Source organism: Vibrio sp. 1F263 (assembly GCF_041439035.1).
GTDB lineage: Bacteria > Pseudomonadota > Gammaproteobacteria > Enterobacterales > Vibrionaceae > Vibrio > Vibrio tasmaniensis_A.
On the sequence record NZ_JBGONI010000004.1, the window covers coordinates 136,263 to 193,475 of the forward strand.

56 protein-coding genes and 1 pseudogene (1 of these 57 cut by a window edge) are annotated in these 57,213 nt (G+C 43.3%); 24 read left to right on the forward strand and 33 right to left on the reverse strand.

The genetic code is table 11. The annotated features are described in order from the left end of the window. The 3 genes from ACED25_RS04180 to ACED25_RS04190 all read right to left on the reverse strand — a co-directional run. Nucleotides 1-26, reverse strand: partial view of a hypothetical protein gene (locus ACED25_RS04180; protein WP_371694692.1) — the beginning only. It extends 2,047 nt beyond the left edge of the window; the window shows 26 of its 2,073 coding nt (coding positions 1-26); its start codon is at nucleotides 24-26; the stop codon falls past the left edge of the window. 138 nt (nucleotides 27-164) lie between these two features. After that, nucleotides 165-1,889, reverse strand: coding sequence for an ATP-binding protein (locus ACED25_RS04185; protein WP_371694693.1), 1,725 nt, complete (start codon nucleotides 1,887-1,889; stop codon nucleotides 165-167). A gap of 12 nt (nucleotides 1,890-1,901) precedes the next feature. Continuing rightward, nucleotides 1,902-2,915 carry an SIR2 family protein gene (locus tag ACED25_RS04190; RefSeq protein ID WP_371694694.1) on the reverse strand — a complete coding sequence of 338 codons (1,014 nt, stop codon included), beginning with the start codon at nucleotides 2,913-2,915 and terminating at the stop codon, nucleotides 1,902-1,904. 220 nt (nucleotides 2,916-3,135) lie between these two features. On the opposite strand from ACED25_RS04190, the pseudogene ACED25_RS04195 reads away from it, so the two are divergent. Beyond that, nucleotides 3,136-3,351: pseudogene (locus ACED25_RS04195) on the forward strand (alpha/beta fold hydrolase); the annotation flags it as partial. A gap of 604 nt (nucleotides 3,352-3,955) precedes the next feature. Continuing rightward, nucleotides 3,956-4,882 (forward strand): hypothetical protein, encoded by a 927-nt coding sequence (locus ACED25_RS04200; RefSeq protein ID WP_371694695.1) that lies wholly within the window; start codon nucleotides 3,956-3,958, stop codon nucleotides 4,880-4,882. A gap of 116 nt (nucleotides 4,883-4,998) precedes the next feature. Here the strand turns inward: ACED25_RS04200 and ACED25_RS04205 are convergent, their stop codons facing one another. From ACED25_RS04205 to ACED25_RS04215, 3 genes are all read right to left on the reverse strand, one after another. Continuing rightward, nucleotides 4,999-5,631, reverse strand: a complete 633-nt coding sequence (locus ACED25_RS04205; RefSeq protein ID WP_371694696.1) for a glutathione S-transferase family protein — start codon at nucleotides 5,629-5,631, stop codon at nucleotides 4,999-5,001. A gap of 14 nt (nucleotides 5,632-5,645) precedes the next feature. Beyond that, entirely contained in the window at nucleotides 5,646-6,848 is a 1,203-nt protein-coding gene (locus ACED25_RS04210) for a YbfB/YjiJ family MFS transporter (RefSeq protein WP_371694697.1), read from the reverse strand. Between the two features lie 443 nt (nucleotides 6,849-7,291). Beyond that, a complete protein-coding gene (locus ACED25_RS04215) occupies nucleotides 7,292-8,800 on the reverse strand; it encodes a DUF3360 domain-containing protein (protein ID WP_371694698.1) in 1,509 nt (502 codons plus the stop codon). Nucleotides 8,801-9,211: 411 nt separating this feature from the next. Between ACED25_RS04215 and ACED25_RS04220 the strand changes: the two genes are divergently transcribed. The 5 genes from ACED25_RS04220 to ACED25_RS04240 all read left to right on the forward strand — a co-directional run bounded on the left by ACED25_RS04220 (nucleotide 9,212) and on the right by ACED25_RS04240 (nucleotide 15,169). Continuing rightward, nucleotides 9,212-9,766 carry a hypothetical protein gene (locus tag ACED25_RS04220; RefSeq protein ID WP_009846993.1) on the forward strand — a complete coding sequence of 185 codons (555 nt, stop codon included), beginning with the start codon at nucleotides 9,212-9,214 and terminating at the stop codon, nucleotides 9,764-9,766. A gap of 334 nt (nucleotides 9,767-10,100) precedes the next feature. Next, a complete protein-coding gene (locus tag ACED25_RS04225) occupies nucleotides 10,101-10,973 on the forward strand; it encodes a patatin-like phospholipase family protein (protein ID WP_041472829.1) in 873 nt (290 codons plus the stop codon). A 15-nt stretch (nucleotides 10,974-10,988) separates the two neighbouring features. After that, nucleotides 10,989-11,357, forward strand: coding sequence for a hypothetical protein (locus ACED25_RS04230; protein WP_371694699.1), 369 nt, complete (start codon nucleotides 10,989-10,991; stop codon nucleotides 11,355-11,357). A 542-nt stretch (nucleotides 11,358-11,899) separates the two neighbouring features. Further along, nucleotides 11,900-14,083, forward strand: coding sequence for a hypothetical protein (locus tag ACED25_RS04235; RefSeq protein WP_371694700.1), 2,184 nt, complete (start codon nucleotides 11,900-11,902; stop codon nucleotides 14,081-14,083). A gap of 123 nt (nucleotides 14,084-14,206) precedes the next feature. Next, complete coding sequence (locus tag ACED25_RS04240; RefSeq protein ID WP_371694701.1) at nucleotides 14,207-15,169, forward strand: viperin family antiviral radical SAM protein; 963 nt, start codon at nucleotides 14,207-14,209, stop codon at nucleotides 15,167-15,169. A gap of 636 nt (nucleotides 15,170-15,805) precedes the next feature. Here the strand turns inward: ACED25_RS04240 and folM are convergent. The 4 genes from folM to folK all read right to left on the reverse strand — a co-directional run bounded on the left by folM (nucleotide 15,806) and on the right by folK (nucleotide 18,185). Beyond that, the gene (folM, locus tag ACED25_RS04245; RefSeq protein WP_371694702.1) at nucleotides 15,806-16,522 is read right to left on the reverse strand and encodes a dihydromonapterin reductase; all 717 of its coding nucleotides are present in this window, start codon (nucleotides 16,520-16,522) and stop codon (nucleotides 15,806-15,808) included. Continuing rightward, entirely contained in the window at nucleotides 16,519-17,157 is a 639-nt protein-coding gene (gene folE, locus ACED25_RS04250) for a GTP cyclohydrolase I FolE (RefSeq protein ID WP_371694703.1), read from the reverse strand. The genes folM and folE overlap by 4 nt, the downstream gene beginning before the upstream one ends. Nucleotides 17,158-17,167: 10 nt before the next feature. Further along, a complete protein-coding gene (gene folX / locus ACED25_RS04255; protein ID WP_371694704.1) occupies nucleotides 17,168-17,545 on the reverse strand; it encodes a dihydroneopterin triphosphate 2'-epimerase in 378 nt (125 codons plus the stop codon). A gap of 142 nt (nucleotides 17,546-17,687) precedes the next feature. Beyond that, nucleotides 17,688-18,185, reverse strand: a complete 498-nt coding sequence (folK, locus tag ACED25_RS04260; protein ID WP_371694705.1) for a 2-amino-4-hydroxy-6-hydroxymethyldihydropteridine diphosphokinase — start codon at nucleotides 18,183-18,185, stop codon at nucleotides 17,688-17,690. A gap of 171 nt (nucleotides 18,186-18,356) precedes the next feature. On the opposite strand from folK, the gene ACED25_RS04265 reads away from it, so the two are divergent. Continuing rightward, nucleotides 18,357-18,695: a hypothetical protein gene (locus tag ACED25_RS04265; protein WP_017109731.1), complete on the forward strand. Its 339-nt coding sequence runs from the start codon at nucleotides 18,357-18,359 to the stop codon at nucleotides 18,693-18,695. Nucleotides 18,696-18,894: 199 nt separating this feature from the next. Here ACED25_RS04265 and ACED25_RS04270 read toward each other — a convergent pair whose 3' ends face one another. Beyond that, complete coding sequence (locus ACED25_RS04270) at nucleotides 18,895-19,902, reverse strand: tetratricopeptide repeat protein (protein ID WP_009846981.1); 1,008 nt, start codon at nucleotides 19,900-19,902, stop codon at nucleotides 18,895-18,897. A gap of 285 nt (nucleotides 19,903-20,187) precedes the next feature. After that, nucleotides 20,188-20,643 (reverse strand): Lrp/AsnC family transcriptional regulator, encoded by a 456-nt coding sequence (locus ACED25_RS04275; protein WP_012604166.1) that lies wholly within the window; start codon nucleotides 20,641-20,643, stop codon nucleotides 20,188-20,190. A 142-nt stretch (nucleotides 20,644-20,785) separates the two neighbouring features. On the opposite strand from ACED25_RS04275, the gene ACED25_RS04280 reads away from it, so the two are divergent. Then, a complete protein-coding gene (locus ACED25_RS04280; protein ID WP_371694706.1) occupies nucleotides 20,786-22,597 on the forward strand; it encodes a PLP-dependent transferase in 1,812 nt (603 codons plus the stop codon). Between the two features lie 290 nt (nucleotides 22,598-22,887). Here the strand turns inward: ACED25_RS04280 and ACED25_RS04285 are convergent, their stop codons facing one another. Together ACED25_RS04285 and ACED25_RS04290 are read right to left on the reverse strand one after the other, a co-directional pair. After that, entirely contained in the window at nucleotides 22,888-23,781 is an 894-nt protein-coding gene (locus ACED25_RS04285; protein ID WP_371694707.1) for a nuclear transport factor 2 family protein, read from the reverse strand. Between the two features lie 410 nt (nucleotides 23,782-24,191). Further along, on the reverse strand, nucleotides 24,192-25,034 hold the full coding sequence (locus ACED25_RS04290) for a LysR family transcriptional regulator (protein WP_017085524.1): 843 nt from the start codon (nucleotides 25,032-25,034) through the stop codon (nucleotides 24,192-24,194). A gap of 193 nt (nucleotides 25,035-25,227) precedes the next feature. On the opposite strand from ACED25_RS04290, the gene ACED25_RS04295 reads away from it, so the two are divergent. After that, nucleotides 25,228-25,617: a DOPA 4,5-dioxygenase family protein gene (locus ACED25_RS04295; RefSeq protein WP_371694708.1), complete on the forward strand. Its 390-nt coding sequence runs from the start codon at nucleotides 25,228-25,230 to the stop codon at nucleotides 25,615-25,617. A 343-nt stretch (nucleotides 25,618-25,960) separates the two neighbouring features. Here ACED25_RS04295 and ACED25_RS04300 read toward each other — a convergent pair whose 3' ends face one another. Together ACED25_RS04300 and ACED25_RS04305 are read right to left on the reverse strand one after the other, a co-directional pair. Beyond that, a complete protein-coding gene (locus tag ACED25_RS04300) occupies nucleotides 25,961-26,455 on the reverse strand; it encodes a YcxB family protein (protein ID WP_371694709.1) in 495 nt (164 codons plus the stop codon). A gap of 486 nt (nucleotides 26,456-26,941) precedes the next feature. Further along, nucleotides 26,942-27,439 (reverse strand): heme-binding protein, encoded by a 498-nt coding sequence (locus ACED25_RS04305; protein ID WP_102258562.1) that lies wholly within the window; start codon nucleotides 27,437-27,439, stop codon nucleotides 26,942-26,944. A gap of 244 nt (nucleotides 27,440-27,683) precedes the next feature. Here ACED25_RS04305 and ACED25_RS04310 point away from each other — a divergent pair, with 244 nt between their 5' ends. The 4 genes from ACED25_RS04310 (at nucleotide 27,684) to nqrM (ending at nucleotide 30,659) form a co-directional block, all read left to right on the forward strand. Next, the gene (locus ACED25_RS04310; RefSeq protein WP_009846974.1) at nucleotides 27,684-28,358 is read left to right on the forward strand and encodes a response regulator transcription factor; all 675 of its coding nucleotides are present in this window, start codon (nucleotides 27,684-27,686) and stop codon (nucleotides 28,356-28,358) included. Beyond that, complete coding sequence (locus tag ACED25_RS04315) at nucleotides 28,342-29,739, forward strand: sensor histidine kinase (RefSeq protein WP_371694710.1); 1,398 nt, start codon at nucleotides 28,342-28,344, stop codon at nucleotides 29,737-29,739. Before ACED25_RS04310 ends, ACED25_RS04315 begins: the two co-directional genes overlap by 17 nt. Before the next feature lie 279 nt (nucleotides 29,740-30,018). Then, nucleotides 30,019-30,465 carry a NifB/NifX family molybdenum-iron cluster-binding protein gene (locus tag ACED25_RS04320; protein WP_017088152.1) on the forward strand — a complete coding sequence of 149 codons (447 nt, stop codon included), beginning with the start codon at nucleotides 30,019-30,021 and terminating at the stop codon, nucleotides 30,463-30,465. Continuing rightward, nucleotides 30,462-30,659 carry a (Na+)-NQR maturation NqrM gene (nqrM, locus tag ACED25_RS04325; protein WP_009846971.1) on the forward strand — a complete coding sequence of 66 codons (198 nt, stop codon included), beginning with the start codon at nucleotides 30,462-30,464 and terminating at the stop codon, nucleotides 30,657-30,659. Before ACED25_RS04320 ends, nqrM begins: the two co-directional genes overlap by 4 nt. A gap of 52 nt (nucleotides 30,660-30,711) precedes the next feature. On the opposite strand, the gene ACED25_RS04330 is transcribed toward nqrM, so the two are convergent. Beyond that, complete coding sequence (locus tag ACED25_RS04330) at nucleotides 30,712-30,990, reverse strand: DUF134 domain-containing protein (protein WP_009846970.1); 279 nt, start codon at nucleotides 30,988-30,990, stop codon at nucleotides 30,712-30,714. 44 nt (nucleotides 30,991-31,034) lie between these two features. Between ACED25_RS04330 and ACED25_RS04335 the strand changes: the two genes are divergently transcribed. Then, on the forward strand, nucleotides 31,035-31,526 hold the full coding sequence (locus ACED25_RS04335; RefSeq protein ID WP_371694711.1) for a PaaI family thioesterase: 492 nt from the start codon (nucleotides 31,035-31,037) through the stop codon (nucleotides 31,524-31,526). Here ACED25_RS04335 and ACED25_RS04340 read toward each other — a convergent pair. The 4 genes from ACED25_RS04340 to ACED25_RS04355 all read right to left on the reverse strand — a co-directional run bounded on the left by ACED25_RS04340 (nucleotide 31,507) and on the right by ACED25_RS04355 (nucleotide 33,560). Further along, complete coding sequence (locus tag ACED25_RS04340) at nucleotides 31,507-31,710, reverse strand: hypothetical protein (RefSeq protein WP_012604160.1); 204 nt, start codon at nucleotides 31,708-31,710, stop codon at nucleotides 31,507-31,509. The genes ACED25_RS04335 and ACED25_RS04340 overlap by 20 nt on opposite strands. A gap of 316 nt (nucleotides 31,711-32,026) precedes the next feature. After that, nucleotides 32,027-32,170, reverse strand: coding sequence for a hypothetical protein (locus ACED25_RS04345; RefSeq protein WP_009846967.1), 144 nt, complete (start codon nucleotides 32,168-32,170; stop codon nucleotides 32,027-32,029). 26 nt (nucleotides 32,171-32,196) lie between these two features. Continuing rightward, a complete protein-coding gene (locus tag ACED25_RS04350) occupies nucleotides 32,197-32,472 on the reverse strand; it encodes an HU family DNA-binding protein (protein ID WP_009846966.1) in 276 nt (91 codons plus the stop codon). Between the two features lie 392 nt (nucleotides 32,473-32,864). Continuing rightward, nucleotides 32,865-33,560, reverse strand: a complete 696-nt coding sequence (locus ACED25_RS04355; RefSeq protein WP_017096977.1) for a VC0807 family protein — start codon at nucleotides 33,558-33,560, stop codon at nucleotides 32,865-32,867. A 434-nt stretch (nucleotides 33,561-33,994) separates the two neighbouring features. On the opposite strand from ACED25_RS04355, the gene ACED25_RS04360 reads away from it, so the two are divergent. Then, entirely contained in the window at nucleotides 33,995-34,711 is a 717-nt protein-coding gene (locus tag ACED25_RS04360; RefSeq protein ID WP_371694742.1) for a DUF1826 domain-containing protein, read from the forward strand. 86 nt (nucleotides 34,712-34,797) lie between these two features. Here the strand turns inward: ACED25_RS04360 and ACED25_RS04365 are convergent, their stop codons facing one another. After that, nucleotides 34,798-35,421 carry a cytochrome b/b6 domain-containing protein gene (locus tag ACED25_RS04365; RefSeq protein ID WP_371694712.1) on the reverse strand — a complete coding sequence of 208 codons (624 nt, stop codon included), beginning with the start codon at nucleotides 35,419-35,421 and terminating at the stop codon, nucleotides 34,798-34,800. Between the two features lie 221 nt (nucleotides 35,422-35,642). Between ACED25_RS04365 and ACED25_RS04370 the strand changes: the two genes are divergently transcribed. From ACED25_RS04370 to ACED25_RS04380, 3 genes are all read left to right on the forward strand, one after another. Next, complete coding sequence (locus ACED25_RS04370; RefSeq protein ID WP_371694713.1) at nucleotides 35,643-36,104, forward strand: cytochrome c; 462 nt, start codon at nucleotides 35,643-35,645, stop codon at nucleotides 36,102-36,104. A 76-nt stretch (nucleotides 36,105-36,180) separates the two neighbouring features. Then, nucleotides 36,181-36,324, forward strand: coding sequence for a hypothetical protein (locus ACED25_RS04375; RefSeq protein WP_009846961.1), 144 nt, complete (start codon nucleotides 36,181-36,183; stop codon nucleotides 36,322-36,324). 477 nt (nucleotides 36,325-36,801) lie between these two features. Continuing rightward, nucleotides 36,802-38,688, forward strand: coding sequence for a methyl-accepting chemotaxis protein (locus ACED25_RS04380; RefSeq protein ID WP_122046683.1), 1,887 nt, complete (start codon nucleotides 36,802-36,804; stop codon nucleotides 38,686-38,688). Between the two features lie 106 nt (nucleotides 38,689-38,794). Here ACED25_RS04380 and ACED25_RS04385 read toward each other — a convergent pair whose 3' ends face one another. Next, entirely contained in the window at nucleotides 38,795-39,196 is a 402-nt protein-coding gene (locus ACED25_RS04385) for an ACT domain-containing protein (protein WP_371694714.1), read from the reverse strand. A 493-nt stretch (nucleotides 39,197-39,689) separates the two neighbouring features. On the opposite strand from ACED25_RS04385, the gene ACED25_RS04390 reads away from it, so the two are divergent. After that, on the forward strand, nucleotides 39,690-40,505 hold the full coding sequence (locus ACED25_RS04390; RefSeq protein WP_371694715.1) for a TauD/TfdA dioxygenase family protein: 816 nt from the start codon (nucleotides 39,690-39,692) through the stop codon (nucleotides 40,503-40,505). A gap of 271 nt (nucleotides 40,506-40,776) precedes the next feature. Beyond that, nucleotides 40,777-42,825 (forward strand): response regulator, encoded by a 2,049-nt coding sequence (locus tag ACED25_RS04395; protein WP_371694716.1) that lies wholly within the window; start codon nucleotides 40,777-40,779, stop codon nucleotides 42,823-42,825. Between the two features lie 169 nt (nucleotides 42,826-42,994). Here the strand turns inward: ACED25_RS04395 and cqsA are convergent, their stop codons facing one another. After that, nucleotides 42,995-44,176, reverse strand: a complete 1,182-nt coding sequence (gene cqsA, locus ACED25_RS04400; RefSeq protein WP_012604149.1) for an alpha-hydroxyketone-type quorum-sensing autoinducer synthase — start codon at nucleotides 44,174-44,176, stop codon at nucleotides 42,995-42,997. 313 nt (nucleotides 44,177-44,489) lie between these two features. Then, nucleotides 44,490-45,872 (reverse strand): PLP-dependent aminotransferase family protein, encoded by a 1,383-nt coding sequence (locus ACED25_RS04405; RefSeq protein ID WP_371694717.1) that lies wholly within the window; start codon nucleotides 45,870-45,872, stop codon nucleotides 44,490-44,492. A 103-nt stretch (nucleotides 45,873-45,975) separates the two neighbouring features. On the opposite strand from ACED25_RS04405, the gene ACED25_RS04410 reads away from it, so the two are divergent. Further along, the gene (locus ACED25_RS04410; protein WP_371694718.1) at nucleotides 45,976-46,869 is read left to right on the forward strand and encodes an EamA family transporter; all 894 of its coding nucleotides are present in this window, start codon (nucleotides 45,976-45,978) and stop codon (nucleotides 46,867-46,869) included. Nucleotides 46,870-47,337: 468 nt separating this feature from the next. Further along, on the forward strand, nucleotides 47,338-47,634 hold the full coding sequence (gene ihfA, locus ACED25_RS04415; protein WP_004734853.1) for an integration host factor subunit alpha: 297 nt from the start codon (nucleotides 47,338-47,340) through the stop codon (nucleotides 47,632-47,634). A gap of 305 nt (nucleotides 47,635-47,939) precedes the next feature. Here the strand turns inward: ihfA and ACED25_RS04420 are convergent, their stop codons facing one another. Further along, the gene (locus ACED25_RS04420; protein ID WP_017059130.1) at nucleotides 47,940-48,716 is read right to left on the reverse strand and encodes a RelA/SpoT domain-containing protein; all 777 of its coding nucleotides are present in this window, start codon (nucleotides 48,714-48,716) and stop codon (nucleotides 47,940-47,942) included. A gap of 323 nt (nucleotides 48,717-49,039) precedes the next feature. Between ACED25_RS04420 and ACED25_RS04425 the strand changes: the two genes are divergently transcribed. Beyond that, a complete protein-coding gene (locus ACED25_RS04425; RefSeq protein ID WP_371694719.1) occupies nucleotides 49,040-49,693 on the forward strand; it encodes a thiopurine S-methyltransferase in 654 nt (217 codons plus the stop codon). Nucleotides 49,694-49,895: 202 nt separating this feature from the next. Here ACED25_RS04425 and purT read toward each other — a convergent pair whose 3' ends face one another. The 7 genes from purT to ACED25_RS04460 all read right to left on the reverse strand — a co-directional run bounded on the left by purT (nucleotide 49,896) and on the right by ACED25_RS04460 (nucleotide 57,141). Beyond that, nucleotides 49,896-51,071 (reverse strand): formate-dependent phosphoribosylglycinamide formyltransferase, encoded by a 1,176-nt coding sequence (gene purT, locus ACED25_RS04430; protein WP_371694720.1) that lies wholly within the window; start codon nucleotides 51,069-51,071, stop codon nucleotides 49,896-49,898. Between the two features lie 167 nt (nucleotides 51,072-51,238). Further along, a complete protein-coding gene (gene cdd, locus ACED25_RS04435; protein WP_371694721.1) occupies nucleotides 51,239-52,126 on the reverse strand; it encodes a cytidine deaminase in 888 nt (295 codons plus the stop codon). A gap of 357 nt (nucleotides 52,127-52,483) precedes the next feature. Continuing rightward, nucleotides 52,484-53,161 carry an LrgB family protein gene (locus ACED25_RS04440; RefSeq protein WP_004734865.1) on the reverse strand — a complete coding sequence of 226 codons (678 nt, stop codon included), beginning with the start codon at nucleotides 53,159-53,161 and terminating at the stop codon, nucleotides 52,484-52,486. Nucleotides 53,162-53,163: 2 nt separating this feature from the next. Beyond that, the gene (locus ACED25_RS04445; RefSeq protein WP_004734867.1) at nucleotides 53,164-53,535 is read right to left on the reverse strand and encodes a CidA/LrgA family protein; all 372 of its coding nucleotides are present in this window, start codon (nucleotides 53,533-53,535) and stop codon (nucleotides 53,164-53,166) included. Between the two features lie 25 nt (nucleotides 53,536-53,560). Next, complete coding sequence (gene sbcB, locus ACED25_RS04450; RefSeq protein ID WP_371694722.1) at nucleotides 53,561-54,985, reverse strand: exodeoxyribonuclease I; 1,425 nt, start codon at nucleotides 54,983-54,985, stop codon at nucleotides 53,561-53,563. Nucleotides 54,986-55,191: 206 nt separating this feature from the next. Beyond that, nucleotides 55,192-56,040, reverse strand: a complete 849-nt coding sequence (locus tag ACED25_RS04455) for a sterol desaturase family protein (RefSeq protein ID WP_371694723.1) — start codon at nucleotides 56,038-56,040, stop codon at nucleotides 55,192-55,194. Between the two features lie 87 nt (nucleotides 56,041-56,127). Beyond that, a complete protein-coding gene (locus tag ACED25_RS04460; RefSeq protein WP_371694724.1) occupies nucleotides 56,128-57,141 on the reverse strand; it encodes a DUF2804 domain-containing protein in 1,014 nt (337 codons plus the stop codon). Between the last annotated feature and the right edge of the window lie 72 nt (nucleotides 57,142-57,213).

Below are 57,213 nucleotides of genomic sequence, written 5' to 3' on the forward strand. Positions count from 1 at the left end.
TTGATCTTGGAACCAACTCGCCCCATCTGCATCACCTTTTAGTATATTCCTACGTCAAAGGTACATATTTAGAGTTCTATTTTAGAGACCTCACCCTATTGCTTGATATGTACATTTAATTCAACAAAAAAAGAGGGATAAACTCCCTCTGAGAATCACACAAATCATTGAATGTTTTGCTTTCGCCAGTTTTGTATCGCCTTGGCTATGCGACCATGAGTGGCCTGTTGTTGCCACTCATCCCAAAAATCGACTGTACCACTATTTGGTTTGTGGATTGGTTCATCAATTCTGATACGGCTTGGTAATAAGCTTGCATCACCAACGACTAGCGCTTCACCAGTATCCAATGTAGGCAGGACATCACTAAACCCTCCAAGGCTATCTGGTAGCAACCTTTTAACAACTGCCTGATCATCTGCATTAGTAAGACGCATTGATACGAAGTTACTACACTGACTCAGCATGGTCTTGTTTACTTCTGAAGGACGCTGACTGATAACTACCAAGCTAACTCCATATTTTCGTCCTTCCTTAGCAATTCGCTCGAAAATATCTATAGAGATATCATCAGCTGCACCAACGGTATTACGCTGTGGAATGTATAGATGTGCCTCATCACACAGCAAAGCGACTGGGTGTCGCTCCTCACTTGAAGTCCACTGCTGAATAGAAAAAGCTAATCGAGCAACCATAGAAACAATCAATGGCAAGATATCAGAAGGTACCTCAGAAAAGTCGACGACTTTTATGCCACCTTGTCCATTTTCTTGAGTGCTTCCCAGCAATGTGTCCGTGAGTTGACCAAGCCAGTCAAATTCCAACGTCTCTGTGCCACCTTGAAACAGAAAGCCTAGTCTTCTGTCTGTAACCTTGTTTTCTAATCTCGCTACAAGCCGAGAAAGTTTCCCATAAAACTCTCCTTGTTTAGGCTTGCCATTTGCTCCTGGAACCATCTCCGAGTTTATTTCATTCAGCCTATTAAGCAGTACATCAATATCGAAAGGGACTGGGCTATCTACAGTAAAGCTCTCTAGAATATCAGCATACCCTCCAGCCTCTAGGTACTGCTGTTTGGCGGCATTGATTTCCCGTGACATGATCATGGCCTGATTAGGTGCGTTTTGATCAGAGCGGTCAACAAATAGCGATACAAGAGCTTCGTAAGACAAGAGCCAATAAGGCAAGTAAATTGCACCATCAGCAATTGTTCTTCCTGTTTCAATTTCCCCTGGCCCCGCGACTTTGTAATGCTTCAAGCCTTCATGCTGCAAAGGTGCATATTCTCCGTGGAGGTCAAATACAATTGCGTTGGATGATTCTAAATTAGCCATCTGCTCGATGATTTTTGCAGTAGTCCATGACTTACCTGAACCAGTACTTCCACCAATAAATGCATGTCGTTGGAAAAACTTGTTGCCATTTAGATACGCAATAGCATTGTCATCCAAAGTGTACTTGCCCAACGTAAGGGAGTTACCGCCAGCTGCGGCATTGGATAACACTCGCATAAAACTAGTAAGCTTATCTCCTTCTAAAGCAAAGCAATTAGCGTCTATTTCAGGGACACTTTCCAACGTTCTTCTAAAAACGTCTCGACGTGCTCCATCTCGGTCAAGCATTGTACCAATTAAAGCTACCTTACAAAGGTTTTGCTCATTCGTCGCTTCCTCACCACCGTCTTCAAGCTCGAATAACTTTTTACGAGTTACTTGAGAGATTAACCCTATCAAATGCTGCCCTGGCTTAGCACTTTGTAACACAGCAAGCCTGTTCACCTGTAAACGCTTCAATAATTCGCTATCTTCAACCTCAACAATAACGGTAGTAGTGTCAACTGAAGCGACTTTACCAAGTGCTTGCTCATCACTATAAGTAAATAATGACAATTCCATTCCTCCCTAGAGAACTAATTCTAAATAACCGGATAGGCTCCAAAAATCACCTTCTGCGGTGATAGGAGCGTTAGTTTCTGAACTGTAAATTATTGATTCGTTGTTGTGTGTCCCTCGTTCAATAGCCAAAAAGTTCTTGGCTCTTCCCGATAAAAGAAATTCTCTAGCGGTATCACTCAACCCCCAGGTGACAAGGGTTATGCATCCACCATCACGGATACATTTTTCTACCAACTTTTCTTGAATGTGTTCATCGTTAAAGCCGAAGCCAACGCAAAGATAAGAATCGCTATTTCTGATTGCGCTATCAGCCATCTGAATGATAGTTCTAAATGGTTCATGATAAGTCGTCATATATTTAGCTATACCTGGCGTTACAATCTGAGGTTTATGCCCTTCAGGGATTGCTTCGACTTGATTTAAACCAATCACATCGCCGACAGGACTTGTGAACCAGTCTAGGCTGCCATGCACCTTTAGGATATTAACTACTCTGTCTGCTCGAAGTGATTGAGATGGAGCTTGTAACCTTCGATAACCGTGAGTAAACCCAGTGTAATGATGAACCCCTGCTTGCTCAGCTGCATATTCGGCAATACGATCATAGTTAGTTGTCACAATATTAATTTGACCTGCGACCGAACGAAACAGACCTTTAATTAAGGTTGCTAAGGGAAACTCATCCATTCCCAAAAGAGAAGATTTAAACACCTCTATATCTTGTGGATTGAGTAACTCCCATGTAGCACTAACTACTGCATCTGTTAAGGTTTCAGATAGGCGGACCTCATGCAAAGCCGATTCTAAATCGGTTCCTGATTCGAGCAACGCTTTAAATCGTGCCCAAGCTTCAAGCTCCGCACCATCAAGCCCACTAGTTTTAACTGTACTTACTAAATGTTTTGACAGATCTCCCATCCCCGATAAACCAAAAGCAGCAGATGCGCCGCTACCGAGGATGATTACAGGAGATTTTTGGTAGTACTTTTGCGCTTGCGCGTAGAAGTCAACCTTGCTCATTAATATTCACCTAACTTCTTAATTTTTACCATTATGTATAACATACTAATAGTGTGTGATTTGTGCTAACCATCAGATTTAAATATGAAAACTCATAAAATACTCTCAAGGGCTTTATCTAAATCTTTATTGACATGTCTACAGCTTCACACTTTATAGTGCCTATATTGATTGAGAGGGGCGCTTTCTGTGTTCGCTCCAACGTTAGTAGAGAGACACTATGAAACGTTTAATTCTAAACATCACACTCTTGGTATTCATGGCGCTTGGCAGCATGAGTGCCATAGCTCACGATTCAACGGTTAAGTACGGTATTGCGATATCTCACGATGGTGAGGAAATTGCGTATGGCAAAAGTGGGAGCGGGGAGGCGGCGCTGATCTTCATTCACGGTTGGAGCTTAGACAGTAGGCTTTGGCAAAACCAAGTGAGTGAGGGCTTTTTTACGTGCAGTACAGATCCCGAAACGACTAGGGCAGATGCACGTGAGAATAGGCCGATAATCCCCTCCTAACCTCCCCTTGGTTTACATCTCCAATCTCTTGTTGGTAATGGGAAAGGGGAGGAACTGAATACCGATCGTGAAAAGTGCAGCTGTAGTTCAGCGACAAAGAATGTTCTCCCCCTCGAACGTTAATCTAAAGAGATCGGTTAACTCCATTTGAGGGGGAGCTAGAGGGGGAGATTTTGGTCTACTAGACCCATTCCACAATGTTGATGAAAGCGGTGAAGACAGTGAAGTAGGGCGCTGTAGTTGTTAAAGGATAGTGGTTAATCGTTCAGAGAAAAAACCAAGGCCTCGCGATTGCGGGGCTTTTTGTTAGTTGGAGGTTTTGCTAGCTACATTCATTTCAATTTGCGAGTGATGATCGCATCGTTCACTCGTTTATGGTCCTTAAACGGCGGCCTCATAGTTATATAAATGCTCTATCAACTACTCCTAGATACGTAATTAGCACTACTGTGATTAGTAGGGCGACCGAATCTAGTGGTGCTTTCTGCTGATAATCACTTTAACTATGTGTTTAGGACGTTCTGCTATGGCTAAGAAAATAATATTCATTCATGGTCGCGCTCAAAAGCCCGATAAAGATTCCCTTCAATCACTTTGGTACGAGGCTATAGAACATGGCTTGCAGCGAGATTGTGGAGGCTCAAGTTCATTACAAGCTTTTAAAGATGTCGATAAACGGTTTGTCTATTACGGTGAACTATCAAACACATTGTTAGAGAAACCAACAGAAGACCCTGCAAGTCGACAGCAAGCGCTGTCTGAACTCAAAAAATACAAGACAAGCCAGTTCAATCAAACAACGTATAACAAGGTATCTAAAATTGGTTTTCTAAAAGAGGCGTTAGCAGATACTTTTTCATCGCTATTTGGAAAGCTGGGTGTGGCTGAGACACTCATAACGAAGGTCGCGCCGGACATGGCGCATTATTGGAATGAAGATACCTATTTTGGTAGCGATGTCAGGCACAGGCTAATGGTTGAACTGAAGGAAGCGCTTGATAATCAGGATGACGTGATGATTGTATCGCATAGCCTTGGCTCGATGATCAGTTATGACGTGTTGTGGAAGCTGTCTCATTACGGAGAGTATAGACACGACTATGGTGCAGGCAAGAAGGTCAACTTATTGCTTACGCTTGGGTCACCGTTAGGAGATGAAAACGTAAAAGACCGGCTAAAAGGGAGCCGCTTGAAAGATGAGAAGAAGTACCCTTTAAACATTCAGCAATGGATAAACATATCGGCAGAGGATGATTTTATCTCTCATGACAGCAAAATTAGAAATGACTTTAAAGATATGCTCAAACTGGATCTGATACCCGGCGGAATGAAAGATATCCACCCCATTTACAACCTCAACATTCGCAACGGAAAAAGCAATCCGCACGCTTCCATCGGCTATCTAATCAACCCTAAATTCATCAAAGTTCTGGATGAATGGCTCTCCAGTTGATTTGGTTTTACCATCGTAAATTGCTAGCTGCTCGTTCGTTGGAACGCAGATAAAACAAGGCCTCGCATGTGCGAGGCCTTGTTAGACTACGTTCTACACAACACTGATCAAAGTGATTAAGAATTTTTGTATTCGCAATAGTTAAGCTTTTTTGAAAGCGACTCTAGGCTAAGTTTTGCCAATGTGTCTTTAAAAGGCGAATTGTGTAAGGCAGTCGTGAGGATGTCGCGTTCTTCTGCTGAAAGCAAATTAACATGTCTGAATAAGACGTAATCTAATGCGACGTGCAGGTACAATGTTGAGAAGTCAGGTTCAAGCAAGTCATCATTGTTACTCAACTGCCCGATAAGTGCTTTAACGCTTCTTTTAATACCGTCCTTTCCCCTAATCGTTAGCACGTTTTGCTCAGCTTCGAAGCGGCTCAGTGCAGCGCACCGAAAGGCCACTTCCATCAACGTTTTACTCACTCCCAATAACGACATACGTTGAGTGTCGCTAGCCTTGGTCACTGTTAGTTTTTCTGTTGGGTATGCTTGCATGAGGAACTCACAGATCGCTAAACTCTCGGTCAGTGCAACCCCATCACTGGTTTCTAGAACCGGAATGGTACTAAATGGATTAATGGCGACCAATGTGCTGGGTGTTTGCCACGGGTCGACCCATTCAAGAACCATTGGAGCATCACACAAATAGACCGTTGCCAGCACTGCTCTGGAGAATGGAGAGGTGTCGTTTAAATACAGTTTCATGAGCGATTCCTTTGCTAAGAACTCATTTGAGCAGTGTTTAATGTCTGCTGTTTGGTTGATGTAAATGCAATGCAGAGTATCGACAGGATCAGTGCACTCGTACTGATCATAAATAAGAGGTTATAACTGGTGAGTTGAGGAGCGTAGTGAGCCATAACGAAGCCGACTATTCCTTGCGATATAGCAAAAGCCATAGTCATTGCTCCCCAAGATCTCGTATGGAGCTGAGTCCCAACGATCTCTAAGGTGTAGGTTGATACCAGTGTTACGGTGCCAGGAGTAAACATACCGACCAACAAAGATGAAGCAAAAAGTGCTGTTTCATTGGTGCTTAATAGTGGAAGAGCAACCCCCGAAGCTTTACAAAAAAACGCAGCTAATAGTGCTTTTTTAAGTCCAAATTTATCCCCTAGTATACCAGTCACTATTGGCCCAATCGCTGCTCCTATACCAAACACAGCCCAATAAAAACCACCGCTCGCAAAACTCATTTTTAGCTCTCGAACAATATAGTCGACCCAAAAAAGAGTATGAGGTAAATAACCAATGGCGCTAAAGGTGTAGGCTAAAAGTACGCAGCTAATACTAATGCGCTTATTCTTAGATAAGGCATCAAACGTCGATGGACTTTTATCGCAATGATTTGGCTTAACCTCAAGAGACCATGCGTTCCACGTCAGGACAGTTGCAACGAAAGCGATCGCTCCCATACCTAACCATGCACTTTCAACGCTTTGGTAGATAAGTAAAGGTATGATGGTTCCTGAAATCATCGCGCCAATGCCAATGCCTGAAAACACGACGCCACTGATTCTTGCTTTCATCTCTTGAGGGTGAAGGCTGGTGATCACGGGTGGTGCGAGTACCATAAGTACGGCACCTGATATACCCGCAATGGTTCTAAGCGTTAAAAACCATTCAAAGGGGGCAGATTTTAAGGCACAACCAAGATAGCTAAAGCTACTTAACAACAAAGAGGCACGTATGAGTGTGCCTGTTGAATAATATTTCTGTAAAAAGCTCGATGCAGGAGCTCCGAATATATAGCCAATCAGTGTTGCAGCGCCGAGTATGGAGGCATCTTCGCTTGAGAACCACCCACTTTGAATGAGCACAGGCATTAATGCTATGTAGGCAAAGCGACCAATACCGTTCCCAACTAATGTTGCTGCGAGCCCTGCGAAGGTGTTGCGGTTTAAGAGTTTTACGTGCTGCATATCTCGTACTGTTGGTTTGCATATGTAACATTACGCTAACATTTAAACTTGAACTATCTAAGCTGAGTTTTTGCTCTAATGTTTAAGGTTTGATGACAACTTACATTTTTTGTAAGTGTCAGATTGGTCATTTACATTTCTAATCTCTAGCTGGTATAGGTAAAGCTAATGGGAGGGGGGGAGTATCTGAATATCGATCGTTACAACTATAGCCATATATTCAATGGCAAAGAATGCTCTCCCCCTCGAACGTTAATCTAAAGAGATCTTGAGAGGCTTTGATGCTAGATCCGTTCAACGTAACGTTGATGAAAGCGTTGAAGTTAGTGCAGTAGGGTGTTGCCGCTGATAAAGATTAGCTGTAACCGTTCGATAGATAAAACTAAGGCCTCGCGTGTGCGAGGCCTTTTTGTGTTCCAGCTAAAACTAAATATTAATCGAGCTTAACGAAAGCTTGGGATAATCGCTGGAATCCCCGGTAGAAGGCCAACCAACGCCATTACACCACTTAGCACAATAAACATAATGCCAGGCAACACCCAACGGCTCATTTTACTAAGCTCACTACTACGTTCTTTACAACCGACTAAGCCTAAGTTATCCAATAGCATGGTGAGAGCCCAACCAAATGCAGGGTTAACGAGCGCTGAAGAAAATACGACAATCGCTGCCGATTGCGTGGTTTTTCCTTCACGCGTCATTTCCATGCCAGCTTCTAGCAATGGCACAAATACCCCAACAATGAGTGCTACACACAATACAGGTTGCCAGATAGCTAGATCCATCGGGTAACCCCAAACCGCGGCGATGATACAGAACAGAGCTGTGAGCAATGCGCCGGCAGGAATAGGGCGTTTAGCAATCGCCGCCGGTACGATATAAGTACCCCATGAAGACGTAAAGTTAGTACCACCGAGCAGAGAACCGAACGTTTGGCGAATTGAAGCCGTGGTCATGGTGTCGTCAATGTTCATGTGTACTTTTTCGGTACGCTCTGGGTAGCTGATCTTTTGAAATACTTGATGGCCTAAGAAATCTGGCGACCACATCGCCACGGCTAGAATTGCAAACGGCAATACCACCATGAAGTGTTCAATCGTCGGTAGGCCAAGCATCCAGCCTGTATCTTCTCCCCACCAATACATAGGGTTCATGTTAGGTAAGCCTGGCTCAGTGTGGAAAGCGAATGGGGCACCCATGGCAAATGCAATCGTACCACCCAGTAAACAACTAAGAGGTACGGCTAACCAACGTTTGCGGAAGTGTTCCAATAACGCGTACAAGATAATGGTGCAAAAGATGACGACAAACGCGATGTGGCTCATGCCAATTCCTTCAGCCCAAGCGAACAGCTTTTTCACTTGAGAAGCGGTTCCAACAAAGCCAAGGTAGAGCAATAATCCGCCACATACGCCTTTACTGGTGAGGTTGGCCAACATACTGCCACCTTTACTGATGGCTAAGATTAGGCCAAAAGCGCCAATCAGCAATCCAAACGCCATAGGGTGTCCGCCTGCTGCAACCACAATCGGAATTAAAGGAATGAGTGGGCCGTGTGTACCTGCGAGGTTCGCGGTCGGCAACAGGAAGCCAGAGAAAATAATAATGAAAACAGAGGCGATGAGGAGTTCATAACGAACGTTTTCTAGAATGAAGTCTTCATTTAATCCGAGAGCCCCAGCAAAGGTGGCTGCAATAGCGCCCACCATAACCACTTTACCAATGGTCGCCGCCATCGCTGGGATGGTGTCTTCTATCTCAAATCGATAATCTTTAAACGGCAAATTTGGACGCCAGCGCTTAGGCGACATGATTTGCAATTCGTGTTCTAGATACTGTTCTCGGGAATCAAACTCTGAGCTTGGTTTATGTTGTTGTTCATAGGTGAGTTCATCCTCATTGGCTTGAGGCTTCTCTGTTTGTATATGTGCGGACTCTAAAGTAGTGCTCATTTTGATTCCTTTCGTTCACACTCTAAGGTGTGTTATTCCAACAAACGTTGTTGACTCACGGCATGAAGCGTAAACAATGCGTCAACTTATAATTAAAAATTCATTAACATTTAGTTGTTAGTACCTTATACCAAACCAAAAAAAACAAATAGACTCAGTCGGTTAGACATTAGTCGTAGAGTCGGACGACTAGTATTAGACCCTGTAGATAGTATGTGTCTGGTTATTTGTAGGCGATGAATTTATGGGTAATAAACGAATATCTAACAAGAAATGCTTGGCGTTAAAGCATCAGATAGCATCCATCGATGAGTGCTTTCTGGGGTAACGTTTTTGGTTAAAAACTATTGATAATAATTCTCATTACGTTACCTTGTGGGCTCAAACACACTCATTGTTGCGGAGACCAACATGGAACACTCGGATATTACTCAACTGCTTATTCCAAAGAGCGATTGGGCATCGCCTGATCTCTTTCTCTATGAAGGGGAAGACAAACTTCATCTGAGCTTAGAAGGCGCAATTCAATACAGTGGATTGAACAGCATTGGTGGCGTGGTTCTGGGCTTTAGGATGATCCAACATGCGGTGCAACTCGCGGCGGGTGAGCAGTCTTTGCAACGTGATGGCATCAGTGTTTATACCGCGTTCCCTGGACGTGGTGCTCAAGATGCTTTTGAGTACACATGCCGCGCACTGCGTGATAGGCGCTATTGCTGTGATACCACATTGCATCACCCTGCAGCGCAAACCGGACAACGTGGTCAGTTCTTGTTTACGCTTCGCTTGAATGAACAGTCTATGGTGATGACGCCAGCAGACGGGCTTCCAAGAAAAAGCTATTTTGAGGCCGACAGACACGCACAAGAAGGTCGAGAGGCAGCATTGAGATGGCGTGATGAGAAGATTAACTTCGCCAATACGCTCTTGAGCTTGTCGCCAGAAGAGTGCTTACGCGTGTTGTAATTCTTTGTTCTCACTTACAGAATGAGCTCAAAAACACAATGAATAACAAGAGGTCGCTCCCTTTCAAGTGGGCGACTTTTTTGTATCAAGCGCTAACGGAAAGCAGATTCCTAGTCGCGCTTAGGCTTGCTGGAATGACTCACTTTTAGTTTAGTGCGGTAGTCTAAAGTCTATGAGTTTCAGCAATCAACTTAAGTTGCCCGATCTCAATCCGCGACACATTTAGGCACGCAGGTGGTGCAGTTTTCAAAGCATTACACAGCTTACACTGACACGAAGTGATATAATTTTTGCCCAAAGCTTTGAAGAGCTAATGAATTAAAGGATGAGTACGATGGAAAAAACGATCTCGTTGGTACTTGGCAGTGGTGGCGCAAGAGGCTTGGTTCACGTTGGAATCATCCGTTGGTTAATTGAGCATGGCTATCAGATAAAATCCATCTCTGGTTGTTCAATTGGCGCACTTATCGGTGGTGTCTATGCGGCGGGTAAGTTGGATGAATTTGAAGAGTGGGTCACCAGTATCGACCAATCGGATATGGCGATGATGTTGGATTTTTCATGGCAGTCGAGTGGTATCTTCAAAGGGGACAAGATCATCGATACACTGCGTGGATTGATCGGTGAGATTTCAATTGAAGAACTGCCTATCCCTTATACCGCGGTTGCCGCTAACGTCGCCGATGAAAAAGAGGTTTGGCTGCAATCAGGCTCTCTGTTTGATGCCATTCGCGCTTCTATCTCTTTGCCATTGTTCTTCACTCCTCATGTGATTAATGGCGAAGCGCTGATTGATGGCGGGGTACTCAATCCCGTACCGATTGCGCCTACCTTTGGTGATAAGACAGACTTTACTCTTGCTGTGAACTTAGGCGGCGAACCTGAAATTGTTCAACAGGAAGTGATACCGGTTTCCCTACCAACAAAAGAGAGCAACCTGCACGAAAAGGTTGTTCACTTTATCGATAATCTCGGTAGCAGTGTAAAAAGTAAAATGAGCTTTAACTTTGCAGCCTACGACATTGCCAACCAAGCGTTTGATGCGATGCAATCGACCATTGCTCGCCAAAAATTGGCCGCTTATCCTGCCGATATTACGCTTGAAATCCCACGTAATGCCTGTGGCACCTTAGAGTTTGATCGCTCACAAGAGATGATAGACAGAGGCTACCATTTGGCACAGGCTAAACTGGGCAATCGACTTTAATGTATTTGCTGCTGAATGAGAGTATCTATGGAAACTGAACTAAAAGAGCTTGAACTCCACGAGCTTATGGCAACAAAAGATGTCATCGTGCTTACCAGCTCAGAAGTGGCTGCCGCATCTTGGCTGATAGAGTGCTATCAAGAGAACGCTGATATTCAGATTATCGAGAACGCACACCAGCTAGATACTGAAGCGATTGTGGTGCAATGCCGAAGCAGCCTGAGTGAAAATAAAAAGGTCATCCTCACCGCGCAGTTTCGTAGCCAGCTCCCTATCATCAATCTCGCTTCACTGTGTAATGAGAAGCGCAAGTCATTGATCAATATTGAGTTGTTAGGCTGGGATGAAGAGACTCGCCTTCCTCAGTCTTATACTAGTTTCTAGTTAACTGCATTCGCTAGATAACAGCAATTTCTAGATAATTAGCAGTATCTCAGTAGCCTTATAGCCAATAAGGTCTGGCCTTTTGTGTTTCTATACTGACGGTTTAGTGCTCTAGCTTCGTCACTTCCTAATGCTAGAGCAACTATTGCAGCTCAACGAAACGTTAATGAAAGCAGTTAAGTCAGTGAAGTAGGGTGGTTGTAATTGTTCGATAAAACTAAGGCCTCGTGTTTGCGAGGTTTTTTTCGATATGGGAAAGGAGTAAGGGTCTAACTCATAACTTGCAATAAACCTTTTGGAATCGAAGGACAAACTCACCTCTTTCCCTCATGTCAAACCAAGGTAACACGTATAGATATTAAATGACCTAAGCTATTGACAATACATCACAATACAATTTATGGTGAAGGTGACTAAATTGCAGTCGGCTATCGAGTACGTTACTCACTTTTCCGCTCCCCTCTATTGCACGGGAGGTTTCAGCTGCAAATCCGGACACTGCTCCGGTTAATTCTATATGTGAAACCTAACTCCCATTTTTATTGGAGAAAACTATGTGCAGGATAGATGCGCCATTTGGCAATCGCTCCCTCGATGAAAAAAAAGATCCCGTCGAACGTTTCGTACAAGCTCTTGACGAGTTTGAAGTTAAAGACAATTTCCGAACGTTATTGATTAAACACTTTTCAGAAAACTGGATTGATGTTTTTTGCAGCTCTTCACGCCTTGAAGAAGCGTTGGCTACTGCTAACGAGCAGAACTCTGAATCAGAAAAATGCGTAGCGCTTGCGTTTTGCCAAAATGTAAACATACGTTTTCGGTTACAACCATCTCCTGATGACGATTCTTATAGAGAGTCATTACTTTTCAAATTTTTGACTGATGTGGCAAGCACGTATTATCCAACCTCTCCTTACGGTTTCTATAAGGCGGGGATAGAAAGACATCTCCATTCATATACTTGGTTTATTCACAAGCACTATGGTGATGAGTTTTTTTTCACCAAAGAGTTCTTCAATGATGATGCATTTAGCTCTCTAAGTGAAAATGAGAGAATGCGCATACTTTGGGATTGCTTCTACTTTATAGCGCCACCGTTTGACTGTTTAAAATATCATTCAGACGACTCGACCTTAGTTAATGAACTACTATCGCTAGCTTCATCAAACGATAATTCTATCTCACCTAGTGAACACGCTCAATCAATCCAACTAGGTCTAGAATTCTTAAGAACATGGCTCAAATATGATGCTGAAATGGGACGAATTTCTTTTGACTCATCTAGGTTTTTCTGGGATTCCCCTTGGGAAAGACTTGAGTCACTAGTTTGGCAGAAAAACTTTAATGATGAAGAAAGCCAAAGCTCTCTGACTAACTGGCTCAACAACACAAAGCGAGAACTTGAGAAACTTTTGCTTCTTAATTTCAACGTAGACAATGCTGAGGATCTAGAGGCTAAAGAGTGGGCTAACCATATAGAGCGATACTTTAGTGATATCTACCATCACATTCAGAACGATTTTGACTGGAGAACATACGAACACGATAAGTTTGATATTCGACTGAAAAAAGAGCTCGAGGATTTATGCTCTCAGTTAACTCCTAGACAGTTAGAAGCATGGATACAATGGTCGATTCAGCAAGACTTTGACCGCATTTTGAGTAACAAGCAAAGGTTGCCAGAATTGTCTAAAAGCTCTGAGAGATGGATATGCGAAACTTTTTTTTGTGTTTGGAAAGATCTTTTCTTAGCAAACCTGAATACGTTAGAAGTTCGCGAACAAATTCATGTTTTATCTGCTACTTTTCCTGCAAGAAGAGGAGAATCATCCGAGTTTATCTTGGCCTCTTCTGAATGGTGGCGTGGGCTGTTTAATCAGCTTCCAGAAATAAATGATTTTCCTAAAACGTTAATCCCAGAGTGGACGATCACTGCCACTCGTTGTTTACACGAGCAAAACCTACTTCCATATATCGATAAAAGTATAGGCATTTTAAGAAAAGAAGTAACCGGAGCATGCCAGCCTAAAGAGCAGGAAAGGCATGATGAACAACTCAAACAACTGCTAGAAGAGCTTGATCGTTTACAACCTAACAAATCCTTTCGTCATCGACTGTTACTAATGCGCTCCCATACTCTACCGCTATCTGATGAATCGATTTCTTTGGGAAATCCATTGAACCAAAGTAATTTAACTCAATGGTATATTCCAGTAAGTGATCTAGCTACTCGACTGTTTGAGAAACACCTAGATGTTAAGTTGACCGAACCTGCTGAAAACCGTTTGAAAGCTTTGATGGAACCTTATGCTACATGTACTAATGAGTTAGCAGAGTTTTGCCTAAGCCGTTTACGCCTTCGTAAAGGTGAAAAAGCGAGAGATAAACAATACACAGCTGAACAAATAGTTGAGCAGTCTTCAGTTTGGCGACAAGGGTACTTAAAGGCATTAACTGAGTTAGGGGTTGATCTTAACGGTAAAGTTCATAAGGCAGTGTATTTCATCAAACAGTCAGACCCTGATCCTGATGTACGTACAATCGCAAGTGAATGTTACAAAGCAGTTCGCAGAAAAACAAAAAAGAACTCTACTATTCCTGATTTGAAGCGAGGCATTATTGCAGCTGAATGGTGGCTACTTATCTGCCAACGACAAAAACTTGGTATGGCAATAAACCATGAGGACGCCCTCAAAACGAGACGCAACTTAATGCGCAACCCATAACCACATTCAATTCATTCATCCAATCTTGGTGTACTGGAGCCCGATGCTCCTACTCTGACGCTTACCGTCCGCCATGTAAAAACTTTACGGCCTACAAGAGTAGGCCTGTCAAGGAGTATACGTATGTCTACAGAAACCCACCTTGTTACTAACACAACGAACGAAACGACCTCTAGTCAGTTAAATGAACTCGTAATCAACTGGCACATAACAGAGACGTGCAACTATAACTGTACCTATTGCTTTGCTAAGTGGGGTAAACCCAATGAACTGCATCGATCATTGGATGCAATTGAAAAACTGCTCGACAAGCTAGCTAACTATTTCATTCATGGTGACCCAGAGATCAAAAGAATTCTTGGTTACCAAGATGTACGTTTAAATTTCGCTGGCGGTGAGCCAATGATGCTAGGTAGCTCGCTCTCTACGGCCTTAGTAATGGCAAAACAAAAAGGATTCAAAACTTCAATCATCACTAACGGCAGCTACCTGCTAAGAAGCCGTTTTGAGTTACCTCTTAACACTTTAGATATGGTTGGTATCAGCTTCGATAGTCAACAACATCCAGTAAGAAGAGAGTTAGGTCGTATTGATAGAAAAGGCAATTCGTTAAACATAGATGAACTTAAGCTCGCAATCCAACATCTATCGCGCACCCAAAAAGGTTTGAAGACCAAAATAAACACCGTTGTAAATGCTCTAAATTGGGAAGAAGACTTTTCTCAGCTAATCTCCTGCATATCGTTAGATAAATGGAAAGTTCTTCAAGTCATGCCGACTGGTAGGAGTGACTTGCTAGTTTCAGATGAACAATTTAGTAGTTTTGTTGAGCGACATTCAGGTAAAGGCTTACCAATCTCAGCTGAATCAAACAATACAATGACTGAATCATACTTGATGATTGACCCAAACGGACGCTTTTATCAAAACTCTAAAGGTATGTTTGGCCGTTATAGTTTCAGTGAACGTATTACTGATGTGGGCGTAGAGACTGCATTGAACCAAATAAACTTCAATTGTAATCGTTTTAAGTCTCGTTACTATGCTGGAAACTCATCCAACATTTGTGGTGAGGTGCTGACATGAAAAGTGAAACGTGCTTAGGGAAAGTATCCGGCAAACCTTTAAGATTTTATTACACGGAGTTTGAAGCACAAAGCGCAGCTGAATACTCCAAGAATGTTTATGACAATGAGTTAGCACCGTATAAATGTCAAAGGTGTAATTACTGGCATTTATCGCCCAAATGCAGAATGACTCCCAGTCAAAAGTGTAGCAAGTGTACATCTGCTACCAATGAGTATAAAAATTCGTACTTAACAAGCAAGGAAGCAAAAATCAGAGCAAGTATAATTTACGAAGAGCAAGGCATTGCGTTAGATGTTTATAAGTGCAGGCATGGTAACGGTTGGCATTTAACTAAAACACGAAATTACTGACAAGGTATCAATATCAATTCAATTAGTTGCCCATGACAAAACAGCTAAGTTAATGAGATAATGTTGTAGTTTTCAACTAAAACTAAGGTCTCGCTATTGCGAGGCCTTTTTACTTTTAGTGGAGTGTTTTAACTCTAAATCGGACCTTTTCATGTTGGAAATTTGCTTGGTCCAGTTCCGCCTGACACGGCATAGTATTTAGCCTTATGTTGGATCGTGCTCAGTCAATCAGGTTTATACAGTTACGTTTACGATGCTGCCGTCAGTGCACAACGTAAGAGCATCACTTCAAATGTCTGCCGCCATCAAGGTGCAAAGTTCTTCCTGTCATGTAGTGACTGGCCAACACAAACTTGATGCCATCTATTATTTCGTCAAAGCCCGCTTCTGTGGGAATCAGAGCTTTCTGCAGCGCTTTGGTCTTGTATGCCTCATCGTCATGCTCATTAAACTTAATCATGGCTGGAGAGAGGGTATTTACTTTGACCTTGGGAGCCAGCATCGCTGAAAACGATAGCGTTAGGTTGTTGAGCGCCGCTTTACTGGCCGCGTAAGCAATGTGTTTTTCACTGCCTTTTTCTGCAACGTAGTCACTGATGTGGATGATGTCTGAAGTTTGATCGCCAGATATCAGTTGGTCTTTGAGTGTTAAATTGAACAGATAAGGCACGGTAGCGTGAATCGTCATCATCTGGTGCATGATGTGTGATGCATTTTCACTGGGATCTTTCTTGCTCTCAGGTTTCCAGTCCGAAGCGTTGTGTATGACGGCTCTGAGTGTCTTATATTCTTGACCAACATAATCAAGAAAGCCCTCTAAGCTGCTTTGTTGATAAAAGTCTACTTGCTGCAAGTCGGCTCCATTGTCGCGCAACCGTTGCAGTTGAGGATAGTCGCTGCGGTAAGTGCCAACCACTTTGTATCCATCCGCTATAAGTTGCTGCGCCAATGCGAATCCGAGTCGCTTTCCCACGCCGGTTATCAATATCGTTTCACTCATCGTAAAAACTCAGCTCTGGTTTGAGGGTTAGTTTTGAAAATACCACCGAGAGCGGTTGTTGAGGTTTCAGAGTTTGCATCCATGACGCCTCTGGATTTAACGCAATAGTGCGTGGCTTTAATCGTCACGGCCACGTTTTCTGTCTCTACTAGAGTCTGTATCGCGACTAGGATTTGCTGAGTAAGGCGTTCTTGTACCTGAGGACGCTGAGCAAAGAATCGAACGATACGGTTTATTTTAGACAGCCCAAGAATCTTGTTTTCAGGTATATAAGCCACTTCCGCTAAACCATCGATGGTAATGAAGTGGTGTTCGCACGTCGACGTTAAATCGATATCCGATACCTTGACCATTTCATCAACCGACATTTTGTTTTCTATAACACTGATTTTCGGGAAGTTATCGTAATCAAGCCCTGAAAATATCTCATGGACGTACATCTTTGCAATGCGATGAGGTGTTTCAGCAAGGCTGTCATCGGTTAAATCCAGCCCAAGCGTACTGACCACTTCCGTCAACAGTCCTTTGATGCGGTTGTACTTTTGGTTGGGATTCATTTCGCTCGCTGTCATTGGAGTTTCAAGTCCTCTTGCGAGCAACGCTTCCCTTACTTTTTCGGCTTCTGTATTCAGCATGACGCACTCCTTATGAATTATTGTCGCTGTCTGCTTCATAGCTCAGGGTGAGCGAAACAGAGTCAGCAAAACGTAGCGCATGAGGCTTGTCGATTCTCACTTGAGCGTATTTCACCCATGGATGATCGATACAGATGCCGAGTACGTCGCTGGTCAATTTTTCCAAAAGCAGAAACCTTCCGGATTCGACGTGTTGAATGACCTTCTTGCAGATGTTTTTGTAGTTAAGCGCGTTGTCCACATCATCAGATAGGCAAAGGTTGTTAGCGGGGTAGTGGATTTCTGCGTTGATAACAATGTCTTGCTGCTTAGACTTTTCTTCTTCGTTGAAGCCGATGAAGGTTCTTAGTCTGAGGTTTGTAATGGTGATAATGGCGTTGTGATTCATAACAGTGTCCAATCCTTAGAAAGTGAAGTCAGTTACGTGCTTGTTTTAAGAAAAGATCAGTAAAGCTCAGGTGATTAAGAGTTCAGTCGTTCCTTTAGCCGTTGTTCATTTTGTAGCCGTTCTTTTTTCAGTCATGGAAAGGCTAAGTGAAACTGACCTGGAAAGGGATGGGTTCGGTTTTCTGGCTCAATTGATCGAAGCTTTCCCAGAGCTGCTGATATGAGATGTCTAGAGTGGGGTGGTGTTCTTGCGCGGCAACATCGACTAACGGTCTGAGTACAAATGCGTACTCGGTGATTTCGCCTCTAGGCAGCTCTACGCCATCAATAATGCCGACTTGATTACCATAAAGAAGGATGTCGATATCCATCGTGCGTGAAGCATAGGCTTTGGTCTGGCGCTTGCGATCATTCTCTGCTTCGATTTGATGTAGAACCTGAATCAGTTCGGCGACAGGAAGGTTACATTCGAATCCAACAACTAGGTTCAGGAAGTTATCCCCTTCGAAACCGACAGGCTCGCAATCGTAAAAATTAGAGATGTGCAGTGGTGCAAAGCGGTCATTCAATGCGTTGAGAGATTCTGTGACGTGGTGTTCGCGGTTAATGTTGCTTCCGATGCTGACGTAGACGTTGGCCATAGTATTTCCTTTTTGTTTAAGAAACCTATACGTCCAACTCACGATGAAGATCAGCTATGCATCCTCTTAAAAACAGGAAGATAAAAGAAAATAGGGTTCTGCCGCAAATCGCCTCTGATAGTGATAGAATCCCCGCATCAGAATTATCGAGAATCTAGGTATTTATAAACAATGTTTATCCATCACGTTAACGGCATCGACTGGCTGGTGATTACAGCTTTTGAAGAACTGAAAACTATGTTTATCGAAGATGCAGGCCCAATCCCATCTTACTTCTCGACCGCCAGTGAATTGAGCCTGATTGATCAAGCCAAGCGCAGCTATGGATTTTTACCTAAACTCCGCGGTGTGATCACTGATACCGGCACGTATCAAAGTGAAAATCTTGAAGAAGATTTGAACCCACAGCTTGCGTGTATCGTTGAAGGGCGAGGCCGAGTGTTTATCTATCACGGCGACTACGTGGCTTTTGTCGATGACGAACAAACCTTCATTACCCGAATGGACTGAATATTATTCAGTGGGTTTGGAGCGGTTGATTGGTTAATTGATTAATTGATTAATTGATTGCGAATAAGCTGCTCTGTAGATAAAACTAAGGCCTCGTGTGTGTGAGGCCTTAGTTTTGAGGCTGTTACAATAAACCGATCTCTAACGGGTAATTGGATAGAAGTGTTCTAGTCCATGACAATTAGAGTCGTTACTATCCTTACCAGATATCTTCGATTAAAGAGTCTTTAAGCTGCGCAGCTGCGGCAATGTTTTCTTTCGACATGTACTGTTTCACGTCTATGATCTCTTTCTCTGCATCCGAGTTACCGTATTCCTGTGCGACTTCAAACCATGCTAGCGCTTTAACAAAATCGCTCCATGTACCGTGACCATTACGGTAGGCGTAACCAACGGAATATTGACCATAATCGTTGCCCTGCATTGCGGCGTGAGTGTAATACTCTAATGCTTTTTTTGCGTCTGTAGTTTTGAAACCACACGGTTTTTTGTATCGCGTAGAAGAGTAAATATCACCCATCTTCACATAAGAAAGTGTATGTTCATCTTCTTCAATAGCTTTGCTAAATAATTGCATCGCTTTAGAGCAACTCTTTTCAACGCCTTGTCCATTTAGGTAAGAAATACCCAAATTGTACATAGCACTTGCATCGCCTAAGTTAGCCGATTGCTCAAACCAATACGCAGATTTGGAGAAGTCTTGAGTGACGCCTTGACCTTCATCGTATGAAAATGCGAGTTGATACATAGCGTCAGAATACCCCGCTTTTGCAGAAGCTAGGTAATAATCGTTGCCTTTCTTTAGGTCGACAGGTGTACCTTCACCATCAAAATACATTACGCCTAATGAGTAGAGCACATAAGGGTCTTTGCTGGTTTCAGCTTTGTGGTACCAAGCCAGTGCTTTTTCGTATTGCTCTTCGTAGTAATAATTATCTGCCAAGGTAATCATCGCTTTTACCTCACCAGATTCCGCTACTTGATTCATGTACTCATATCCGCGTTGTAAGTTCTCTTCATACATTGAATCTTCAATTAAAAGGTTAGCAGCCTGCATTAGCAATTCGTTATCGCTAGACGTTTCTGCGTTCTTTAAAAGTGCGAGTTCTTCGCCTTCAAAAGCTTCTATCTCAAGATCGTATGCAAAAGTGCTAGCGGATAGCAGCAGCGACAGTGACGTTAAAAAAGTACAACTTTGTTTTATCATTTAAGCCATTTCTTATATTAGTAATGTTTCACATGAATATAACAAAACAGCTTTGAAAATAAAGGAAATTTCGGGATATCGAAAACCGAATTCACGACAATGAGACCTAGGGCATCTCAATATACTGGAAGCAACCAAGACTGGTTAATAAACGTTGACCCAAGCGATTAACTCTATGGCTTAGGCGCGGAAACTAGGTGGCACTGACTCAGTAGCAATGGACAGAGCTCTATATGTGCCGATAATGATCTAGAGGTCTTTAAACCCAAGTTATCGTGACACTCATTACCTGACTGGCAGCTTGGTCTTAGTTTTTACCTGACCGAAGGCGAAGCTGGATTCAATAGAAGCAATATTGGGCAGGCGAGTTAGTTGTTTACGGATGAACTGCTCGTAGCTTTTGAGCGACTCGCTGACTACATGCAATAGGTAGTCGTGATTGCCCGTCATTAGAAAGCACTCTAACACTTCATCAATCACTTCGATGTGCTGTTCAAAGTCTCGCATGTTCTCTTCTGTCGGCTTTTCAAGTTTCACCAACACAAACACATTGACTGGCAGGCCACACGCTTCTTGGTCAACACTGGCGTGATAGCCGCGAATAATCCCTTGTTTCTCTAATGCTCGAACTCGGCGTAAGCAAGGAGAGGGCGACAGTGCTACTCGGTCGGCCAACTCTTGATTAGTCAGCCGAGCGTTGCTTTGCAGTTCAGCCAGTATTTTCTTATCGATCTCATCCATTGGCATATTCCATCAATATTGAATTTAGTTTGGCAATATTATTGCTCAAAGTGTATGTCTTACTTCGTAAATAGCAATTTTTAGCATCTGCACAAAACTAAAATTAAAGGAGGAACAACCAGTATGGAATGACTTAGGAACTATGAATACTTCAACTCAACTTAGCCCGCTGCGTAAAACTACCAAACACGAACAAGCAGAAGCCCTTGCCATTGAGCAAGCCAAGCATTTTGGTATCGACCCAAACAGTGATTACGGCGTCACGCTTATCGAACTGGCGACGACACTGTACAAAGCCAATACCAAGACACACGATCTTTGGGCATTGACGGTTGATGGCCTTTCAGAGCTCGATAAGAGCGACCGAATCGCTTGGTTTAACGCCAAACGTTTTTTGTCATTCCAGATCGCTAAGATCCTCGACAATCTGCAAAACCCAATGCGCGCCACTTACCAGTCTATTGCCACCAATAATGGTAATTTTGCATCCAAAGGTGCGTATCCTATCTTCGATAATGTCGCTGCTATTTTCTCTGCGAGCCCTGTGATTACACGTACCGCGACCTATTTGTTTGCGTGTACAGAATGGATTGAAGATGCGTTTAATGGTAAGGAGCCGCTGCACGATATTTACTCTCGACTGCTTAACCCAACATCGATTTCACTGGCTAACCACATGGTTGATATTGAGGCGGGCTCTAGAGCTAATGAGTACCTCGCATGGAACTTTAACTCGGGGATGGCCGCTATTGATGGGTTGTTGAGCCATCTACTTGGGTATGAAGACATTGTCTTAGCTTCACGCAATATCTACGGCGGTTCTTACCAACTGTTGGAAGATTGGTTTGGCAAGCCTTCGAACCTGAATGTCGCGGTAGAGTGGGTGGATGGTTACTCCGGGGATGAGTTTGCGACGCGACTTGATGAGGTTGCCGATAAATACGCGGATCGAATCGCTGCGGGTAAGAAAATCTACGTCTACCTAGAGTCACCGTGTAACCCGCATGGATACGTGTTAGATGTTGCTAGTATCAGTAAAGCAGGTCACTCTCGTGGTTGGGACGTGATTGTTGACTCGACAGTGGGCACGCCTTTATTACACCCAGTACTGAAACGTGATGATGTGATGGAAAGACCCGATTATGTTATTCACTCTTACACCAAAGAACTGGCGGGTTCTGGCACCACAACTGCTGGGGTCGTGATTGGCCGTAACGAGACCATGTTTATTCCAAAAGGAGAGGAGGTCACTTTCACCAAACCTAACGGCGATGCGGCCACCATTCCATGGAACGAAACGCTGTTTTGGAATGTGTACTACATTAAGGGCGCATTCCTAGACGCAGACAAAGCGTTTGAAGTGCTTAATGGCATGAAAACGTATGAGATGCGAGTGGTGCAAAAAACGATTAATACACTGACTCTCGCGAAGATCTTTGATGCTCACCCAGACATCAATGTGTCGTGTCCAGCTTTGCCAGACAGCGATAACTATGAACACTGCCAGAACAACATGTACTTGGGTTTACCAGCGGCGCTTTTCACAATCGATATGGAAGGTAACGGCGACCGTGCACCAATCAATCGAGATGGGTTTAAACAGTTCTTCGACATGCTTGAGCCAGCAATCGGCATGCAAGTGAGCTTAGGGCAAACCAACACCGTGGCCTTGTGCCCAGCACTGACCACGCACTCAGAGCTCAGCGATGAAGCGTTAAATGAAGCAGGCATCAAGCCAACCACAATGCGTATCTCTATCGGCTTGGAAGATCCGCGAATGTTCATCGCTCACATTATCGAGGCCGCTAAATTGTCGATTGACCGCAAACACGCAGACTTCTCATCGAGTTTCCCGAGTGGTGAGAGTATCGATGAAATCTATATGCAAACCTATATGGATGTACACCAGAGGTTTGTGAAGAGCTTGCCGAAGTTCAGTCAGCTTACTCAGTAACTTAGGTCAGTAAGGAAAGTTAACAAGAGAAGGCAGTGAAGTAGGGTAGCTGTAAACGTTAAATGAAAAACGTAAGGCCTCGCGTGTGCGAGGCCTTTTGGGTTTCGGGTAATAACATAAACCAATCTAGAACAAATCTTAGAAAAATGCGTCGATGAATCACCTAATAGCCTTTAACTCGTAGAATATGGGTAATTTATTTCTTATAACATAAGGCAAATATGAGCGGAAAAAGTAGTTTTTTGGACAACACTGATGTTGAGCACTTTTTCCACTCAATGAAGCTGCAATTAACGTTGGCTAGGGTAACCAAACACATCGTTCTCGTTGGCTGACTCTCCAGTTTGAGTTTCTGCAATATCCCAATGCTCTATAATTTTCCCTTCGTTATTAAAGCGGAAGATATCAATGTAACCAACACCTAAATCGCCTTTTTTACCGAGGTCAATTTGCTTAGAATGAACAAGAACCATGTCACCCATCGCGATTGTTTTTGCTATCTCCGTTTTTAGCTTAGTCCCGTTACTGTTTAAGTAATCAAGGTAACCAACCAATGCTTTTCTACCATTTGGAACCTCTGGGTTGTGTTGAATATAGGTTTCGCTAGAAATATACTTTTTTAACGCACTTGTATCCGCTGGGTTTTCAAAGCTTTTCAACACAGCAATGGCTCTGCCTCGATTACGCTCGATGTCTTGAGTTGCATCATAGATATTCGCGTCTGGCCCTTGGTACATGGTGTTTTTGTTTTCAGATTTTTCCGGAACTTGTTGGTAGTGATCCCAATGCTCTACCAGCATGCCATTTTCTTCTCTCCAGATATCAACATAAACATATTCCGCACCGTCTGAAGTTGTCCAAACAGAGTGTATTGCGACATAAGGACCTTCTGCAATGGTACGGTAGATATCTACTTTCACGCCAGGATCAGCAGTTAACTCGCCAGCTACCGCTTTAATCAGTTCTGCTGGTCCATCGCCATAAGCTGTAGCGTGTTGGATGTAAGTGTCACCAACGTACTTTCCGAAGTTGTTCAAATTCCTATAAACCAGTACATCTTCATAGAAGCCTTCCGCTAGTTTAATGGATTGATTAGTTTGAGCATCAATGGTGCTTAGGTTAGCAAAGCTTGGGGCAGTAAATAGACAAACAGCCATTCCGATTGCAACAGATTTAATAGACATGATTCTTCCTTTTTAGGTTTGTTTTGTTTGAGCACCTGTATGCTAGCCAGTCTAATTAATTAAAAAAATAGGGCATTATTCATACTTCTCATGAACAAATTCGATTGGTTGTAGTTGTAGTTGTAGTTGTAGTTGTAGTTGAGGTAGTTGCGAGGTGGTAGGTAAAGTCTATTACTTAAATCGAGATCTAATGATGGTCACGGGATACTGGCTGGGATCTGATAACTACTTATTTTAAAGGGCAAATCAGAGCAATATAATTACTCTGAATAGATGAATAGATGAATAGATGAATAGATGGGTTCAATACACAGGCGTTTACTTGGTTTCAAAAAACAGAAACCTCATACCATGGTCGGTCTTTTTTAACATACAGCCAAAAAACTAAGAGTATCAATCCCAAATAATACTCACTGTAATCGATTTTTAAGCCAAGAATGACGCTCTGACTGCTTATTTCTATTGTGCCAGACTTTAACAATATTGAAGTGAGGAAGCTCAAAAGGTAAGGGGACCTGCTTAAAGTCTCTAAATAACGTTTCTGACAAGCGAGAAGGCATAGTCACTATGATATTTGTATCTTTAATTAAAGACGCTATCGCCCCAAAACTAGGCGCACTAGCCACGATTTTTCTCTTCACGCCTCGTTTTTTAAGTATTGTGTCTATCTCGGTTTGGTGAGAATGCTCAAAAGACATGATGGCGTGAGGTTTGGAGCAATATTGCTCTATCGTTGTTGGCGGTGTTTGCTTTTGAGGATTGTAAAAACAGACCTCTTGGTCAGAAAACAACTTAGTTTGAATTAAATCCGACTCGTTACTCGTTAGTTCAGGTGACAAAACAAAATCTACATCGCCAGACCTAAGTAATGAAGCCCACTGAAGTTGAGTTCTGGCTGGAGCTATGTGCAACGAGCTCATCGGCGCTGCTTTCTGAAAATCATGAAACATAGGTTTTATAACGGTTTCTATTTCATAGTCGTTAGCTGCGATGGAAAAAACTTTATCATCTATTAGTGGGTTGTATTGTTGTGAGCTTGCGAAAGCTTGCATCGCTATTACGATTTCTCTGGCCTTTTCAATAAGTTCTCCCGCCTTTGGCGTAGGCGCGATGCCTCTTCCTGAAGTGACAAACAATTCATCTTTTACTATTTTGCGCAGTTGGTTAAGCCCATGGCTAACTGTTGATTGAGTAACCCCCATACTATCCGCTGCCTTTGTTACTGATTGGTGTTCGTAAACGCTAATAAACATGCGAAGTAGTCGTCCATCCAATGTAGAGTAATCGAAAGTATTCATAGGTAACATTCAACTTATGCAGTGTATTAATAATATAGGTTGTAACATACTCTTTCTCGATAAAACAGAACCAAAGATTGACTCACCGGAATGAACGATATTTTCGAGTTAATCGTGAATAAAGAATTCCAGTTTATAGAGGTATTTTATGCCCAGTTTTACTCCCCAATTACCAATTGCGTATGGTAATCACCAAGAAGCAATATCTTCTCCGAGGTTAAAAGGTTGGCATGCACATATTTATTTTAACGAACTTACCGAGCAAACGGCTCAAAGGGTAATTAACGATATAGCATTAGAAATTACAGATCTCAGACAAGGCCAACTGCATCGAAAATTGATTGGCCCTCATCCCTGTTGGAGCTGTCAGCTTTACTTTAAACCACATTTATTAAGTGACGTAGTCACTTGGTTGACGTTCAACCGAAAAGGTTTAACGATACTTTTTCACCCCATCAGTGGAAATGATTTGTTAGATCATAAAGATAGAGTTTTTTGGATGGGAGATGTCAAAGACCTAAATCTAGAGAATCTATAAAGCCCCAAATTTGTATCGATGATGAAAACAATGAAAAACATTAGACATAAATGTATTGGCCGTACTTTCCAATACAAAAAACGTTTTAATTTATGTTCTACAAAATGGAAGGAATTATGTTCGAAATTAAGTCGTTAAATTGACTTTATAATCCAACAGGATGGGTTTATTGGAATGGGTGGGATTAATGGGAATGCTTGAGAAGATTGATCAACAATGGCTAAAAAGTTTTCACTGTGTCTATGAGAGTCATAGCTTTTCTCAGCTGCTTTTTTAGTTGTGCCATACGAATTATTAAAGATGATAGAAAAATGCCTGCCAAATTGGCAGGCATTTATTGATGCTAATTTGCTTTGGAAGCTTCGTGTTGCTCAACCATGAACGCAACGGCTTCATCGTTTAGACAAGATTTACTGACGTATTGGCGCTGTTTTCCAATATGGAGGATAAAACCTAAATCGGTTTGTTCAAGTTGGTCGATGTCACGCCAAGCGATAGTATTGGTGGCTTTACGGTTTTTATAACTCACACCATCAGTATCCCCTGAAAAGACCACTTTGCTGCCAGCACCTGAGCTGATTTTTTGTCGCCATAACCACCAGGTTCTCTTGCAATATACACTGAACGCTTCAATCACACTCAAAACGATAAAAAACCAGCCTACGTAGCCACTAGGTAACAGTTCAAACTCCAATAGAACCCAACCAAAAATAAGAAACAAAAATGCCTTTAAATAGGCTTTTGGAAACTGAGTCGGAAGGCTAGTTTGATCATAACACTCTGCGAAAAACGTTTTGTCGAGGGTGTATTCTGTGGTGAAACCGGGATCTTTAGGCATGTGTGGCTACTTTGTAGTTCTTTGTTGAGGCGCATTATATCGCTTCACGCTGGTTTGTCTTAGCGGTTTCAATCCTCTTTTGTAAATCAATAATACTGAATGCGTTTACTCGCATGATAGCTAAATTGTTACGCTGTAGCTAAGTGGTCGCCCCGCGACAAGCTGTCATGTCTCTCATAGCTATTTTAAGTAACCTTGTTGCTCCATTCATTGTATTGCGCTTTAGATACCGACTTCATACTACACCAACTTGGCGACCCCAGTCTTCCTATACTCACGGCTTTTCTTTTTACGTTGTTGTAATTTTAACCCAAAGTAACAGCTGTTCTATACGTTTCTATATTAAGTGAATGATGTTAGACCGCTTACTGTTCTATCAGATGAAATGTTGTTCTTATAACAAATTACCCCGCAAGTGCGAGGTATTTAGAGGCTAGCGTATAGTCAAATAGGGCTAGCCAATTAGTTTTCTGTTAATGGGTTTTCTTAGAAAAACTTCTTAATCGCTTTTTCAGCACAAGCGACATCTAAGTGGCCACCCGGAGCGCCACCCACACCAATCGCGCCTATCATGGCATTGTTCAGTTGTACCGGAACACCACCCGCCAGGAACAACAAGTTGTCGTCCATATTCTGCAAGGGTTGCATGATAGGTTTGTCGGCGATGAGTTTCATCAGGTTACCTGACGGCTGCTTCATGCTTGCCACTGTGAACGCTTTTTTGCGTGAGCTATCAAGAGTGTGGATGCCTGCGCCGTCAGAACGTAGTTGAGCAATCACATTGCCCGACAAGTCGACAACAGTCGCAGAAACCTTGTAGCCATCGGCTTCACATTGATTAACGGCTTCATGGGCAAGCTTGAAGGCCGCTTCTGATGATATTTGAGTGAAAGAGACCGTTTGTGTTTCTGCTGCCATTGCATTGTGAGAAAGGCTAAGGAAACCAAGGGTTGCTGCTAGTACTGTTAGGTTTGTCGTTTTCATGTTTACTCCGTTAAAGCATCTGTTTTCAAAAAGAATCTGTTTTCAAAAAATATTCGTTTTTCAAATTCCGAATTCTATTTTTTGTTTGTTTAGAAAGGGTGTTTTTAATCAACTGGTTCATACTAACGAATGCATGATTACGACTGGCTTTCTTGAACATTACAAAGTTGCAATGTTGGTTATATTCGAGAAAGGATATTGATAGAGTGTATTAAGACCACGGCAAATAAATAAACGGACGTTAATGAAAATACTGTTGATTGAAGATGACATTCATATCGCGAGATTTTTGGTGAATGGTTTTCAGCAAGAAGGGATAACGGTGACACACGCAACAGATGGTGTTGATGGATTACACGAGGCCGTAACCGAAGAGTATGACGTGATCATTCTCGATATCATGTTGCCAAAGAAAGATGGGTTTGAAGTGTTGGCTGAACTCAGAGGGCAAGGCTACGCGACGCCTGTCATCATATTAAGTGCCAAACACTCAGTGGAAGAACGAGTGCAAGGGCTACAGTCAGGTGCTGATGATTATTTGGTAAAACCTTTTGCATTTCCTGAGTTATTGGCTCGTTGCCAAACCTTGGTGCGTCGAGGTAAGCAACCGACAACTCAGCCATTAGAATTGCATTACGGCCCGCTTAGCTTAGACCTACTTAAACACACGCTGCAAAGAGATCAACAAACGATCACCATTAATCAGCGCGAGTTTATGTTGATGAAATTACTGCTCGAAAACCGAGAGGCTGTGATGTCGAAAACGGCGATTCTTGAGCATGTTTGGGGGCATCAGTTTGATCCGCAAACCAACGTGGTCGATGTTTTGGTTTGTAGGCTTCGCAGCAAAGTTGATAAGGGTTTTTCTAAGCCGTTAATTCACACACTTCGAGGTGTTGGCTATGTCCTCAAGTCGTAGTATTGAACAGGCGCTTGCTAAAACGCAGAGACATTTGTTGGTTCGCTTTATGTCGACTTTACTGCTCTGCTTGCTGCTGGTGGAACTGATTGTTGGGGCGATCTTCTTTTTCGACCTTTACCAAACGGAAAAGAAGATCCTTACGTCTATGTCGACCGAGTATCAGCGTATTTTGATTTACGATTCGAGTGAGCGATTGATTCATGTTTTAGAGGCGAATCCTCATCGGCTACTCGAAAACAACATTGCGGCGTATAAGCTTGAGAAGGGCGCTTCATCTGATGGCGTGTTTATCGCTGGTGTTCAACATTTATCAACAGCACAGCCTTTTTCTAACTACCAAATTGATGACAATCGTTCATGGCTAGAGAGCTTCATCTTTAGTCCCTATATGTCGTTACCTATTGAAGGGGAGCAGTATGATTTCTGGTTGGTTTTGGATAACCGAGCAAGAGACTTTATCGCCTACAATCAATGGCTAATGACCTTATATGCGTTGCTTGCTCTCGTGGCTGTGACCGCAGTATTCACTCGTAACATCATCCAGAGTGCGATGTCTCCGTTAGTGACCTTTGGCGACCTGCTCGATAAGCTGAAAAAAGGGCAGTTAGAATTTCCTAGCACTAAAAATGAAGCCGAATCTGATTTAGCGCAAGGGCTCAACGTGATCAGCTCTAGTGTCCATACTGCGGTTGCCAAGTTACAGCACGTGACGACAACCTTGAATACGACCGTCGATGCGATCGCTCATGATATTCGAACTCCTTTGTCGCGTATTACGTTAGCCTCCCAAACGGCATTGCTCAATAACGCCGACCAACAAGCGATGAAAGACGCATTGGCGGACTGCTCTGAGCACGCTATGCAGGCCAGTAATATGTTAACCGCCTTGATGAAACTGAATGATGAGCTAACTGGTAAACGCATACCGCAGAAAGTATCGACTCAGGTCTCTGACGTGATTAGCAATGTGATGAGCTGGTATGAAGATGTTGCAGAGGACAAACGAATCGAGCTGGTGGTTGAGAGCGCTGATGGTCTTGCGATTCAGTCAGACCCTGATAAGTTGACTCAGGTGTTGGTTAATCTTGTTGATAACGCGATTAAGTACACCGAGCCCGAAGGAAGAGTGACGGTCAAAGCGGAGCAAAGCACCGAAGGTAAGGTCGAGATAAGTATCCAGGACACCGGTGTGGGCATTGAACAGAAATATCAGGACTTGATTTTTGACCGACTTTACCGAGTCGACAGCAGCCGCAGCAATATCGAGGGGTATGGTCTTGGATTATCTTTAGCGCTTGCCATGGTCGAGAATCTAGAAGGAACGCTAGTCGTTGAATCTGAATTGGGTGTGGGAAGTACTTTTACTCTTTCGTTGTAACAACGATTTATATCGTCACTTCGTCTTTGAAATTTCAACTCTTACGCACAAAGAATGCCCCGCACTAGTGGGGCATTCTTGTTTTGGGGAAGGGAGGTTCTCCATGAACAGGTTCGGGAGGTAGAGTAACCTGCGCCAACCCTATTGGCTGCTTGTAGCTTGTAGCTTTTGATCTTAGCTATCGATCCAGTAAATCTTATTTTTCACATGATAGTTATTGGCATATGCCAATAACGGGGCGTATGCTGAACTTCTGATCATCAATAACAGGAAGTTACTATGTTATACGCAATACCTTGTCGTGACCTTCATGTCGGCAACCATTTTGCCCGTTCTCCACAGATCGCGATTGTCGATGAGCAACAACAAATAAAGCATCTTATTCCTTTGGTTGAGTCAGACAGCCCGTGCAATAAGAAGAAGCAATGGATGTCCGTCGTTAAATCTTATGATGTGAAAGCTGTTGTGGTTCGTCACATCGGGAAGAAAATGCTGTCGCACTTGTTCAATCATGATGTTCGCGTTTTTACATCTAAAGGAAAAGCCGAAGTTACCACTCTGGATTTCAGCAATCTACAAGAAGTAACCGACCTCGATTATGGTCGCGAGTCGCGAAATAGTGGGTGTAGCAATAAAACGTGCGGCGAGAAAGGGCACAAAAAACAAGCTTCGATTTTAATGGCACAGCCTAATCAGCTAGGCGCTATTCGAGGGTTCCGTAAATGACCTTTTTGTTGACGCTATTAGGGTTTGTCGGAGTTGTTACACTGATGGCGATAGGCGTGATTTTTTCGCGCAAGCCAATCAAAGGCAGTTGTGGAGGACTCGCACAGTTAGACATTGAGCGCGAATGCAATTGCAAGGATGTGTGTGAAGGGCAAAGCCGAAAGTTGTATCAGATTACTGAGCCATCAAGCTAAGTATCAAGAGTTCTCGCTCGCTGAGTTAAATAACTTCTGGCTAACACGTGAATTAACTGCCTTGAATCACCAACGCATGGCCGTTGACGATGCACTTGGCGACTTTGGCTCTTGCACGCTTAATGATGTTGCCGAACGTTTGGCGAGACACCTGCATCTGCTCGGCGGCTTCAAGCTGGCTCAATCCTTCTTGATCAGCCAAGCGTAAGGCTTCTAACTCTTCTAATAGCAATTCTTCTTTATGAAGCTCGTCCATAGGAACGCCATTAGGCTTAAAACATGAGTAAGCCGCACGGGTACATAATTGACGATGTTTTTTTGGTCGAGCCATATCTATCTCTAGGAATCTAAGGGTACACAGGAATAAGGGTAAGTATGAAGGTTTTCATTCCTCACAACCATCGGCGTTGCCAAGTGTGCAGCCAAGGTTTTTTCACAGATAGCCCCATTTGTTTTGAAGCTGTTGGCGAAGGTGAGACTTTGGCTCAGTACGAAACGCTAGCTAAGCATGAAACGCCAGTTAAGCGTGAAAATTTAGCTAAGTATGAAGCTATAGCCAGGATTGTACCAACAGATAAAGCTGAGGGCTACGACGGTATTATGCAGGGGGGTATTGTTACTGCGTTACACGACAGCGCGATGTTGTATTGCTTGTTCCATAACAATATCAATGCGATGACGGTGAGTTTAACTTCTCGCTTTCACCATCCAATCGCCATTGGTCAGGAACTCGAAATTTGCGCTCAATGGGTGAAAAGCAGACGTAATCTTTATTTCCTCGAAAGCCAAATTACGCAGTGTGGGAAGTTATGTTCGTCGGCAAAGAGTCAGTTCATGTCAGCCCCGCCTAGATTTGATCTGAACTAGAAGCTTTGTTCTTTTTGAAGTATTTGAACGCTGTCCAGACGGCATAAGCCGAAACACCTACGATCAACGCTGAGCGAAGTAGAATAGGTGCATCATGCTCAAGTTGACTAACATGCGGCACAATACTAGCGAACAATCGACTGGTAAAAAGCAGCCCCATTACTAACATAACAATTTTATTCATGTGACCTGCCGTTCAATAGGGTACGTTGCACAGAAACAATTATGGGGTGGGTTACACGGCCAAAAAACTATTCTGCTCGAAATAAAATCATGCGCTTCTCAAGCTTGGTCGTCAACGCGATATCAGCTTAAAGCCAGTAAGCTAAAGTTTCGTTTTTGAAAGCGAGGGGGATTAAAAGTGAAGAGGGGATTGAAAGGGGGAAGAAGAGTGATGCGCTAGGGCTTGTTCTTCAAACTAAAATGCCACCGCAAATCTGCAGTGGCATTTGAATGACAACAAACCATCATGTAAATCTTTATTACAGCTCGAATACAAACTAAAGCTCTAACAGTTTGGCTAATTCACGCTCTTCGAGCAGCTCTTCAATGCGTTGACGAGCCTTAGGCCCTTCAGCTTGTGCTTTGGTTGACTTGCCGGCTTTTTTACTGCGGCTCGTTTTTGTTTTTTCCTTAGTTGTCATCGGTAACCTTCCTTGTATTTTCTATCTTACAGGTTGCATGTCTCTTTTAGTGCTTTACCTGCTTTAAATGCTGGTGTTTTTGACGCTGAGATTTGAATCTCTTCTCCAGTTCTTGGATTGCGACCAGTGCGAGCAGCGCGGCTATTCACTTTAAAGCTACCAAATCCAAGGATAGATACATCGTCGCCATTAGCAAGCGTAGTCGAGATGCCTTCAACGAGTGCATTGAGTGCTGTGCCTGCTTGCTCTTTTGAGATGTCAGCAGAAGTTGCGATGTGTTCAACTAATTGAGATTTGTTCATGTTTTAAATTCCTTGTCGAGTTCGTCTGGCGTTTGGTTTTTGCAAACTATTGGTTAAATATGACCAATATGAACTGAAGTTATGTCATTGCTAGGATTGAACTTTGTAAAGTAACAAACGAAGTTGATTATAAAAACATATCACGCCTCATTCAATGCAAATCATTGACTATTACTTGTTTTCGGCCAGTTATGGACAGTGAGTCATGAAAATGAACATCGTTTTGTTTAAATTAATTCATGATATCAATTGAAAGTTAATATTTTGCTGTATGTAGAACAGACAAAAAAGCCCAGCGTGTGTGCTGGGCTCATGCTTTTTTGAAGCAATCTGTTTTTTAAAGCAATCGAGTATTTGAAGCGGTTTTGTACTCGGAGCTAACGCAACGAAAATTATTTAGTAATAAAGATCTGTTCCGTTTTTAGCGAAGTCATCGAGCGAACTTGGCGCCAAATGTAGTAGAAGATACCTAACATCATCAACATACTTGGTATAGCGATGGCCGGGTAGCTGTAAAGTGTCAACTTACCCAATTCTTCATTAAAAGCTGCAGTACCTGCTGGGCTAGTCACAATCCAAGTCGCTAGAAAGTAGTTCATCGCAGAAGAAAATGCGAAGGTACTAGCGAATAGGTAGTTTGACTTCATTAGGCAACGATTAAACTCTGCTTGGTTACCAAACTCTCTTAAACGCTCTTCGATTAGAGATATGTTTAACAGTGCAGGCGTGAAGATAACTTTTTGGATAAACGGGTAGCGAGTGAAGGTTGAGCCAAGAACCGCTAAACCAATTAGGCCGGGTATTAATGCTTCTTTTAATGCTAACCAACGAGTATCAAGTTCGAAGAAGCCGATACCGCCGGTTAATAATACGCTGACAAAGCCAAGTGCCGCGATGAAGTTAAACTTCTTGTTGCGGACTAACTCCATACCACCGTAAGCAATAGGGAAGGCAAGCGCGACAAGTAGTGCTAAGCCAGTTCCTAGGTGTTCCTCTCCACTGAACTTCATTAAGATGAATGAAGGAAGAAAGACGTTAAATACGACTTCGAAAAGAGGACTCGATTTTTTGTTTTCTGTGCTGCTCATAATTTCTAAATACATTATGTTATGGATTTATTCTCAGGGATTGTTGTTTACCTCGCTCAAGATGTAAAGCCTTAAGACGTCATGCTGTGTAACGACATGTGACATCAACGACATCTCCGAACTTATAGAACGCGTAATTCAACACTTTCGTGTCTGTGTTCTCGACCAACTTGGGGCTTATGGTGTGAAAGCCGTTGCTTGGTGAGTCAATTTATATGAACGCCATAGCTAAGCTTTCGAGTTTATCTGCTGTGATCCACATTCATCAAATTACCTAGGCTACAAAGGTATATCCATATAATTGGAAACATGTACGGCAAGTTGTTTGTGATATTTTAGTTATGTTATAACATAACTAAAATATCACTCTTACTGAGAATAGCGTTCGTATCGGTAAGAGGAAAACATCAAGCATGTATCAAGGAGATGACGTAATGAATGCCGTGTCAACGAAACCTGTGACAACCGATAATAATCAGCCACTTAACATTGGTTCTGCTGCGAGTATCAAGGTTCATGCGAATCATGATCCATGCTTTAGCGCGTCTGAGCTGCCAACGGTGCTGCCAGACATCTATCAAAGCAATGTCAATATTACGATTTGGCAGCGTACATTTGATGAAGATTTAACCATGGCAATCAGTGAATTTATCGCCTTGAATCCAAACTTCAGTAAATCTATGAGCCTGTCTCCAGACAACGCCTATGAGAAATTGGAGTTTGCTACCGACGAAACCGCATCTAAAGCACTACTAGAAAACATGGTAGAGCTGGTGGATATGTTCTGTTGTTTGTTTGATCTTGAAGAAGTAGGGCTCCGTTTAGCGGTTCTGAATAAAGCGATGTGTCCACGCTTCCATGTTGACCAAGTCCCTTGCCGTTTAGTGACTACCTATCATGGTGTTGCCACTCAATGGCTGCCAAACGACTTGGTCGACCGTACGAAGCTAGGAAGAGGGAGTAACGGAAAGCCAGATTCAGAGTCAGGCTTGTACAGTCATGAGTCGGATATCGAGCAACTTTCGAGTGGTGATGTGGCATTGCTTAAAGGGGAGCGATGGAGTGGCAACGAAAACGCGGGTCTGGTGCATTGCTCACCCGTAACTTCATTTAACGAGACGCGATTGTTGCTGACGTTAGATTTTGGTTAGTCGCGCTCTATTCGCGAGACGATTTTTAGAAGTCGTCGGCTTACCCCTTTTGTACATCCGGTTTTATACTCGTCAAACCTATTAATTTACGCCAACACTGTCAGCATAATGATGAGCAGCGCCGCTAAAGCTAGTACGCCTAACGCACGCCATTGAGAAACAAACGCAACACTGCCATTAAGTTCGATTTTTCTTTGGAAGCCAGTGACCATTGCCCAAGTTAATGGTTTTGAGCGTAATTTATAGAACAAAACGGCAAAGACGTGTACCGCAATCAGAGTTGGAAGTACTTTTATCATAGTGAGGTGAATGTTTTCTAATAATGAAAATACGGAGTCATTCAACCAGATATTTGCATAGGGTAAGTGATCAAGAAGCCCTGCTAAGGCTAAACCAGAAACACACTGAATAGTTAAAGCTGATAACAGTGTAACAACCATCCAACCGCCAGCAGGATTATGGCCTGGCTTTTCTTTTTCTTTTCCTAATAAATAACGAACTACTGATTTAGGTGATCGTAAAAACTGTCTGAACCGGCTCGTTTCGCTACCCACCCAACCCCAGACCAATCGCCAAACGATTAATGTCATAAGTGCTAGCCCAAGTTGAACGTGGGGTCCATTACCTGAAATGCCCGATGCCATTAACCCCATGAAAAGCGCCGCTTGCGTCCAATGGTATAGGCGAGTTGATAGATCCCAAATCTTCATAGTTTCACTCTCTCTTTTGTTTATTTAATCTCTGTTCGCTTTACAGTAATTTACACAGCAATAGTTGCAATTGCAACTATTGCTGTGTAAATTGACTTTATCAAGGAAACACAGGCATCAAAGAAACACAGACATCAGAGCAAAACGGAACACCGAAACGAATCATCGATGTCTGTATCGAAACCAGACAACAAAAGCTATATGAAGCGAGGAGAGTCAATATGAACAAGAGAATGATTCACAAGAGATTGCTGAGCCTACTGTGCACTACAACCGTTTTACTTAGTACCCACGCTTGGGCATCACAAGATCATTCGAACCAAATTGAACAGCGCCAATACGCATTTACACAAGTTGAAACCTTGATTGAGCAAGCCAAAGACTTATTAGATGGCAACGATACGAGTTGGCAGGTATTAGAAGAAACGAGTTTAGAGCTAACGGCTCATAGCGAGTTGTTACTGACGTCATTTCCGGTGGGCAGTCAAGAGGGAAGTAAAGCTAAAGAGAGTGTGTGGAGTGAGCCTGAAAAATTCGAACGACTACTAAGTCAAATGAATCAAGGGTTCCAAGAACTCTATCAAGGTAGCCAACAAGGTGATGTATCACTGGCGGAATCAGGATTAGAAGCAGCGCAGGCGACTTGCAAAAGTTGCCATCGTTCATATCGCTCACGTTGGTAATAACATTCAGTCCGCTCAATTAACTAACTAACCCCATTTAACCAGTTAAAACTATTTAGCCAAAAAGGAACAAAATATGAAAATGAGTATGTTTATAACACTAGCCGTTTCAATCATGTTTTCTGCTTTAACAAACGCAGCAGACTATGCCGTTGCTCTAGGCTACGCTGATGTGAATGTTCAACATTTGGGCTACAAACTTTCTGTGACGAACAACTAGTAGTCGTTGGTTGTTGAGTTAGTATTGGGTAAGTGAAAATACAATAACTGACAAAACTAATAGTTAGTAAAATAATTAAATCGATTATTAACTAACCCCAATTTCGGTGAGATCTAAGTAATCGAATATAAGTGTTGATCTGAAAGAAATAAGAATGCCGTTGGGTTTAAATGACGAGAAATAAAGGGCTGAACGTTATGTGTTGGGTCCTTTTCTATTTTTCGTCTAGGTAACAACACTATGTTGAGCGTATTTAACTTAATTACCCTTCAACAGGCTGTTCGGTATGATTTCTCATACAATCAATGATTTGCTTGGTGAATGTCTCGCTATACGTGCCCCTACTCACATATATTGCTGATATTAACCTTAGATGGTTTATTAATTTATTTTAAAGCGTAAAATAAATGGTGCTTGCAAACCGCATTGGTGACAAATTTGTCACCGCGGTTTTTACTTCCAAATTATAGGTTTCCTATGTTCAAGAAACTCTCGCTTAAAAATAAGCTGGCGATCTCTGCCAGCATGGCCATTATCCTGGGGGGGATTTTGGTCGAGGTATTGTCTTTTCGTGCTTCATTGCAACGGTTAGATATTGAAGTTGAACAGCGCTTAGAAGGTGCATCAGCTTCTTACAATCAATATGTATCGGATTGGATCTTATCCAAAGAACGTGCGCTTACTTCACTTTCGAAGGAGTCAACACAAGAAAGCTTGGTGACTCACCTGAAGCAGGTTCGTGATTCAGGGGCGTTTGATAATGTGTTCTTAGCGTTCCCAGATGGCTCGCAAAAAAATGCGAATGGCGTAGTGTTGCCACCGGGCAATGATGATCCACGCGTATGGGGTTGGTACACCAATGCGGTTGCGAACCCAAGTAAGGTGTTCATGGATAACCCAACGGTTGCCGCGGCAACTGGGGCGAACGTTGTGTCGTTGGGTACTGCAATGCAACTGCATGGCCAGCAGGTCGTTTTAGGTGCTGATGTAGAAATTACCGACATTCTAAACAGCCTTGAAAAAGTGATTCTTCCAGGCGAAGGCTACATGTTTATCGCGACCAACAAAGGCACGGTTTACACGCACGCTGATACAAAGTTGCTGAATGAGAACATTAGCTCGCTAGGGCTAGATTTTTCTGATGTACAGAAGGCACTGACTAGCGGTAAAGACACGGCTATCGAGTTAAATGGCAGCGACTATGTTCTGTACGCACGTGCGATTGATGGTACAAGCCTGATTACTATCAGTGTTGTTAATCATGACTCTTTGGTTGCACCGTTATTTGATGCGGTGATCGGTCAAGTGTTGGTGACACTGTTGGTTGTGATTGTATGTACCATATTGTTTAACCTGCTGTGTACTATTCTGTTCCGTCCGTTGAACCATGTGTCTCAAGCACTGGCGCAGATCGCTAATGGTAGTGGTGATTTAACTCAGCGTATTCATGTTGAGAACCAAGATGAAGTAGGAGAACTAGCACAGAACTTCAACACTTTTGTAGGAAGTTTACAGCAGTTGATTGGTCATATTCGTGGGCAATCAGAGCAGCTTAACAGCCAGTCAGAGAAAAGTACTCAGCGAGCGAATCGTTCGGTGGATGAGCTTAATCATCAACAGCAAGAGATCACCATGGTGGCGACGGCTGTAACGGAAATGGCGAGTGCAACGCAAGAGATTGCATCGCATGCTGAGCAAACAGCAAAAGCGGCACAAGACTCTGCGACAAGCACTAATAGCGGTCACGCCCTGGTTGTCGATACCAAAGGTTCTATCAATAACCTTGCCAATGAAGTGAATGAAGCAGGTAATGTGATCAGTGAGCTAAACAAGCATGCTCAAGAGATTTCGACGGTACTTGCTACGATTCAAGGTATTGCAGAGCAAACTAACTTGCTTGCTTTGAATGCTGCGATTGAAGCGGCGCGTGCTGGTGAACAAGGTCGTGGTTTTGCTGTAGTTGCAGATGAAGTACGTGTGCTTTCTCAACGAACTCACTCTTCAACAGAAGAGATAAAGTCAACGATTGATGTTTTACAACGCACAACGGCTCAAGCGGTTGATCTTATGGAGAGCAGCTCGAAACTGGCAATACATTCCGTCGAAGATGCCGACCGAGCTTCACATGCGCTAGAAGAGATCAACACAGCGGTGGCTTTGATTAGTGATATGGCGACTCAAATAGCTACCGCAGCAGAAGAGCAAACGCACGTGACGGGTGAAATTACTCAGAACATTACGACCATTAAAGATGTTACCGACCACTTAGTTGTGGGCGCACAGGACAGCTTAACTGAGTCGAACGAACTTAAGAGCCAAGCCGCTGGTTTAAGTGACAAAGTGGCGACTTTTAAGCTTGCTTAACTGTTTCACTCACTGATGCCTGATCAGTGAGTGATTGTTAAGCAATAAGTCAAAGCGACGTAGATTACGTCGCTTTTTTTATATTTGTGAGTAATCAAATTCTTTATTAATCAGTTTCTGAAAACTCTTTCAGCGCACTCATTGCAGCTTCTGCTTTCTCTTTCTGAACGAAGATATGGTCATGGTAATAACCAGCAATTACGTTGGCGCTAATGCCGTATGAACCTAGCTTGGTGGCAAAAGCCGCTGTTAATCCAACTGCTTCAAGACTCGAGTGGACCGATAAAGTGATCAGGCTAAATACACCGTCGAAATCGAGTTGAGCTTGGCGTGCGGCATCCTCAGTGAGTACCAAGGTTAAGCCTTCTTTTTCACGAAAGGTCGCGATTGGTTCGAGTTGAACATGATCTGCCAATCCTCCGTCTACAGTACAAAAAACGTAATCACCTTCAATGAGCTCTGGTGACATGGACTTTAGCAGAATGTCTAAATCGGTAATGGCGGTCATCGTCTTTTTCCCTGCGTAATCGCGTTTGTTTATGGTGTTGGATAATGCAGCCAAGATAGAATTTAGCTCTGCATAAGTAAAATTAATAATACTTATTCCACATCAGTATCGTTAATGTCTAGATTCCTTCCATCTTGATGGCATCGAACAAGTGCTGAGTGGTGAGATGGAGTGGCACTAAACTCATTATCTCGGCTGTGTTTTAGAACAGCCTGGAGATTGTGTGTTACATTTAAGTTGATACACAACTGGAGATATCGATGATCTGGCTTTCAGTGAAAGTACTACAGATTGGACTTGTCTACGGATACAGGAAGTATCAAAAAACGAAAAGAGCTCCTATGTAGGGGCTCTTTTTTTAGATGGTCTTTTTCTTATTAAAGTGAGACTTTCTTTTGGAACGTACAGCGTTGAAAGAAATGGCGTATTTGTCCGGTTTACTAGTCAGTATCCAAATTGACTCTGAAATGTCACATCATCAATAAGCGAAAGTATGTTGAAAATAGAACCCATTACTCCTCACATCGGAGCTCACATCCACGAATTAGATCTTTCTACATGCAGAGCTGATGACCTCGATGAGGTTTATCAGGCGCTGATTACCCATCAAGTCATCTTCCTAGGTGATCAAGTACTCTCACCAGAACAACACTTGATGATTGCAGAGCGATTTGGACAGCTCGAGCTTGCGCATCCCTTCTTTCCTCGCGTCGAAAGCGCACCTCAGGTGAGTGTCATCGAAACAACCCGTGGTAATGCACCCATGGAAAGCTATTGGCATACGGATCTAACCTGGCGCAAAGTGCCATCGAAAGCTTCTTTGTTGCATGCTCAACATATTCCAAGCACCGGTGGGGATACGATTTGGTGTTCGATGACGGCGGTTTTCGAGTCATTAGATGAAGACATGAAAGCAAAGCTGAGAGGGTTGTCTGCGACTCATTCGCTGGTGGCTTTCGAGGGAGTTGAGCCAGATCAGATAGAGCTTGATTGGCACAAATCACTACTTAAAACCGCGCAGAAAAATCCACTTGTAATTCATCCTGTTGTTCAGAGCCATCCGGAAACCGGTAAAGAAACACTTTATATCAATGAGCAGTTTACCCGTTATATCAACGAACTTGACCGACAAGAGAGTGATATTTTACTTAACCAACTGTTTGAAATTGCACGACGCCCTGAGTTTCAAGTCCGTTTCAAATGGGACAGGGGATCAATGGCTATTTGGGACAATAGGGTCACGCAACATTACGCGGTGATTGATTACGGCGATACTCCAAGAAAGATGTATCGCGTTACAGTGACATAATGCAAACGAAGAGGCGCAGCACTTGCTAAGGCGCGTTATTGGTGTAGGCGTGAGCGTATAAATCTGAATCACTTAGGGATGTTGTCTGAGTTAAAGTATGAAACCGAGACTTTATTCATCTAAGTCATAATAAAATCAAAAGCGTTGATACATATTTGATTGAAAGCTCACTGCTCTGAGGTGATGTGTAATATACTCAGCGGAAAACATAAGAACCAACATCAAATTTTAGACTTTGTAAACGTTAGGGCTTAGTAAATAAAGTATTTGTATGAACGCGATTCGTAAAGTTTATCAGTACGCAGAACCTAACCTAACCCTTGTGGGTTGGATGGGCTTTGTCGGTTTCCCTGCTTACTACATTGTATGGGAATTCTTGTTTCCGCAACCCTATGAAAATTTAGCCGTGCGTCTGTTTTGCTCGGTATTGTTCCTTGGGATTGTTGTTCGTAATCGTATTCCATTTGATTGGCGAAAGTACCTTCCGGCTTATTATCAAGTCGCTATTACCCTCTGCTTACCGTGTTTTTTCTTTTACATGCTGCTGATGAATAACTGGTCCAACGTATGGGTTATGTCTTTCATGTCGGCTATTTTCCTCCATATTCTATTAGTTCACGTCACCCGAGTGATGTTTGCACAAACCTTCGCCGGGATAGGGATTGCTACCTTGTGTGCGTGGGTGGCACAAGGCTTCTACTTAGAGCTCACCATGGATTGGACGCATGTGCCAATCTTCTTATTTATCTATTTGTTCGGTAACTTATTTTACTTCCGTAATCAGGTGGAACATGAGAATAAGGTGTCATTGGCGAAATCTTTTGGAGCTGGTATCGCGCATGAGATGCGAAACCCACTAAGTGGTTTACTGACATCTATTGATGTTATGCAGTCCATATTGCCGAATCCGAAAAGTGGTGGCCACCAAGGGCAATACGCTTTGAGTAATGAAGAAGTTATACAGTTACGTGAAGTGGGTGATGAAGCGATGGAGATTATTCACTCAGGTAACGAGACGATTGATCTGCTATTGACTTCAATTGATGAAAACCGAGTATCTCGTTCTACGTTCAAGAAACATTCAGCTCAAGCGGTGGTGGAAGGGGCGATAGATAGCTTTAACTATAAGCGCTCAGCTGATAAATCAGCGATCTCTTTAGATGTACAAAGCAACTTTGACTTCTTGGGTAGTGATACCTTGTTGAAGTACGTGATGTATAACTTGTTCAAGAACGCATTCCATCATCGCAGCCCTGAAGATTTTCATATTCATGTCACCATGTACAGTGATGACGTGACCAATCAAATTATGGTTACCGATAACGGAGTTGGTATTTCAAACGATGTCATTCGACGTATCTTCCAGGATTTTTACACCACCGGCCAATCAGGTAACTACGGCTTAGGTTTGCCATTTTGTCAGAAGGTAATGCGGTCGTTTGGTGGAGAGATTAAGTGTAAGTCTGAGGTGGAACAGTGGACGCAGTTCACGATGACTTTTCCATCTTTGACTTCTCACTCTGTGAACGAAATTAAGAGTGAGCTCACTAAGCTAAAGACAGTGTTGATGGTGAGTGACCAGAAAGTACTCTCTGATAAAATTACTGAGACATCACGTTTTATGGGGTTTGACCTCACCGTATTAGACGTTGTATCAGCACTTAAAAATAAGGAATATCAATTTGAGTTCGACTTGATTTTCGTTGATATGGAGAGCTTAGATTTAAGAGCCAATTACCTCGATAGAATTGAATCTTTGCTATCGTTCACTGAAGCGAGAATCATCTATTTGTATGAGCATCATCCCATTAAGCGTGTTCGTAACGTTGCTTTTGAACCGATTTGGGTGGAAACACAAGTTTGGCTACTGAATACCAAAGCCACCATCGAGCGCTTACTTTTCGATTCTAATTACGTGTTGCCATCGGTTGCTGTGAAACCACTAGAGGCGACTAATAAACGTACGATAATGGTGGTGGATGACAACGAATCTTTGCGCCGTTTTACCGCAATGTTATTGGAAAAACAGGGCTTTGACGTTGTACAGAAAGAAGATGGCCAACAAGCGTTAGATGCTTTGGATACCGAGGATGTTGATTTGATTCTGATGGATATCGAGATGCCAATTATGGATGGTATTGAAGCTTCTCGTCGAATCCGCAGTGCAGCCAAAGAATACTCTACAGTGCCGATTATTGCTCACACAGGCGACAGTTCCCCAGTGACATTGGAAAAAATGGAATCGTCAGGCATGTCAGATTTTATTGTGAAGCCAGCAGATAAAACCCGACTGTTCGATAAAATTGCACACTGGATTTGATTGGTTGTACCGTCCGGTTATCCAGCTGAACTAGATGAATAGATGAATAGATGAATAGATGAACACAAGAAAGAGCTCAGCAATTCGCTGGGCTCTTTTTGTATCGCGACATGATAGCGTCTATTCAGTCCTGCCGTTTGTGTTAGTTATAGAATTGGTGTGTACAGAGTTATACGAACTCTAACTCTGGGTGATGGTACGCTTCGTGACAAACGGTGAGCACATGGTCAATGTCTCGTGGTGTCATATCGGCATTCACTGAAAATCGGATGATGTTCTTGTTCTTGCCCGTAGCGGGGCGGCAGAACACCGCACCGAACACATTCCGTTCTTCGAGGAAATCGCGAACACGTTCAGTGTTTCTTTCACTACCACATTCTAATGCCACAATTTGAGACTCGCTGCGGATATTAAAGCCAATTCGCTTTAGACCCGTAGTCAACGATTTAGCACGCTGGAACAGAGCCTGTCGTTTATCATCCGCACTTTTGATTACCTCTAATGTTTTCTCTAAACGGACCACCTCTTGTGGTAACACGGTCGAGCTGAAAATCGCGGGATAAGCAACAAACGGTAAGGTTTCTGAAAGTAGTTTTGGTCCAAGGATCGCGCCTGCACGATAAGCAAAGGTTTTAGCCAAACTTACGGTGATGAAGTCGACTTGCTTTGTAAGGCCCAATGCGTGAACTATGCCGGCACCATTTTCCCCATGCGTGCCCAATGAATGCGATTCATCAACGACGACGGCACAATCAAACTCCTGCGCCATTTCGTAGATGTCGCGTAGTGGGGCGATGGTCCCAATGGTACTGTAAACCGAATCGACCACAATAACGCCTGAGCCGTGGCGCTCTAACTGTTTACGCAGGTGATTCATATTGTTATGCATAAACGGGTGGGCGATGCCGCCAGCGGCACGAATGCCTTCCCATAGCGACATATGGGCAAAAAAGTCGATATACACCGATGTGTCCGGCGGGCAGATGGTTTGTAATAGTCCAATATTGGCCGCCCAACCTGACTGAGAAAGCAAACAGCTCTCCATTCCGACATAGTTCGCGAGCTCGGTTTCAAACGCAGGTTTAGACTCTTCATCTTGTAAAAAAATTGCAGACATCACTACGTTGTCATCGTGTTCGATAATCGCCGCTTGATGGGCGTCTTGAATCGGTTTGTTGTGTGACAGTGCTAAGTAATCATTGCTCTGCATCACGACGGCGTTGCGCTGAGGTCGTTTACCCAATACCAAGTGCTTTTGGCTTTGGTTCTGGGTAATGAGGTCTTGAATATAGAAGTTCAAGCGTTCTTCGATAAAGGAAGGTAGTGGTTTGTTTTTTGTTGTATCACTCATAATTATTCTCTTCAAATACGGGAAAACGCCAGCGCCGGCGGTTGTATATTGAAGTTAAAAAGTGATGTGTCATTAGTCAGTTTGCATAATTTTGTATGTGCTAGCAAACTCAGTATTTAAAGGTATCGAAGCGAGTCATTTTCCTTACGGTGCGGGGCTTTAACCTAGATCAGATAGGAATGATAGCCTTCTTTTTTATGATAAAAGGCTATTAAAATTCGGTGTTCTAATGACCATGAAAAAGTCGATTCTGAAAAGCTTTGATGTCCTAGCTGCGTATTATGAACTGGCACGAATTAAGAACTGGAACGTATTAGCTATGAACGTGAATCAGTTCGATTAAGTCGTTCAATTCCTGCTTGGCTTTTCCCTCTAACGAGTAACCAATATTGATGCGTAAGCAATTGCTGTAAAGGTCATGAGTGCTAAACAGGTGCCCAAGCCTGATATCAATGTTGTGGTCGGCAACTGCCTGAGCAAAGCTTGATTGGTTCAAATTTGGTATTTGTAGCCAAAGTACCATGCCACCTTGTGGGTTACTTATCTTTACTCCTTGAGGAAGGTGCTGAGCCAAATAACTTAGGTACTGCTGGCGCAAAGAGAGAAGCTGAGTACACCTTCTTCTAACGTGTTTTGCGTATTGACCAGATTCGATAAAGTCAGCAACTGCAAGCTGAGTGGGTAGGGCGACGCCATAGCTTGCAGCAGAAAACTGAGCCTTGTATTCGTTAATGAACCTCCCTGGTAAGCACCATCCTAATCGGTAACTCGGTGACAAGCTTTTCGATATTGAACCACACCATAGTACATAGCCGCCTTTGTCGTAGTATTTCGCGGGGAGTGGAGTGTGTGAGGAATAAGAAAGTTCCAGATACACATCATCTTCAATGATCGGTACTTGATAGTGATTCGCTAATTCAGCAAGCTTTTGTTTTTGACTAGCCGACATGTTGATCCCTTGAGGGTTCATATGAGAGGTACAAAAAATCGCGGCATCCACTCGTTTATTCTTCAAATGTGCTTCTAATTGTTGCAAGTCGATACCGTCATCCAGAGATGGGATCTCGATGATTTGTCGCGACATCTTTCCGAGCAACTCCAGAATGCCGTTGAAACAAGGTGAACTAATCGCGATGGTGTCGCCTTCTTTGGTGCACGATTCAAGTGCAGCCTTAATCGCAGACATACAGCCTGCAGTAATCACCATCTCTTCAGGTGAAAAGTGTACATCGAGCTTGGCAAAGTGAGTGGATAATGCCTGACGTAACATTGGCTCACCTTGTGTATCTGGGTAATGGTTTAGCCTGCTGCTCATACGCCGAATAGCGCGGCGAAAACTGCGTTCCAGTTCAACAATCGACTGTTCATCATTGGCGGTGCTAGACACCCCTAAAGATCCATTGATTGAGTTGTGAGTCGATGAGGTTAGCTTGACGCTCGACACTTTACTTTCAAACTGTGCCCACTCTGGGGTTGAACGAGCAGGTTTATGAGGAGAAACAAAATACCCTGCTTGCGGTCGAGAGTGTATCCAGCCTTGTGATTCGAGTTCTTGGTAGCAGCTCACCACGGTCGACATGCTGATGGCTTGTTGTTTAGCTAATTGACGCAGCGAAGGCATGCGTCCACCTTCGGGTCTTTTCCCCGTTTCAATCTCATCAATAAACTGATTGGCTAGCTTTCTGTAGATGCTCATGGTCACGACCGTTGTTAACTGTACTGGTTTTTATTGTAAAAATTGTATCTGTACTGGTTTTATTGATCAAGGGATACTCATTCAAAACAAAGGAGGGGTCAGTATGAAAAGAAATGATTTGTTGTTAGCGGTGTTCGTGATGGCAATTTGGGGATTCAATTTCTCGATGATCAAAATGGGTGTAACCAATGTTCATCCGTTGTTGGCAACTGCCGCGCGTTTCTCGCTAGCGGTGATTCCGGTGATATTTTTTGTAGTAAGACCGAATGTCGCGTGGCGTTATTTAGTGAGTTATGGCTTTGTGTTTGGTGTGGGCATCTGGGGCATGGCTTCATGGTCAATCACCGCTGGGCTCTCATCGGGGCTTTCGTCGGTGTTGCTTTCAACCAATGTGCTAATTGGTATGGCGGTTGGCGTGTGGGTTTTCAAAGAAAGTGCGTCGGTTCGCAAGTTAATGGGTGCGATGTTAGCCATGTGCGCGTTGGCAGTGCTGGTTTCCGCAGCAACGGGCAATGTCACTGTTAATGGCGTGATTCTTATTATGGTCGCAGCGTGTAGTTGGACGTTAATGGGCGTGATTGTTAAAGCGTCTAAAACCACTCAGGCTTTTGCGTTTAACGTGTGGGGCATGCTATTTGCGCCAGTTCCATTAGTGTTGTTTGCGGTGATGCTGCACGGTGACCAAATTATTTGGCAGGCGATAGAACAATGGGATTGGAACGCAACGATTGCTGTGTTGTTTCAGGCTTACCCAACCACGCTATTCGGTTACTGGGTGTGGAATAAACTGTTAATTCAATATCCGTTAAGCACGACAGCGCCGTTAACCTTGCTAGTACCTATATTCGCATTGATCAGTGGTTACTTTATGTATGACGAGGTGCTATCAGTCGCTCAAGTTGTGGCATCTGTACTGTTTCTAGTCGGTATAGGTTTGATAGTGAAGCCTGCTAAGACAACCGTAAGACCTCTTAGGGAAATAAAGACGATTGATTGAGCGTTTTCTAAAAACACAGCAGAATAGCATTGTCGAAAGGATTGACTAATTCGAATTAAATTCTGAAATGATACAAATATCATATTTAATAATGGTTACTTAGTAACCTCTGTTGAGTTTGATATCAAATCAAGTGGCTGATTTTATTGGGTATAGGATAGAGGTCTCAAAAATTATCTTTTAGAACACTAAAGTTTTAAATTCTTATTATGTTGGATTTTTCGGGATATAATATCACATCGTACCTGTTGGTTAGGTGTTTTTTAGCTATATATGTGACTTTACAAGGGAGTTATCTTCCTGATTTGAAAGAATAATTAAATTGATGAGATAAAAAAGTTGGCGAAAATCAGAAGCTTGGCATACACTTTCCTTGTAAATGACCTTATCTCATTGATTGAATAGGGTAAATGCTTTGGCGCTACTGAAGATGGTAGCAATGTATAACATAGCTTTGAGGAAAGTTTTATGGCACTCACTAAAGCCGATTTGGCTGAGAACCTGTTTGAAACACTCGGATACAGCAAGCGGGATGCCAAGGAAACGGTTGAAGTGTTTTTCGAAGAAGTTCGTAAGGCACTTGAAAATGGCGAACAGGTAAAACTGTCTGGTTTTGGTAACTTTGATCTTCGTGAGAAAAACGAGCGACCTGGTCGTAACCCGAAAACTGGTGAAGACATTCCAATTTCTGCTCGACGTGTTGTTACTTTTAGACCGGGACAAAAACTGAAGGCCCGAGTCGAAAATATTAAAATCGAGAAGTAGCCAAGCAATAGACCACGCCTAGCGTGGTCTTTTTGTATCTACGTCTTATGCATCATTTGCTGACTGTCTTGTCACTAGTTTCTCTTAGTGGTATCACCTGACTCTCTTTTCTTAGCTACCCTTCTCGTTAATCACCCTTCTCGTTAACTACTAATAGTGACATCCCTATATTTTGCTTTCTGATAGTAATGAACTAATGAACTAATGAACTAATGAAAGCAACGCGAGAGCACTAATAAAAAGAAAGGGCTGCGATTATGCAGCCCTTTGTCGTTGTTGTTTGTGATAAGCGTTTATGCCTGTGGTTAAGCCGCTTTGATGTGCGTGGTAATGTAAGGTTGCCATGCTTGTTGGTAAAGCTCTAAAGATTGGCGTCTTAGGCTATTGATTTGTGCCGCTTCAATGTCATTGATTGGGCGATGTTCTGCAATTGCGTGACGCTCAATGCCTTGGATGATTTCGTAGAGTTCGTGCTCAGGGCCACTTTTCACATCAGCAATCGCTTTCAAGTGAAGTTGAACCTCTGCAATGATGTTGGTTTTAGGTAAACGAACCAACAAGTTAAGGTCACGGTAGCCAGAATCGGCTGGTGACTTAAACTTGTTTTTCAGCTTAACAACGTCTGCTTCACGGCTTAGCGCTTCGTAAACTTCAACCAAGCTTTCTACATCGTTCGCGATGATAGTTGCACGGGCTAAGTCGGTAATTTTTGTTACATCACCATCAAGCTCAAGGGCGATTTTTTCTTCTGCACGAGCTTGAGATTTAACGCCAGCAAATAGCGCTTCAGAATTGGTGAGTAGGGCAGTACTTTTACAGATAGTTTCTAGTTCAGCTTGGCCTTGATGTGCTTTGCTGTACAGAATATCGAAGTCGGTGTAAGGCTGAGTCGGGCGTGAGTCGAAGGCTTTGATGCCGTAAAGGCCGCTCAAACTATGACGGAATACGTTTGATGAAACTTGGTTTTGCGCAGGAGTGCGCGTTTGATCAGTCGAACTTGTTGAAACAGGTGCTGCTGCGAATGCAGGCGCTCGGCTCAATACCAATAGCATTAGGGCCGTCGTACGGAGAAATACACTCATTCAAACTCCAAAATACAAGGTTACAAAAACGGGTAGTTAAAAGGGGTAACCAGTAACGCACAAGAGTAAAAACAGCTTAACTAAACTCACTACATATTAAATGGGGCTAGCTAAGACAGAAACCAACTCTAACGTTTAATATTGCTTTAAAATGTGAAGATATAGACAAATAATCTAACCGTTAGTTCCGCAATTATTAGAACTTTGAACTTAGCCAGTTTCTGATTTCATCGAAACCAATTTGGTACTTTAAACCAAGCTAAGGTTGCTCTTACCTCTCTATACTGTACCCTTGCATTATGACTGTTTAACATGAACGAAAGATGAATAATCCTGAATTTTGGCACAATAAATGGGCAGCCAACCAAATTGGTTTCCACCTCGAAGATGTAAACCCACTTCTGATTAAATTTTGGGAAAAGACTGAGCCTAGCTACGAGAAGAGTGTGTTTGTTCCACTTTGTGGCAAAAGTGAAGATCTGATTTGGCTAGCTTCAAAGCATGAAGATGTTCAAGGTGTCGAGTTAAGTCAGATTGCGGTTCGCGCATTTTTTGCAGAGCACCTTTACACCCCGACTGTGACTCAAATCAGTGGTCAGCACGAGCTGTATCAATTCGATGAACTGAACATCTACACGGGCGATTACTTCTCAGCGCCAATCCAGCCTGTCGATACCATTTACGATCGCGCGTCTTTAGTCGCATTGCCTGAAGAGATGCGCGTGCAATATGTAGAGCGTTTGAAGCAACTGTTAAAGCCAGGCGGCAAAATCTTATTGGTGACATTGGATTACGATCAAAGTGAGATGGCAGGGCCTCCGTTTAGCGTACCTAAGCTAGAGATCGAGCAGTTATTTGCAGGTTATAAGCTCACTTTGTTGAATCAAGATATCGCAGATGATGAACACCCTAAGATTGCGAAGAAAGGTTTGTCTCGATTCAGTGAAGAAGTGTACTTGATTGACTCAGACGCTTAAGCGCAGTGAGCTCTCTAGCGAAAAGACCGCTTCAATAAAAAAGATAACACCAACAAAAAGACGGGCTCGATAGCCCGTCTTTTTTATTGTTCAGATTTGAAGTCGTGATTGTTCAGATGTGAGAACGTAATGGTTCAGATCTGAGTTAGTCGTTACCAATTAGTAGTCTAGTTGTCATTAGCTAGAAAATGGTAATTAACAGTTAGTAAATTACTTTTACTTTAGAAGCACTCTCAATTGCATCTTCAATCGCAGTCTCAGTGCTGTTGCGACGAGTCAGCGCCACACCTAGACGACGGCGACCATCGATATCAGGCTTACCAAACAAGCGAACTTGCGTTTGTGGTGCGTCTAGCGCCTCTGTAAGACCTTCAAAACGAATGTTGGTTGAAGTGCCTTGGCCCAGAATAACCGCTGATGCACATGGACCGTATTGCGTGATGGATTTGATCGGCATACCGGTAAACGCGCGTACGTGCAGTGCGAATTCCGATGAGTCTTGAGACATAAGAGTCACTAAGCCAGTATCGTGTGGGCGAGGGGATACTTCGTTGAAGATAACGTGATCGCCTTTAACAAACAGCTCGACACCAAAGATACCGTGACCACCTAGTGCATTAACCACTTGTTCAGCGGTGTATTGCGCTGTTTTAAGTGCGTTGTCTGACATTACTTGTGGCTGCCATGATTCACGGTAATCACCATCTTCTTGACGGTGACCGATAGGCGCACAGAAATGCACACCGTCGACTGCGCGAACGGTCAGTAGCGTGATTTCGTAATCAAAATCGATGAAGCCTTCAACGATCACACGACCTGCACCAGTACGACCACCTTCTTGTGCGTAGTCCCAAGACTTCTGAATGTCTTCTTGTGTTTTGATAACACTTTGACCTTTACCTGAAGAACTCATTACTGGTTTCACAACACAAGGCATACCCACGAATTCAACAGCGGCTGAGAAATCTTCAAAGGTGTCTGCGAAGCGGTAAGGAGACGTGCTTAGTTTTAGCTCTTCTGCGGCTAGACGTCGGATGCCTTCTCGGTTCATCGTTAGCTTGGTTGCATTCGCAGTTGGAACGACATTCAAACCTTGTGCTTCTAGTTCAACTAACTTGCTAGTGGCGATAGCTTCAATTTCAGGAACCACATAATCTGGTTTTTCAAGTTCAATGACTGCTTGCAGTGCATCGCCATCTAACATGTCTAGTACATGGCTACGATGCGCGACTTGCATCGCGGGTGCGTCTGCGTAACGGTCACATGCAATAACTTCCAAGCCTAAACGTTGGCACTCGATAGCAACTTCTTTGCCGAGTTCACCTGAACCTAATAGAAGTACACGAGTAGCATTTTCACGAGTAGCAGTACCAAACATAGAAATTCCTTCCGATCTTTTGAACGATTGATTGAAAACGGGGTGATCATACTTATTTCAATGATAAAAGCAAACGTTTGCGCAAGTTGTTGCGTTAATTACAGGTATAAAAAAAGCAGCCCCGTTAAATAGGGCTGCTTATTTAAAATTTTGTTAATTAGATGTACTTAGATTGCTAAGTAAGTCACTGGAATGTCGGGATTAATCGCTTCTAATGTAGACTGCGTATCCGCTAGGTGACTGATGCTACCTTCGGCAATTTCAACCAACGCTGCACTTTCAATCTGTTCGAAATCGAAGCCAGCCAGTTTAAGTTGAATCAACGCCACTTGTAGAGGAGGTAAGCTCGGGTTGAACGCTGCGTTTTCAGCGTAAGCACCGGTGAAAATCTCACCCGACGTCAATTGCAGTGAAACACCACTTAGGTTTTTGGTGTAAGGCGCATGGCTGCGGTTTAGTGCTGCTAGCGCTTCTACAACAATAGGCGTTGTTTCTTCAGTCGTGTGCTTATGATCAAGCTTAGTCATTAGGCCAGTCGTCACACCTAAGTCAGCAGGGCCGAATGAGTCTGGTAGGTACTCTTGCAGAGACATTTCATCACGTTGTGGAAGCTGAACTTTAAGTTCTTTTGCTGTGGTCAGTTCGTTCATGAATTGACGACAGTGACCACAAGGGCTGAAATTGATTGTGATATCAGAGATACCTTGCTCGCCTTTCATCCAAGCGTGGCTGATTGCAGATTGCTCAGCGTGTACTGTTTGGCCAAGTTGAGCACCAGCAATTTCAAGGTTTGCACCAAAATACAGAGTGCCAGACAAACCACGCACGATTGCACCAACATAAAAGTCAGATAACGGAGCGTAAGAATAGGCTGCGGCAAAAGGAAGTAGCGCAATACGTAGCTCGTCATCCGCTAAACCACTTGCTTGCAGTAGGCTAGCAAATTGTTCTGGAGACAATGTCGCGTCAAAGTTGTCTGCTAATACGATGTCACTCAAAAGTGCTTTGATTGCTGTTGGAGCACTTTCCAGCGCCAGGATAATACGACTGTTCATGTTGAATCCTTAATTGACCTTAGGCTTTAATTCTATGCAATGCTCAGGAATTTTCTGTGACTTTGATCACTACTGCGTTGTTGCTGTTACATTGGTTTGCATAATTAGAGTGAGGTCACAGATGAAATCGATTGCAAGAGTAAAAACTACCATTGATATCGCACTTATTGCTTGAAATTGAGTTTGGTTTGTCAAGTATTGATGAATAAATGAGAGAAAAAAGCCCAAGCTACCACTGAAATAATCAGGTTATGCTTGGGCTTATTGATATCTGTAACGCTTAAAAGTCGCGAACCAGTGAGTTTAGCTATTTACCAACTCATCTATTAGAGCGCGTATAAACTGTAATCAAAGTGGTTAAGAATAGAACCAAACCACGAGCGAAAATATACTCGGTGCAATGATTGAGGTGATAACCCCACAAAGAACCAATGCCAACGAACTGAATGCAGCATCTTCCTGATTCTTTTCAGCACATGTCGCAGTACCTAAAGCGTGAGACACGGTACCCATGGTTAAACCACGCGCGATAGGGCTCTTAATACCAATGAGATTGTAGATTGGGTAAGCAAAAATTGCCCCAAATAGACCAACAATCAATACCAGTATTGCCGCAATCGCTGCTTCACCACCTAAATGGCTCGATACTTCCATCGCAATTGGTGTGGTGACTGATTTACCTAATAAACTCGCAATCAAAGTTAAGTCAGCTTTAAAAGCCACTGCTATTAATGCCGTTGTTGTCATCGACATCACACTGCCTAGCGTGCAAGCAAAGGTAATGATGCGCCAGTTGGCTCTGATTTGAGGTAGCTGTTCATAAAGCGGGTAAGCAAGTGCAACAACCGCAGGCTGCAGCATGTAGGTAATCCAGGTGTTGTCTGCATAGTAAGTCTCAAACGGTACTTTGAAGAACGTGAGTATCGGAATGATGATACCAATGCTGATCAGCAGTGGATTACACAGCGGTGAGTTTACTTTTTGACTTACCCAGCGAGCAAACAGGAATACCACGATGGTGAGTAGAATCCACATGATCAGTTACCTCTCGAAAGCAAGCGGTCTAAAAACCATGATAAGGACACCAACACCAGCAACGTGCCACCAACGGCGCTCGCCATAATTGGCAATGCGTTCGCGATGAGCATGTCGAAGTGATCCATCAACCCAACACTGATCGGAACAAACAGTAAGATCATTAGCCGGATAATCAAGCTTGCACCGGGTTGTACCCAGTGCGAAGGAACAATACCAATCACCATGGCGGCAAACAGAATCAACATGCCAAAAATACTGCCTGGGATTGAGGTATCCAAAAAGTGCTGTAACGCGTTACCTGCTGTAAGTGCACCTATGATTAAGGTGAAGGAGATTAAGCAGTAAACCAGTTGGATCAATCTTTCTTTCAAAGTGTTACGTCTCTTGATAATGGAATTAGCTAGCTAACTTTTCTACGTACTGATAAACCGCCTTCAAGATAGCCATTTTCTTCTCGTCGCTTTCATGTTCGTGCGCGAGGTTTTCAAGGTTGAGCATGTACTCTTCTAAACGGCTCTCATAAAACTCACGACAATGGTTCGCCCATTTCAATTGCTCAGCTTCGTCGAGCGTCCATGGGAAATGACGAGCACGGTAACGGAACAGTAACGGTTTAATTCGTTCATCACCGAAGGTGATATCTAAAGCTGCCAAGTTATTTGGGTCAGTTTCGCGAATGATGTTCATCGCTGTTTTATCAGCAGGTGAGAAGAAACCGTCATAAAGGTGTGTATCAACATCATCACTCTTTTCGTACTCTCGTTCTTGTGAGTACAGGCCGATCAGTTTTTCGCGGATCTCTGGGTGTTCGCGCAGCAGGGCCAAGTTATTCAAGCATTGTTGGCGATCGATACCGATGGTTTCGGCATTTTCAGCCGTCAGCGTTTTGGCTGGAGCAAGAATAGGGCACTTGTTCAGTTGAACCAATTTGATTGGTACGGGTAGCTCGTCTTCACCCAGTTCACTGCGTTTGGTGTAGAGTCTGTCTCTGAGTTCATCAGCGTCCAGTTCTAACAGTGGGCTTGGATCTTTGGCTAAATCAACCACGATAACGGCATTTTGATTGGTTGGGTGCCAAGCCATAGGCACAATCCAACTTGTGTAGTTGCAGTCACGGCCAAACATGCCCGAAACGTGCATCAATGGTGTCATGTTTACAATATCAACCAGGTCATTCAGCTTACGCTTATGACGCATGTTGTAAAGGTAATCGAACATCTTAGGTTGTGCAGCTTTCAGCTTCTTCGCTAACTCGATGGTCGCAATAACATCGGCCATCGCATCGTGCGCGTTCTCATGTTCAATGCCGTTTGCCACAGATAGGTGTTCCAGTTTGAAGCTTGGATAACCTTCTTCGTTCTCTGGCCAAACAATGCCTTCAGGGCGCAGTGCGTGAACAGCGCGCATTACATCTAATAGATCCCAACGTGAGTTACCGTTCTGCCAACTCCACGCATATGGGTCGATGAAGTTTCGGTAACAGGTGTAACGCGTTACTTCATCATCGAATCGAATACTGTTGTAGCCAAGGCTTGTGGTGTTTGGTTTCGCCAACTCGGCATGGATCTTAGCGATAAACTCTGGTTCAGGAAGACCTTGTGAAGCCGCCTTTTGTGGTGTGATGCGGGTGATCAGTGCAGCTTCAGGCGCAGGGAGGTAATCAGCAGGAGGTTGGCAATAGATAACTAGAGGCTCTCCAATAACATTGAAATCTTGGTCGGTACGAACACCCGCAAATTGACTCGGACGGTCTTTTGCTGGGCTAACGCCCCACGTTTCGTAATCGAAAAAGAAGTAGGTCGGCTGATTATCTGAACTCATTGAAATTCCTGAACAGCAAGCGCAGAACGTTTACTGTGGCTGAAGGTTAGTTTTGTTCAGTATCTGATAGTATGCGGTACGCGTGCAACCCAGATCACAAATAAATTGTCGGAAAACGGTGCTTTACTATTCAATCGAGTCGGTGGGGATGTCTTTGAATCCAGTTGAGGCGGTATCTTAGTTAATACAATCTGTCTATCGTCCGTTTAATCCGATGGAGGTGAGAGTATCAATCGTACTTTCTGTTTCATGGATAGCTCTCGGTTCTTCAAATCTTTGTATATGGCCTTCCATTCTTGAAAGGTGACCACTATCGGGTTAAAACTGTTTACTGGGTTGGTGACGCCGTAACGTACGATTTCAACTTCCGGTTCGAACGTACCAAACAACTTATCCCAAATGATCAAAACACCGGCGTAGTTCTTATCTATGTATTGCGGGTTTTTGCCGTGATGCACACGGTGGTGTGATGGGGTGTTAAAGATGTATTCAAGTGGCCCCAAGCTTCGTATCCATTGTGTATGGACGAAGAACTGCAAACCTAGATTGAGAAGCACCACAAAGACGACCCATTTAGGGTCGAAACCTATGATGACCAACGGTACCCAGAATAGCCACATCCCAGCAAGTGGGTACATTAAGCTTTGACGGAAAGCCGTACTGAAGTTCATCTGTTCTGAGCTGTGGTGCGCGACGTGTGCTGCCCACATCCAGCGAACACGATGGCTTGCTCTATGGAACCAGTAATAGCAAAAGTCTTGTAACACCATCAATACAACAAAACTCAGCACGCCCATTTCAACGTCCATTAAGCGCCAACCAAACAGCCAAAGATACAGCTGCACGACCAATAACCCGGTGAGTAAATCGGAGAGTTGATGCATTCCCGCCAGCGTGAAGTTACACATTACTTCTGAAAGTTTATAGCTCGAGTTATCAGGCAGTCGACCTTGCTTCTGACCGATAAAATACTCAGCCAACATGCACACCACGAACAAGGGCGCTAATACCAGCAGTAGCCATTCTGGGTGATTGATTAATGCGTCGATATTCATGTTTTATCCTTGTTGAGACGCCATACGCGTTCTTAGTATCAAGTTTACTTAGACTTGCTCGCCTGAGATTCAATCAGCAGAATTACGTTACCAGCGAGCAAAGTGATCTTCTGTTAGGCCAAGAACACCATCGAGCTGATGTGTCACTCCCTTGTTGTCTTCAATCGAGCCAGAAAAGTGACCAATGAACTGACGAAAGTTACTCTTTAACAGCCATAAATTGAGCTTTTCGTTGCGGTTATTTAAGGGCGTAAAGGTCAGGTTTATACGTCCATCTTGTGATGTTATCTGCCAAGGTAAATTCGTGTCTTGGCGACTGAACGTAAACTGTACCGGGTTAAGTAAGTGTCTGGTTCCATTGACCCATAACACGTTTTCGCAGCCTCCGGTTTCATTCACACCCGCCGCGAGGTTTAGGCCAATATCTGTGCCATTGGATTGCGTGTTGATGCTTGCCCAGCGCCAACTGGTTTCACGCCTCATGTAACCCGCTGAAAAGTCATAACCAGCACGAGCTTGTTCGAGAACGAGTGATTCTCCCTTGATTTGGATGTCACCGCTGATGCGCAAAGCATTGTGCTTTTGGGTGTAAGTCCAACCTGAATAACCCGTTGGGCTGCACATCGCCAAGGGCAAGCTGTCGGCTTTAGGCTCTAAAGCGATATCGGCCTTGATGAGTTTGGTATTCAATCGAACTTGCCATTGCCCGCCTTCAATATTAAAGATGATGCTTTGGCCTGCAATGTTTGTCGTGCCGTCAAATGGCGAAGCGGTAACTTGTTTATCAAACCCTAATGGCCTCAACCAAGATGACTCTTCTAGATGGTTGTTTTCAATATCGTACAGATAACAAAATGCCGAGCCTAAGTAGCGAATATCCGCGATAGCGACACCAATAATGTGCGTGTCGGTGACGATGCTGACAAATTGAAATTGCTTGTAGTGGAAGTGCTTCTGCCAAAGGTTTGCTTTTGCATCCATCGAGTTTCGGTAGTCAAAGTTCTCGATGTTCAGGTGCTTTGGGATGCCATCGAAATGTCCAATGATCGGCTGACCATTAGAATCAATCAAACTGTGTGGAGCAGGATTCGTTTTTATCATTGCGATAGTTCACATAAATTTAACAACTAAAGCCATTGTGCGATGAGTAGCGTAGAATTGGGAGGTCATATT

Coding starts and splice junctions, on each gene's coding strand:
- ACED25_RS04425 (WP_371694719.1), top strand. CDS start 49,040: ATGAATAATCCTGAATTTTGGCACAATAAATGGGCAGCCAACCAAATT.
- ACED25_RS04335 (WP_371694711.1), top strand. CDS start 31,035: ATGAAGGTTTTCATTCCTCACAACCATCGGCGTTGCCAAGTGTGCAGC.
- ACED25_RS04460 (WP_371694724.1), bottom strand. CDS start 57,141: ATGATAAAAACGAATCCTGCTCCACACAGTTTGATTGATTCTAATGGT.
- ACED25_RS04375 (WP_009846961.1), top strand. CDS start 36,181: ATGAAAATGAGTATGTTTATAACACTAGCCGTTTCAATCATGTTTTCT.
- folX (WP_371694704.1), bottom strand. CDS start 17,545: ATGAATCACAACGCCATTATCACCATTACAAACCTCAGACTAAGAACC.
- ACED25_RS04395 (WP_371694716.1), top strand. CDS start 40,777: ATGAACGCGATTCGTAAAGTTTATCAGTACGCAGAACCTAACCTAACC.
- nqrM (WP_009846971.1), top strand. CDS start 30,462: ATGACCTTTTTGTTGACGCTATTAGGGTTTGTCGGAGTTGTTACACTG.
- ACED25_RS04285 (WP_371694707.1), bottom strand. CDS start 23,781: ATGTCTATTAAATCTGTTGCAATCGGAATGGCTGTTTGTCTATTTACT.
- ACED25_RS04350 (WP_009846966.1), bottom strand. CDS start 32,472: ATGAACAAATCTCAATTAGTTGAACACATCGCAACTTCTGCTGACATC.
- ACED25_RS04205 (WP_371694696.1), bottom strand. CDS start 5,631: ATGAAACTGTATTTAAACGACACCTCTCCATTCTCCAGAGCAGTGCTG.
- ACED25_RS04310 (WP_009846974.1), top strand. CDS start 27,684: ATGAAAATACTGTTGATTGAAGATGACATTCATATCGCGAGATTTTTG.
- ACED25_RS04370 (WP_371694713.1), top strand. CDS start 35,643: ATGAACAAGAGAATGATTCACAAGAGATTGCTGAGCCTACTGTGCACT.
- ACED25_RS04220 (WP_009846993.1), top strand. CDS start 9,212: ATGGAACACTCGGATATTACTCAACTGCTTATTCCAAAGAGCGATTGG.
- ACED25_RS04215 (WP_371694698.1), bottom strand. CDS start 8,800: ATGAGCACTACTTTAGAGTCCGCACATATACAAACAGAGAAGCCTCAA.
- ACED25_RS04280 (WP_371694706.1), top strand. CDS start 20,786: ATGAATACTTCAACTCAACTTAGCCCGCTGCGTAAAACTACCAAACAC.
- cqsA (WP_012604149.1), bottom strand. CDS start 44,176: ATGAGTGATACAACAAAAAACAAACCACTACCTTCCTTTATCGAAGAA.
- ACED25_RS04265 (WP_017109731.1), top strand. CDS start 18,357: ATGTTTATCCATCACGTTAACGGCATCGACTGGCTGGTGATTACAGCT.
- ACED25_RS04275 (WP_012604166.1), bottom strand. CDS start 20,643: ATGGATGAGATCGATAAGAAAATACTGGCTGAACTGCAAAGCAACGCT.
- ACED25_RS04380 (WP_122046683.1), top strand. CDS start 36,802: ATGTTCAAGAAACTCTCGCTTAAAAATAAGCTGGCGATCTCTGCCAGC.
- ACED25_RS04300 (WP_371694709.1), bottom strand. CDS start 26,455: ATGCCTAAAGATCCCGGTTTCACCACAGAATACACCCTCGACAAAACG.
- ACED25_RS04330 (WP_009846970.1), bottom strand. CDS start 30,990: ATGGCTCGACCAAAAAAACATCGTCAATTATGTACCCGTGCGGCTTAC.
- ACED25_RS04290 (WP_017085524.1), bottom strand. CDS start 25,034: ATGTTTATTAGCGTTTACGAACACCAATCAGTAACAAAGGCAGCGGAT.
- ACED25_RS04340 (WP_012604160.1), bottom strand. CDS start 31,710: ATGAATAAAATTGTTATGTTAGTAATGGGGCTGCTTTTTACCAGTCGA.
- ACED25_RS04295 (WP_371694708.1), top strand. CDS start 25,228: ATGCCCAGTTTTACTCCCCAATTACCAATTGCGTATGGTAATCACCAA.
- ACED25_RS04360 (WP_371694742.1), top strand. CDS start 33,995: ATGAATGCCGTGTCAACGAAACCTGTGACAACCGATAATAATCAGCCA.
- cdd (WP_371694721.1), bottom strand. CDS start 52,126: ATGAACAGTCGTATTATCCTGGCGCTGGAAAGTGCTCCAACAGCAATC.
- ACED25_RS04455 (WP_371694723.1), bottom strand. CDS start 56,040: ATGAATATCGACGCATTAATCAATCACCCAGAATGGCTACTGCTGGTA.
- ACED25_RS04305 (WP_102258562.1), bottom strand. CDS start 27,439: ATGAAAACGACAAACCTAACAGTACTAGCAGCAACCCTTGGTTTCCTT.
- folK (WP_371694705.1), bottom strand. CDS start 18,185: ATGGCCAACGTCTACGTCAGCATCGGAAGCAACATTAACCGCGAACAC.
- ACED25_RS04240 (WP_371694701.1), top strand. CDS start 14,207: ATGTCTACAGAAACCCACCTTGTTACTAACACAACGAACGAAACGACC.
- folM (WP_371694702.1), bottom strand. CDS start 16,522: ATGAGTGAAACGATATTGATAACCGGCGTGGGAAAGCGACTCGGATTC.
- folE (WP_371694703.1), bottom strand. CDS start 17,157: ATGCTGAATACAGAAGCCGAAAAAGTAAGGGAAGCGTTGCTCGCAAGA.
- ihfA (WP_004734853.1), top strand. CDS start 47,338: ATGGCACTCACTAAAGCCGATTTGGCTGAGAACCTGTTTGAAACACTC.
- ACED25_RS04365 (WP_371694712.1), bottom strand. CDS start 35,421: ATGAAGATTTGGGATCTATCAACTCGCCTATACCATTGGACGCAAGCG.
- ACED25_RS04355 (WP_017096977.1), bottom strand. CDS start 33,560: ATGAGCAGCACAGAAAACAAAAAATCGAGTCCTCTTTTCGAAGTCGTA.
- ACED25_RS04230 (WP_371694699.1), top strand. CDS start 10,989: ATGAGAGTATCTATGGAAACTGAACTAAAAGAGCTTGAACTCCACGAG.
- ACED25_RS04440 (WP_004734865.1), bottom strand. CDS start 53,161: ATGTGGATTCTACTCACCATCGTGGTATTCCTGTTTGCTCGCTGGGTA.
- ACED25_RS04385 (WP_371694714.1), bottom strand. CDS start 39,196: ATGACCGCCATTACCGATTTAGACATTCTGCTAAAGTCCATGTCACCA.
- ACED25_RS04390 (WP_371694715.1), top strand. CDS start 39,690: ATGTTGAAAATAGAACCCATTACTCCTCACATCGGAGCTCACATCCAC.
- purT (WP_371694720.1), bottom strand. CDS start 51,071: ATGTTTGGTACTGCTACTCGTGAAAATGCTACTCGTGTACTTCTATTA.
- ACED25_RS04315 (WP_371694710.1), top strand. CDS start 28,342: ATGTCCTCAAGTCGTAGTATTGAACAGGCGCTTGCTAAAACGCAGAGA.
- ACED25_RS04420 (WP_017059130.1), bottom strand. CDS start 48,716: ATGAGTGTATTTCTCCGTACGACGGCCCTAATGCTATTGGTATTGAGC.
- ACED25_RS04320 (WP_017088152.1), top strand. CDS start 30,019: ATGTTATACGCAATACCTTGTCGTGACCTTCATGTCGGCAACCATTTT.
- ACED25_RS04225 (WP_041472829.1), top strand. CDS start 10,101: ATGGAAAAAACGATCTCGTTGGTACTTGGCAGTGGTGGCGCAAGAGGC.
- ACED25_RS04200 (WP_371694695.1), top strand. CDS start 3,956: ATGGCTAAGAAAATAATATTCATTCATGGTCGCGCTCAAAAGCCCGAT.
- sbcB (WP_371694722.1), bottom strand. CDS start 54,985: ATGAGTTCAGATAATCAGCCGACCTACTTCTTTTTCGATTACGAAACG.
- ACED25_RS04410 (WP_371694718.1), top strand. CDS start 45,976: ATGAAAAGAAATGATTTGTTGTTAGCGGTGTTCGTGATGGCAATTTGG.
- ACED25_RS04345 (WP_009846967.1), bottom strand. CDS start 32,170: ATGACAACTAAGGAAAAAACAAAAACGAGCCGCAGTAAAAAAGCCGGC.
- ACED25_RS04405 (WP_371694717.1), bottom strand. CDS start 45,872: ATGAGCATCTACAGAAAGCTAGCCAATCAGTTTATTGATGAGATTGAA.
- ACED25_RS04190 (WP_371694694.1), bottom strand. CDS start 2,915: ATGAGCAAGGTTGACTTCTACGCGCAAGCGCAAAAGTACTACCAAAAA.
- ACED25_RS04270 (WP_009846981.1), bottom strand. CDS start 19,902: ATGATAAAACAAAGTTGTACTTTTTTAACGTCACTGTCGCTGCTGCTA.
- ACED25_RS04210 (WP_371694697.1), bottom strand. CDS start 6,848: ATGCAGCACGTAAAACTCTTAAACCGCAACACCTTCGCAGGGCTCGCA.